Below are 56882 nucleotides of genomic sequence, written 5' to 3'. Positions count from 1 at the left end.
AACGCCTGGCGCGCCGCTCTCGTGGAGCGGCACGCTACCTTTGAAACTGCACGTTGCGGTTAGAAGCGGCGGCGTGTGCGGCATGCGATAGATCGCCGCCCCCGCTGCCGCCGCAACCGCGTGCGCCGCGACGATTACTTGACGTTCGCGCCGACCGCTTCGTCCCAGTGCTTCGTAATGGTGTCCTTGTAGGCGTCCTGCTGGGACAGCGTCGGGAACACCACGTTCTTGTATGACGACGGCGGCGGCAGCTTGTCGAGCAGCGCTTGCGGAACCTTCTTCGCCGCTACCAATTCGTTATAGCGCATCGGGTGGCAATAGCCGGTCAGCCAGCCGATCTGGCCTTCGTCGGAGTACAGGTATTCCATCCACAGCTTGGCGGCGTTCGGATGCGGTGCGTAGGCGCTGATCGCCTGAACGTACACGCCGGCGACCACGCCCGTCTTCGGAATCACCACCTGCACCTTCGGATTGCCCTTCAGCGTGTCGCGGTCGGCCAGCGCGTTGTAGTCCCAACGCACGACGATCGGCGTGGTGCCTTGCGCGAGCGATGCGGCCTTGCCGATCACCGGCACGAAGTTGCCGTTCTTGTTCAGGTCGGCAAAATACTTGAGGCCGGCCTTGTCGGCCTTGCTCACATCGCCCTTGCTTTGCGACAGACCTGCTGCGAACACGGCCTGGATCGCCTGATTGGCCGTGCGCGGGTCGCCGGCCAGCGAGACGGCGTTCTTATAGTCTGACTTGAGCAGATCGCTCCAGTCGGACGGCGCCTTGTCGATCATGTCGGCGTTCACTTCAAACGACAGCACGCCGTAGTAATCGCCATACCAATAGCCGTCGGCGTCTTTCGACTCCTTGGGAATCGAGTTCCACGAAGCGACCTTGTACGGCTGCAGCAAACCCTCGGCCTTCGCGGTCGGACCGAACGACAGACCCACGTCGATCACGTCAGGCGCTTGCGGACCCTTGTTGCCCTTGTTCGCCTTGATGGCTTCGACTTCGTCGCCCGAACCCGCATCCGGGTTCAGCTCGTTGATCTTGATGCCGTACTTCTTCTGAAAACCGGCCACCAGTTCACCGTAGTTGCACCAGTCGTGCGGCAACGCGATCACGGTGAGTTGGCCTTCCTGCTTGGCGGCTGCGACCAGTGCGTCGAGCGGCGCGGCCGAGGCGCTGCTCACGCCGGCTGCGGCGACACCCGCAGCGGCCGACATCGAAAGTAAACGAGCTAACGCGGTGCGCTTCATAGTTATCCCCATCCTCTGCCGAAATTGCTACGTTTGGAAAATTTCTAATTTCTAGCTCTATGGGCGCACACCTGTGCAAGCTCGCACTCGCGCACCCGCGCCATGCTCAGTCCGGCTCAGTCTGGATTGACCGGCGCCGAAAACATGTCGTGTTCCAGTCTATCGATGCGATCTGTACAAATCATGTCGACACCCCATTGCGCAAGCAACTGCGCGCGCTCGGGGTCGTTCACCGTGTAGGCCAGCAGGCGCAGTCCGGCCGCTTTGATCTCGGCGACCAGCGGCTCGGTCAGGTACCGGTGGCTCGCATGCAGCGACACGCAGTCCAACTCCCGCACGATGCGCAGCCAGTCAGCCGGCACCTCTTCGAACAGCATACCGCGTCGCAGCGAGGGCGCCGCATCGCGCGCTGCCGCAAGCGCCTCGAACGAAAACGACGACAGCAGCGGCGGCGTTTGCCCTTGCCACAAAGTCAATGCGCCGCTTGCGACCAGACGCCCGGTGATCTCGTCCCGCCCCGGGCAGGGTTTGATTTCGATGTTGGCGGCAATGCCATCTCGTGCGCAACGTCCGGCGGCTTCGGCGAGCGTCGGCAGATGCGTACCGGCGAACTGCGGGCCGAACCAGGCGCCGGCGTCGAGCGCGGCCAGTTGGTTCCACGTGTGTTCAGCAGCGGCGCCATGACCGTTGGTCGTGCGTTCCAGCGTGTCGTCGTGCAACAGAAAGAGCTGGTTGTCAGCAGAGAGCTTGGCGTCGAATTCGACCATGCGGTAGCCGTAACGCACGCATGCGTCGAAACCGGCCAGCGTGTTCTCCGGCGCCAGCGTGCCGCCGCAGCGATGCGCAACCAGCCTCGGATACGGCCAGTCTGCGGATAAGGTGCGATCAATCCCGTTTCCCACGTCTCGTTACCTTCCAGATAGAGCGGGTTAAGTATGCTCTCGACACGTTCCAAGCTGCCACTGCCGTCATGCCACAACTGCGCCATGCAGCCTTTTACGCGCGAGCCCCGCGCGTAGTATCGCGCCAATGGGCGACGCTGCGATAGCTGGCCGCACGGCCAACGTCACGCCCCACTACAGCTCTGCAATCCTATTGTCAGGATGCCGAACCGTGCGGCGTCCCGGCAGCACCGTATACAGTAGCGAATGGTTCAGACGGCAGATCCCAAGATCCATTATGGCGACGACATGTGTCTAACAAATTGCCAAAAAACGCCGCGAAATGCTCGAAATCGGACATTTCAATTCCTTTTCGAACATTTGATGTTCGAAAAATGCGCCGCGCTTCGATCTGCGAAGGCTAAGGTTAAATACACAAACTTGCAAGCTGCCAAAAAAATACAACACAATTCGGCTAAAGTAGTACGCTTGTCATTGTCCGGACACACATCCGTGTCCACGATGACACCATTAAAACAAGCCGTGTGAACGCGCGTTCGCACCCAAGGAAAAATGCATGTGGCAGGAAGACCGTCATCAGAGAATTCGCGCGTTGCTGTCTACGCTTCAGCGCGTGTCGACCGAACGGATCATGGCGGACCTCGGGGTGTCGCGCGAAACGGTGCGGCGCGATCTGCTCGACCTCGAAGCACTCGGTGAACTGAAGCGCGTACATGGTGGCGCGATCAAACCCGCTGACGAGGCGCCGATCGCCGAGCGCGCCCACATGCGTGTCAAAGCCAAAACCGCGATTGCGAAGGCGGCCACCGGTTTGATCGCGAGCGGCCAGACACTGTTCATCGACGCGGGCACCACCACCGCGGCGCTCGCTGAAGAGCTGGCGAAACTGGCGAACCTGACGATCGTCACCAATTCCATCGACGTCGCGCTGAAAATGCGTGGCGCCGTGGATCAAACGGAAGCGGCCAACGAAGTGATTCTGCTGGGCGGCTCGATCAGCGATCGGGCGATGGCGACCACTGGCGCGACCACCGTACTCGACATCCAGCGCTATCGCGCGGACATGGCCTTGCTCTCGCCGGTCGGCATCGATCACCGGCACGGTGCCACCAACTACGATCACGCTGAAACCGAAGTGGCTCGCGCCATGGTCGCCAACGCGGACCGCGTGGTGATCCTTGCCGACTACAGCAAGATTGGTCAGCGCAGCCGGATTTCGTACTGTCCGGTCGATCGGATCGATGTGCTGGTCACCAACAAAAAGGCGGCCGAAGCCGCCGACTTTGCAGCGCTGAAAAAGAAGCTGGAAGAGATCGTTCTGGCTTAGGATGCCGGTGTGTTCGGCGCTTCGCACGAACGCTTCAGTGAGCGCTGCAAGCGCGCCGCGCAAGCCGCTTATTCCTTCACATGCATTGTGTCGAGCACGCGCTTGCGCAAGCGCGTGTCGCGCAGCGCGCCGGCAGCTTCGAGCACCGGATAGGCCGTCGAGCAGAACAGCGAATTGAGCCGCTTCATGTCGCTGATCAGATCCAGATGCAACGCGCTGGTTTCGATGCTGCGCAAGGTTTGCCCGGCGAGTCGGTCCAGATGTTTGTATGAGTACGCGCGCTCCAGATCGCGAAAACGCTCCTTCTCCGCCAGCAGCCGCTCTGCGCAACGCAGATCGTTATTCAGAAACACCGACAGGCCAAGCTGTAGATTGCTGACGAGCCGCGCCTGCAGGTCGTCCAGCTCGCCCAACCCCTCCTCCGAAAACGACAGCCGGTGCGCGATCTTCTTTTCCTCGATATCGCCGACAATCCGCTCGATGATGTCGCCCGCATGCTCCAGGTTAATCGTCAACGAAATGATGTCGGTCCAGCGGCGGCTATCGGCTTCGTCGAGTTGCTCGCGGGAGATCAGCGTCAGATAGGTCTTGACCGCGGCGTAGAGCTGGTCGACGTCGTCGTCCATCCGGACCGTTTCGCGCGCCTTGTCGAGGCTGTTTTCATGGATCAGGCCCGCAACGTTATCGAGCATGGTGCGCACGATATCGCCAATACGCAGCACCTCGCGTGCGGCGTTCGCGAGTGCGAGTGTGGGCGTGGAAAGTGCGGCGGCATCCAGATGCAGCGGCCGCAATTCGCCGTTGGGCGGCGGCCGGTCCGGCAACACCCGCGTGCAGATGCGCGCCACCGGATCAATCAGCGAAAGGCATGCGCAGCAACGCAGCGTGTTGTAGATCACGTGAAAGCCGACCACCGCTTCGCGTGGATTCGCGATCAACACTGGCAGGCCGCGTGCGAGCAACGGCGCGAACGGCAGGATCAGCAGCGCGCCGGCCAGCTTGAACGCCAGACTGCCCAAGGCCAGACGCCGTGCCGCCGCGTTCTGCGCGAGGGTGCCCATCAGCGCCAGCAGGCCGCTGCCGAGATTCGCGCCGATCACGAGACACAGCGCCACCTTCAGTGAGATCACACCGGACGAGGCAAGCGTTGCTGTCAACAGAACCGCCGCGAGACTCGAATAAGACAGCATCGCAAATGCCGCACCGACCAGCGCGTCGAGCGTGGTGTCGCCGGTCAGTGCGCCGAACATCACGCGCACGCCGGCGCCCTGCATCATCGGCTGGGCGGCTTCGACGATCAGGTGCAGCGCCAGCAGGATCAAGCCGAGCCCGATGAGCGTACGGCCGACCTGGCCCGTGCGCATTTGTTTGCGTGACAGAAAGAGCGGCACGCCGACCAGAATCAGGATTGGCGACAGCCATGACAGATCGAGTGTGAGCAAGCGCGCCATCAGTGCGGTGCCGACGTCGGCACCAAGCATGATGGCGAGGCCGCTGGTGAGCGGCAGAAGACCTTGCGCAGCGAACGACGTGACGATCACCGCCGTTGCATTGCTGCTTTGCACGAGGCTCGTGACGCCGACGCCAGAAAGGAAGGCACGCCAGCGGCTACTGGTGCTGCGCCCGAGGACACTGCGCAGATCGGCGCCGAGCACGCGCAGGATACCGGTACGTACGATGTGCGAGCCCCACACGAGGAGCGCCACACCAGCCAGAAGGTTAAGGAGAATCAACATAAGGCACTGCGCATCCGTTCCTGCTGCCATGACCCGAACCGCATGCCGCGTGAACCGGCACCCGGGGCGTTTATGACAGTAGTGTTGCACATTTTTGCCTTATTGTAATTTTGTGCTTTTAAATATACGCTCGTGCCGAACTGTGGATTGCTGTGTGCCGGCTTATCCGTCCGGAACGCAATTCACTCGATCACTTCGTTTGCCCACTTCATCACAAGGACTCTGGATGAGCCGCAACCTTGCGCTGTTCGACCTGGACCACACGCTGCTGCCGCTCGATAGCGATCAGGCGTGGGCCCACTTCATCGCCGGATTGGGCATAGACGGCGCTGCGCAGCACGCGGAAGAAATCGACGACTACTACCGGCAGTACGTGGCCGGCACGCTCGATATGACCGCCTATCTGAACTACACATTGGCGCCGCTCGCTCGCCACTCGCGCGAGCAGCTCGACGCATGGCATGCACAGTTCATGAAGGATGTGATTGCGCCGGCGATCCTGCCGGCTGCGCGGGAACTTGTGCAACGTCATATTGAAGCGGGCGACCTGTGCTGCATCGTCACCGCCACCAATGTGTTCATTACGAAGCCGATCGGCAAGGCGCTCGGCTTTGACCATCTGCTGGGGATCGATCTGGGCACCGAAGGCGGCGATCCTTTGGCGCGCTTTACCGGAAACGCCGTCGGCGTGCCGACCTTCCGCGAAGGCAAGATCACACGCACCGAGAGCTGGCTGGCTTCGCTCGGCCACCGTCTGCAGGACTTTCCGCAGAGCTGGTTCTATAGCGATTCGATCAACGACGTGCCTTTGCTCGAGCGCGTCACGCATCCGGTCGCGACCAATCCCGACCCGCGCCTGCGTGCCATTGCCACGGAACGCGGCTGGCCGGTGATTGAGCTGTTTGCTTGAGATTGCGCGGGCTGGCGCAAGCTGCGGCTACACACGCCCCTTCCACGGCACCAGGCGCCGCTCCAGCGCACGCATGCCGAGATCGAACAGCCACGCAATCAGTCCGATCAGCACGATGCCCATCACCACCACATCGGTACGCAGAAAGCTCGACGCGTTGAGCACCATCTGACCGAGGCCGGCGGTGGCCGCAACCATCTCGGCGGCAACCAGGGTGGTCCAGCCAAAGCCGATGGCAATCCGCAAGCCGATCAGGATCTCAGGCAACGCCGCCGGCAGGACCACATAGCGCACGATCTGCGCGAAGCGGCCACCCAGCGAATACGCCGCATGAATCTGCTCGATGGTCGCACTGCGCACACCGGCACGCGCCGCCATTGCAATCGGCGCGAAACAGGCGAGATAGATCACGACGATCTTCGCCGTCTCGTCGATACCGAACCAGATCACCACCAGCGGCAGATACGCAAGCGGCGGCAACGGCCGGTAGAATTCCAGCGGCGGATCGAGCAAACCGCGTGCAACCCGGCTTACGCCCATCAGGATTCCGACCGGCACCGCCGTGACCGCGGCCAGCGCGAACGCACCGAACACGCGCAGCGCACTCCATGCGAGATGCTCTGAGAGTGGCAAACCGCCTTGAATACGGCCGTGCCAGGCGTCCAGAAACGCGGCCCAAACCGCCTCGGGCGTCGGCAGAAAGAGGGGAGGCAGCCAGTGCAGATGCGTGGCAAGCCACCATAGCGCCGCGAGCGTCGTGACCGAGACCGCGCTCAGCACCGCGGTCGGACCTTCGCCCGGCAAACGCCAGCCGCGGACCGGCCGGGCTTTACGCCGCGGCGGCTCGCTTGTCTGGGTCAGGGGCACGGTGCCCAACGATTCACGTGAAGCCGTCACGACAGCACCTCTTCCTGGTCCTGGTTGCGCTCGCTCCGTTCGTGCAGACGGCGCACCAGCCGTTCGCGCCATTCGATGAAATCCGGCGACGACTTCACCGCGCGTGCGTCGCGTGTCTCGAGAAAGCGCCGCGCGAATGGCAAGTCGTAGCTCTCGGCGATACGGCCGGGTCCCGGCGTCATCACGACGAGGCGCGTCGCCAGAAACAGCGCTTCCTCCACGCTATGCGTGATGAAGAACACCGTCTTGCGTGTGCGGCCCCAGACGTCGAGCACGAGTTCCTGCATCGACTCGCGCGTCATCGCGTCGAGCGCGCCCATCGGTTCGTCCATCAGCAGCACTTGCGGATCGCTTGCCAGCGCGCGTGCTATGCCCACGCGCTGCTGCATGCCGCCCGACAGTGCGTAGACCCGCGAACGCGCATGCTTCTCGAGCCCAACCAGCGCCAGCATCTCCTGCGCGATGCGCTCGCGCTGCGCTTTCGGCACGCGCTGAAAACGCAGGCCGAGCGCGACATTGTCGAGTACGTCGAGCCAGGGCATCAGCGCGTACTTCTGAAACACGACACCGCGGTCCGCGCCCGGTCCAAGCACGGGTTCGCCGTTCAGACGCACCTCGCCTTCGGTCAGCTGAATGAAACCGGCGATGCAGTTCAGCAAAGTCGTCTTGCCGCAACCGGACGCACCCAGCGCGACGACGAACTCGCCCGGCTCGATGTGCAGATCGACGTCGGCGAGCGCGATGTGCGGCGCCGCGCCGCGTGCGCCTTCGTAGGCGACGTGCAACCGCCGTATCTCAAGACCGCTCATCGCCGTGCCTCACGATGCTGATGGATAGCCATGCTCACAACTTAATGCGCCGCACGCTGTACGAACTGCGGATCGACGCCGGTCGAGTAATCGGCCAGCACGTTCTGAATCGTGCCTTGTGTCTTCAGGAACGCAGCGGTCGCAGCGAGAGATTTAGCCGCGCCGGATTGCGCACCGCCCCCAAGCCATGCATTCGACGCCTGCTGGGCCGGCGTCGGGAACGCATACAGCGCGAGACTCGCCGGCACTTCCTGTGCGGTAGCGCCGGACTCCTTCGCAACCGCCTCGACCTGCGGCGATGTCGCGGTCCATGCTGACGTGTGATCGCGATAGCTCGCATCGGTCGCGGCCAGCACCTTCACGAAGCGAGCGACGAACTCGGCGTTCTGGCTCGCGAACTTGCGGTCGACGACGAAGCCGTCGAACGTCGCCTTGCCGGTTTGCTGCGCGACCTGCCCGGACGTGATCAACACCTTGCCGTTCTTCTTCACCTTCGCCAGCACCGGGTCCCAGATGTAAGTCGCGTCGATGTCGCCGCGCTCCCACGCCGCCGCGACTTCAGGCGGACGCAGATTGACGATCTTCACATCCGACGGATTCACGCCGGCGTTTTGCAGTGCGACCAGCGTATGAAAGTGCGAGGTCGACACGAACGGCACGCCAATCTTCTTGCCCTTCAGACCCGCGACACTGGTGACATTGGAACCGTCACGCGCGACCAGCGCTTCGGCGTCGTTGATGTTGTCGAGAATCCAGAACAGCGAAATATCGACGCCCTGCGACAGCCCGGCGGCAATCGGACTCGACCCCGCTTCGCCGAGTTGCACCGAGCCCGAAGCCAGCGCGCGGATCACGTCGGCGCCGCTGCCGAGCTTGCGATAGGTGACCTTGTAGCCGGTGGCTTTCTCGACTTCGCCCGTGGCCTGCGCATAGCGCCAAGGCACAACCATGTCCTGATACGCGATCACGACTTCTTTGGTGTCGGCGTGTGCAACGGAAGAAAACGGCGCGGACAGCGCCAGCAGCGTAGCGAACGCGGCCAACGGACGAAGCAAGCGGTTCATCGAGAAACCCCTTTAGTGTGTGTTGTCTGGGAGGCTTTCGACTATAGGGAGTTTGTCCACAGGCGGTTCTAATTAATCCGCGATTGCTAATGACGCTGTTCGAGCATTGCTTTTCACGCTGAGTTGGATCGGCGCGACTGCTGCGGTGGCCAGTAGAAGGGTTCTAGCGAATGGTTACGGATTGGGATGCCTTTGTACAAGCTGGCCGTTCGGCGGATTGACCGCGTGTTGGCCAGAGCGGGATGATCACTGCGTCTCCCTCACTTCGCATTCTTATGATCGTTATCCTTAGCCGCTTGAGTTGGTTGTTTTTTAATGTCGGCGTACCCGTATTCGCGCCGATCGCCCTGCTTCCCTTATTGAGTTTTTCGCGCCTCTATAGGTACGCGTCGAAAGGCATCTCAGCGAGAGCCATTCGGGAAGGTCAGCTACTATGGGTCGTCATTTCTATGTGTGCCAGCGCTTGCTACGAGATCGGTAGCGCATTGAGCGAAGCGTCGACGAACAGCACGCTCGCTTTCATGTTGGCGGGGCTGCTGTGGCACGTGTTGTTTATCGTCGCGGCGTCCGTACTCGTGTCATTCGCTGCGGCTGATTCCGTATCCCAACCGGTACATGACTGCAGCGAGAGAACTCGTGACCGGCGGCTGATATGGCTTTCACTTGTGATGACAGCAATCATCGCGACTTCGTTCTCCATATCTCATTATTCGCTAACCTAACTAATTTCCAACGGCTGGGCTATACTTTGTCACCACGCCTCACAGGGAGAACCCACATGCCCAATCTGATCGACTACGTCATCGAGAACCGTGCCTTTCGCGATCGTTTTATCGACCTCATGTTCCCCTTCACGATCATTGGTGGAACGCTCGCCTCGATCTGCATGCTGCTCGCACGGTATTACCGGTAGCCCGCGCAAGTAGACCGCCGGCGCATGACTCAGACTGCACAAGCCGGCCTGCCAGAAAGAGCAAAGCCCGCAACATGTGCGGGCTTTGCATTTTCAAACTGGCAACACACTAAACCATTCAAACCACCCCGGCTCCATGCGCCTGCAGATCGGCGTGGTAGCTCGAACGAACCATCGCGCCCACAGCGGCGTGGGTAAAGCCCATCTTGTACGCTTCTTCCTCGTACATCTTGAACGTGTCCGGATGCACATACGAGCGCACCGGCAGATGGTGTTCCGACGGTTGCAGATACTGGCCGATCGTCAGCATGTTCACGTCGTGCTCGCGCAGATCCCGCATCACCTGCAAAATTTCTTCTTCGGTCTCGCCGAGGCCGACCATCAAGCCGGACTTGGTCGCGACGTCCGGATGCAGCGCCTTGAAATCCTTCAGCAGTTTCAGCGAATGCGCGTAGTCCGAACCGGGACGTGCTTCCTTGTACAGACGCGGTACCGTTTCGAGGTTGTGGTTCATCACATCAGGCGGTGCGGCGTTCAGAATGCCGAGCGCGCGATCCAGACGGCCGCGGAAGTCCGGCGTCAGAATTTCAATGCGTGTCTCCGGCGACAGTTCGCGCGTCTGACGGATGCATTCCACGAAGTGAGCAGCGCCACCATCGCGCAGATCGTCACGGTCGACGCTGGTGATCACCACGTACTTCAGCTTCAGCGCGGCGATGGTGCGCGCCAGATTGCCCGGTTCATCCACATCGAGCGGATCCGGGCGGCCGTGGCCAACGTCACAGAACGGGCAGCGGCGCGTGCACTTGTCACCCATGATCATGAACGTCGCGGTACCCTTGCCGAAGCATTCGCCGATGTTCGGGCAGCTCGCTTCTTCACACACCGTGTGCAGGTTGTGCTCGCGCAGAATCTGCTTGATCTCCGAAAAGCGCGAATTACCGGTGGCCGCTTTGACGCGGATCCAGTCCGGTTTTTTCAGCTTTTCGATCGGGATGATCTTGATCGGAATACGGGCGGTTTTGGCTTGGGCTTTCTGCTTCGCGGTGGCGTCGTAGGCAGCGGCGGGAGCCGGCACGGCATCAGGAGCGGGAGAAGCTGCGAGGTTCGCGGTAACGTCAGTCATTCGTTCGGTCCAGTCAGGCGGTGAGGGCACCGGCCTGCGGTTGGGCGACGGCCGCGGGACTGCCGTCGAGGTTTGCGGTGAGGCGTGCTGCAAAGGTACGGGCCACGTCGTCCCAGCCGGCGGCAACGCCCAGCGTTGCCATATCGACTGTTTCGAGCCCCGCGTAGCCGCATGGGTTGATGGCCAGAAACGGCTGCAAGTCCATGTTCACATTCAGGCTCACGCCGTGATAGCTGCAGCCGTTCCGGATTTTCAGACCCAGCGCGGCGATCTTGGCGCCGGCATGCAACCCGGCGTCCGGCCCAGGCGCCACGTAGATACCGGGGGCGCCCGCCTTGCGTTCTCCGGCGAGATTATACGCCGCGAGGGTGTCGATCACGGCCTGCTCGATCCGGGTGACCATCTCACGCACCATCAGCTTGCGTCGGCGCAGATCCAGCAACAGGTAGGCAACCACCTGTCCGGGCCCGTGATACGTGATCTGCCCGCCCCGGTCGACTTTCACAAGCGGAATGCCGCTGTCGGCGGCCAGCAGATGCGCCGGGTCGCCGGCCTGGCCTAGCGTGAAGACGGGGGGGTGTTCGACCAGCCAGATCTCGTCGGGTGTATCGGCGGTGCGCGCGTCGGTGAACGCGCGCATCGCTTCGAAACTGGCTTCGTAAGGTTCGTTGCCGAGCCAGCGCAGCGTAAGCGGCGCCGTGGCGGGCAAGGGAGACGGGGAAACCGGGGTGGTGCACATGATCCCGACAGTTTACCGAAATCCTGACATCCCCGCCGGACGCGCCCACTTCAGGACTCGGCGGCGCTTCGTTTCCTGCCGGAACTCCGCTTACCGGAGTCGCGCTTCGTTTCGCGCCGGAGCGCCGTTCAACTGCAGCGCCGGTCCGCCATCGCGTCACGGCGCCGCCAGCGCTCACACCGTGCGCCAGCCCCCACGCATGCGGGCCGCCAGCCGTTCTCCGACCCGCGCGAGCCAGTTCAGCGCACGCTCATCGCAGCGTGTCGGCACCGAAAACGCGACCTTCGCATGCGTGCTGCCCTCGGCGCTCAACCACAAGCGCTCACCGCGCCGCAGCCGTAGCGTGTGGCCGGGCTGCAGCCAGTAGTCCTCGGTATCGTCGCTGCGCGTGACCCACACCGCGCCGCCGTGCACGACCAGCTTGGTGCTGCGTGCTACCTTCATAGGAATGGTTTCGCCATTGCGGATTTCAAACGCGATACTAGAGGAAATTTCTCGCATCATGCCCTCGCCAAAATTCGTTTCGTGACTACAATCCTAGGCGTAGCAAGGGTTTACGCAAAACGATCTATTTTCACCTCTATGTGAGAAATATTGCGATGGACCTCCGGCAACTACCTCCGCTGAACGCCATCAAGGCGTTCGAAGCCGCCGCCCGCCACGAGAGCTTCTCGCGCGCCGCCGACGAGCTGTTCGTCACGCACGGCGCCGTCAGTCACCAGATTCGCGCGCTGGAGGAAGAATTGGGCATCGCACTGTTCGCCCGCGACGGCAAGCGCGTACGGCTCACGGACACAGGCCGCCGCTATGCCACGCGCGTGCGCACCGCGTTGATGGGACTTGCTGACGCCACCCGCGAAGTCCGTGCCGGCGACCGCGAACGGCGCCTGGTCGTGTCCATGCTGTCCTCGTTTGCGGCGCGCTGGGTGACGCCGCGCATCGGCAGCTTTATCGAGGCGCATCCCCAGTGGGACCTCGAACTGCTGTCCACGAACGCGCTGACGGACTTCGCGCGCGACGACGTCGACGTGGCGATCCGCTTCGGCTACGGCAAATATTCGGGGCTGCACGCGGAGTTGCTGCTGGAGGAGATCTTCTTTCCGGCTTGCGCGCCGAATTTCAACGGTGGCAAGCTGCCGCAAACGCCGGCCGATCTGGCCAAGGTTCAGCTCCTGCGCTCGGACGACGAACTCTGGCGCCCGTGGTTCGATGCCGCCGGCCTCACCGACTGGCCTGAGCCGAAGCGTGGCGTGCTATATCAGGATTCGTCGAACCTGCTGCAGGCGGCCATCGACGGCCAGGGGGTCGCGCTCACGCGCCGTTCGCTGGCGATGCACGAGATCGCGGCAGGCCGCCTTGTGCGGCTATTCGATGTGGATGGACCGAGCCCGTGGCAGTACTACTTCATCTGCCCGCCACAGATGCTCGAAACCGCGCGCGTCAAGGCGTTCCGCGCCTGGGTATTCGAAGAAGTGGGACGGTTCAAACAGCTTTTTGAGCAGGCTTGTGAGGTGGGCTCTGCTGCAAGCGCCGATCTGGCGGCGGATGCATTGCGCGTCACGCCGTAATCCAGAGGCATCCGTAGGCACAGAGCCTGGCGTTAAAGCACCACCTTCACCATCGGATGGCCAGTGAGCGCGCGATAAATATCGTCGAGCTGCGCCTGGCTCGTCGCGCGCACGGTAACCGTCAAACCGGTGTAATTGCCGCCGCTGGACGGCCGCGTTTCCACGCGAGCGGGATCAACTTCGTTATCGAACTGCCGAACCACCGTGACAATCGTCTCGGCGAACTCGGGATGCGACTTGCCCATGATCTTGATGGGAAAGTCGCACGGAAACTCAAGCAATGATTCTTTCGCGGGATTCACTTTCTACTCCTTGCTGCGCTTCTTGCGCTTCCTTGGCCTTGGCACGCTGATAGGCCGCGTACAAGGCCGCAAACACCGCGCCCGGCTTGCCGTTACCGACCGGCTGACCGTCGAGCCGCGTAACCGGCAGCACTTCCTTCGTGGCGGAACTGACCAGAATCTCGTCGGCGGCACGCAGCTCAGCTTCGGCGATTTCGCGCGCCTCGAAGCGAATGCCGCATTCACTCGTTAGCTCTTCGATCAGACTGTAGCGAATCCCTTCGAGAATCTTGCGGCTGCGCGGCGGCGCGTACAACACGCCGTCCTTCACCATCCAGATATTCGAAGACGAACCTTCAGTCAGCATGCCATCGCGAAACTGGATCGTCTCAAACGCGTCGTTTTCAGCCGCGTACTGCGCCATCAAAACATTGCCGAGCAGCGACACCGATTTGATGTCGCAATTGAGCCAGCGGCGGTCTTCAGCAGTGACGCAGCGCACGCCCTGCGCGCGCTGGGCGGCGTCCGGCAGGTTCAGCGGCGTAACCATTACGAACACGGTCGGCTGGATGCCGGCCGGAAACGCGTGACCGCGCTTCGCGACGCCCCGTGTGATCTGAACGTAAGCAATCGCGTCCTGATCGGCGCGCAGGCCTGCGTCCGCTTCATTAGCCGCGACCACGCGGTCGATCAGCTCGCGCCAGCCGGCATCGTCGAACGGATTGACGATGCCGATCTTGTCCAGCGAGCGCGCAAGGCGCGCCAGATGATGCCTGAAGCGAAACGCCGTACGGCCGCTCGCATGCGGATACAACGGCGCGACTTCGTAAATGCCGTCGCCGAAAATAAAGCCGCGGTCGAGAACCGGCACGCGCGCTTCGGACAAGGGCACCAGCTCGCCGTTCAGATAAACGATCGGGTCGAGCGAAACATCGGAAACAGCGGTCATCGCAATCGGGCTCTTACTTCTTCTTGTTGAACATCAGCATGAGCGAATCCCACACACGGCCGACCACGCCGGCTTGCGGCACAGCCTGCAACGCGACGATCGGGAATTGCGCCAGCACCTTCCCGTCGGCCACGAGCTTCGCGGTGCCGACCTGCTGACCGTTCGCGATCGGTGCGATCAGCGGATCGATCTGTTCGATCTGCGGCTTCACCTTGTCGCCCATGCCCTTCGGCACGGTGATGTACTGATCGCCCTTCACGCCGATCTGCACGGTGTCCTGCGCACCCTTGTAGACGCGCGGCGTGCCTACCACCTGGCTCGCCTTGTACAGACGCACCGTGTCGTACGCGGTGTAGCCGTAGTTCAGCATCTTCAGGCTGTCCTGCACGCGGTCGTGTTCCTTGACCTCGCCCATCATCACCGAGACGAGACGGCGCGAGCCGTCGGCCGTGCCCGGCAGCGGACGCTTCGCGCTGGCGATCAGGCAGTAGCCGGCCGCTTGCGTATGACCGGTCTTCAGGCCGTCCACCGTCGGGTCGATCCACAGCAGACGGTTGCGGTTCGGCTGCTTGATCTTGTTGTACGTGAATTCCTTGACCGAGAAGATGTTGTAGTAGTCGGGGAAGTCACGAATCAGGCGCGCCGACAGCACCGCGAGGTCGCCCGCCGTGGTGTAGTGCTGCGCGTCGGGCATGCCGTTCACGTCGGCGAAATGCGTGTTCTTCATGCCGAGTTTCTGGGCTTCGGTGTTCATCATGTTGACGAACTGCGCCTCGCTGCCGCCCACCAGTTCGGCCAGCGCGATCGCCGCGTCGTTACCCGACTGGATGATCATGCCGTACACCAGATCGTGTACGGTCACCGGCTTGTTGGCTTCGATGAACATGCGCGATTCGTCGGTGCGCACGCGGCGCACCGCTTCGCTCGGCATCACCGTCTGGTCCATCGTGATCTTCTTCGTCTGCAGTGCTTCGAAGACGAGGTACGCGGTCATCAGCTTGGTCAGCGAGGCCGGTTCGACGCGTTCGTCGGGATTGCCCGAGGCGAGCACCTGATTGCTGGTGGCATCGACGAGCACCCACGAGCGCGCGTTCACGCCGGGCGGCGGCACCTGCGCGAACGCCGTGCTGGCAATGAGCGTGGCCGGCAGCACGATGCCGAGGGTCACGGCACGGCTAAGCGTAGTGGGAACGAAAGAAGAAACTGACGGGAATGACGTGCGGCCGGAGGTGGAGAAACGCATAGGGTCGATTCGTGCGGAAAAATACATCGCGCGCAGGGCGCACAGATTGGAGGAGCCGGTCGGCGAGCGTCAGGCCGTAAAAACGGCGCGGCGCCCATTGGACTTCCGGCGACGCGATCGGTTCGCGCAGCACGCCTCGCATCCGGCACCGCTGCGCGCGAGAAAGAAGCTACGCGTCGCGCGAACTGCCGGGTGGGCAATGCTGCGCCCAAAAAAGAGCGCTCATTATACGCGCGCTATCCTGGTATCTTTGAGCAAGGGGCGGCGATTAATTTGCGTTTGCACGTACCTGTACCCCGGAAAACACGCGCGACGCATGCTTTAACGCCACGCGTCGACGATGATCCGCTTCAGGACGTGCAGCTTGCGATGCAGAAAATGCTCTGCCCCCGGAATCACGACGACCGGCAATTCCTGCGGCCGCGCCCAGTCGAAAACCGACTGAATGGGAACGGTCTCGTCGGTTTCGCCGTGAATCACGAGCGTGTTTTCCGGTACAGGCGCGACTTCCCACCGGCTCGCCGCAGTGCCCACGAACACGATTCGCTCGATCGCCTGACCTTCTTCGCGCAGCTTCGCGGCAACGTGCGACAGCACGAAAGTGCCGAACGAAAAGCCTGCCAGTACGAGGGGCAGATCGCCCTGTCCTGCTTGCGCGCGTATGTGATCGAGCACGGCGCGCAGATCGTCGCGCTCGCCGATACCGGAGTCATGCTCGCCCTGCGTTTCGCCGACACCCCGGAAATTCGAGCGGTACGTCACGTAGTTCAACTGCACGAGCGTGCGCGCGAGCGTCTGCGCGACCTTGTTGTCCATCGTGCCGCCGAACAGCGGGTGTGGGTGCGCGACCAGCGCGATGCCGCGCGGCGCGGCGCCGTTGTCACGCATGTCATCGGGCAGATCCAGGGCGACTTCGATCTTGCCGATCGGGCCGTCGATCAGATACTTCTTCGTATGTGCATTCATGGCGCGGTTTATTGATCGATTTTCAGACGCTCGACGACTTTGCCGTTCACAAGATGCGAATCGACGATTTCATCGATGTCGCTCTCGTCGACATACGTGTACCAGACGCCTTCCGGATACACGACGAGCGCCGGGCCGAGCTCACAACGCTCGAGACAGCCGGCCTTGTTGATACGCACCTGGCCCGGGCCTGCAAGGCCGAGTTGCTTCACGCGCTTTTTCGCGTGTTCCTGCATCGCCTGCGCATTGCAATTCGCGCAACTCGGACGCTCCGCGCCGGGATCGCGCTGGTTGAGACAGAAGAAGACGTGGTACTTGTAGTAGGAGTCCATGATGTCCGGAGGGGCGAGACTGTAAGAGTGGGAATGGTGCTGGAAGCGCCGCAGCGCGCCTGTTGTGCAGAAGATTATAGCGAGCGGGGCTGGCGGTCGCTGAGCGGCGGACGCACGGCCGCACGCACGCGTCGCCCTTGCTTCATGCGCGCTCCACGCGCCGCTTGAGCCACACCTGTTCGACGAGATAGGCGAGCCACACCAGCGCCGCATACGGCCAGATCCACGCGATCCAATGCGCGAGACCATTGAAGTGCAGGTACCGTCCCTGGCGCCAGTCCGCCAGTACGGCATCGAAATACGGATTGACCGGCAGCAGATTGACGAACACGAGCGCGATCGTCAGCGCGCAGGCCGCGAGCGCCGCGCGCAACCTGCGCCGCAAGCCCAGCGCCAGCAGTGCGGTGACAGTACCGCACACGAGCCCTGCCAGCGCGCCGGGCGTCGCCCAGTCGAACGCAAGACCGGATTGCGATTGCAGAAAGGTCGCGCCCGCCTTGACGCACAAAGTCATGACGATAAACACGATCAACAGGCGCACGAGTGGTGCATGGCGGCGCACCGGCAGCGAGGCGAGAGCCAGTGCGGCGAACAGATTGAGCGTGGTGATGACGGCTTCCCAAGCGTCGTCGGGCAGCCAGGCGGCAACCAGCGCCGGCCACGCGCCGACGTGCCAGGCAGGCGGTGTCCATGCGAGCAAGGCATCCTGCGTCGTCGAATCGAAACGCAGCCACAGCGCGCGCGGCCAGTTACCGAGACCGAAAAGCCGTGGCGCCGGGTACATGGTCGCGAACGGCCACAAGGCGACGAGACAGGCGAGCGCCGCCGTGTCGCGCTCGAACCAGAGGAGCCGCACACGCCGCAGCAAGCCGCGATCGAGCAACGCGCCGGTGGCCGGCGACACGATCGCCGCGCCGAGCAGCGCGCCGAGCGCGTTGGCGGCCAGGTCGAGATTGGAGGCAACGCGCGTCGGCAGATAGGTTTGCACCGCCTCCATCACGCCCGACAGCAACCCACCGAGCACGAAAGCCAACGCCACCGCCAGCGTGCCGCGCCAACGCGGATACACCGCGAGCACCACCAGCGCGCCGAACGGCATATAGCCGAGCACGTTCGTGACGACGTCGAACGCCGTCAGGTACTGCGGCATGGGATCGGACAGATAGGCAAACGGGGCGAGGCCGAGCGAACGCCAGCCGGAAAACGGATACCACGACCCGTAGACGATCAGCGCCGTGTACAGCCCCAGCGCCTGCCGGGCGAGCGCCGAAGGACGGCGCTGCCAGGGCTTAACGCTCATGCAGCGCTCCGTTCTTTGCGCTGCATGCCGGTCATTGCGCGGCGACCAGCGCCTGCACGCCGAGCCATGCGCCGATCTGCGAGACGAGGTCGTCGCTGGCTGCGGCGAGCGCCTGCGCGCCGCCGGCTGCGTCCGCAGAACTGGACGGCGCGCGCGCGAGGAAAGTGCGCTGGCCGATCACCTTGCCGTTCTGCGTCAACGTGGCGCGCGCGGTGACCGCGGCGTGGCTTTCCGACCGGCTATCGAAGACCTGTTCGAACTCGCTCAGATCGACCTTCAGGACCGGCGCGTGCACGCCGTCAGCCCCGGTCAGCACGGTGCCACGCGAACTGAGCGCACCGCGCAGACGCTGGGTCAGCAGTTGCGACGGCATCATGGTCCAGTGGCTGTTCGCGTACGACGCCGTCTGCTGCGCGTCGGCGTAGCTAAGCCGGTAAATCAGCTTGTCAGATTCGAGGTTGTCGGGCGCGCTGACATCGAGCACCTTCACCGCCGGCAGCGTGCCGGCCGAGGCCGCCGGATTCGGCGGCCCGAGGTCGTAGCGGATGTCCGAGATCGCCGCAGGGGTGCCGGCGCAGCCTGCAGCCAGCACGCCGAACGCGAGCAGCATCGCAAGCGCGGCGCTCGAGGACAACAATCGGTGAATCGAGCGTGACATAACCATGTTCCTTCTTCAAAACCTGCAAATCATTTCATTGGGCAGCATGGGCGGCGGCTCGGGCGGCGGGCCACGTAAAACCCGCTTCGCCAGGGCCCGGCGAAGCGCTCGGCGCACCGAACAGCACGCTGCGCGGATTGGTGCTGAACGTGTCGGCAGCGCGGTCCACGGAACGGGCCGCGGAGCGCACGTCTTCGGCGAGCGAATTGACGCGCGGCAGTGTGTCGTAACCGACGCGCGCCGACAACTCCTGCATCGAACTGTCCATCGACACCAGCGCGTCGCCCGCTTGCTGGGCAGCCGTTCCGACCTTGTTCAGGTTGGTCTCGAACGGCCCGTCCGGGCGGTTCAGACTGGTGATCAACTGATTGGTCGACGCCAGCGTGCGATCCAGTGCGTTGATCGTGGCGGGCAGCTTGCCGGCTGCCGGCGCCATCTGCTGGGTCAGCGTGGCGACACCGTCGGCGGCCTTCTGAAGGCTCGCTGCCGTGCCCTGCAACTGGCTAACCATTTCCGGCGACAACAGATTGTCGACGTCGTCTGTGACTCTTTCGAGTTTGCGCAGCAAAACGTCGCCGCGTTGCTGTAACTGATCGAGCAAGCCCGGATGCATCGGCAACTGCGCCACCGCTTTCGCCGACGACGCGAGCGGCGTCGGATCGCGTCCACTGTCATCCAATTGGATGAACGCAATACCCGTCACACCCTGGAACCCGAGGCTGCCGAACGTGGAGTGCGTAATCGGTGCGTGCGTGTCGACGAGAATGCGAATCAGGATTTGCCCCGGATGATCCCGATCGAATTTGATCGACTGCACCTTGCCGACGTCGAGCCCGCGATAGCGCACTGCCGCGTCGGTATAGAGCCCCGTGACGTTGGTGCGCGCAATCAGATCGTACGGCACCCGCACGGAACGGTCGACGTTGAACAAAAAACCGGCCACTGCGATTGCAGCCAGCAAGGCCACCGTGAAGATCCCTGCCCAGAAGGCATGTGATTTGTTTTCCATTGTCAGGTTCCCTGGTTCACAGCGGCAATTCGGACGATGCCGATTCGAGCGCCGCGCGCGGCAACTTCGCGCGGCGTTCCGGCGGCAGCGCCTGCAGCGCACGACGCCCGCGCAGGCCGAGGAAATATTCGCGGATAAACGGATGATCGACGCCCGCCGCCTCTTCGACCGGCGCGGCGACCAGCACCTTCCGATCCGCCAGCACGGCGACGCGGGTGGACAGCGCGATCATCGTGTCGAGATCGTGCGTGACCATCACCACCGTCAGACCAAGCGCGCGATGCAACGCGGAAATCAGTTCGACGAATTCGTCGGACGCCTGCGGATCGAGCCCGGCGGTCGGTTCGTCGAGAAATAGCAACTCCGGCTCGAGCGCAATGGCGCGCGCAATACCCACGCGCTTGATCATCCCGCCCGAAAGCGCGGACGGCATCTTCGACGCGTGCTTGCACGGCAGGCCGACCATCTCGAGCTTGAGCATCACGATGTCGCGCAGCAGGTTCTCGGGCACCTTGCCGAGTTCGCGCAAGGGCTGCGCGACGTTGTCGAACACCGAAAGCGACGAGAACAACGCGCCGCGCTGAAACAGCATCCCGGAGCGGCTGCGCATGAGCAGCGCATCGTCAGGCGAAATGGTGGCAATGTCCTGACCAAACAGCTTGATCGTTCCCGACGACGGCCGCTCCAGCCCGAGAATCTGCCGCACCAGCGTGGTCTTGCCCGAGCCCGATCCGCCGACGATCGAGACGATCTCGCCGCGCCGCACGTCGAAATTCAGATGCTGATGCACGATGTTGCGGCCGTAGCGCTTGGTGATATCGATCACCTCGATCACCGGCTCCGCAATCTCGGGCATCGGTTGGCCGCGTACGGCCTGGGTGAGTGGCGCGATCATCCTAGCCCCACGTTCTGGAAGAGAATCGCGAACACCGCGTCCGCGAGAATCACGATGGTGATCGAGGTCACCACCGAGGTCGTCGTGCCTTCGCCGAGGCTTTGCGAATTGGCCTTGATACGGAAGCCGAAGTGACAGCCGACGATCGCAATCAGCATGCCGAACGCAACGCCCTTGCCAAGGCCGATCCACAAGTTCGCGACCGGCACCACGCTCGGCAAGGCGCGCGCGAAGTAGCTCATGTCGATGCCGAGCACGATCTTCGCGGCGAGCGCACCGCCCGTCAACGCGATGATGTTAGTCCACATCACGAGGAGCGGCATGGCGACGCCGAGCGCGACCACGCGCGGCAAAATCAGCCGCAGGCCGTGCGGGATGCCCATCACGCGCATGGCGTCGAGTTCTTCGGTGACGCGCATCACGCCGATCTGCGCGGTAATCGCCGAGCCCGAACGGCCCGCCACCAGAATCGCCGACAGCACCGGCCCCAGTTCGCGAATCACCGACAGCCCAAGAATATTGACGATGTACTGATTCGCGCCAAACAGCCGCAGTTGCTGCGCCGACAGATAGCTCAGCACGATGCCGATCAGGAACGCGACCAGCGCGGTGATCGGCAACGCCTTGGTGCCGGCGTTATAGACGTTCGCCGAGATCTCGGTCCACGGCGTGATTTTCGGTTTGCGCGCGATCGCGAGAAGATCGAGCACGACCTGCCCGAGCATGCCGAATCCGCCGTACAGGTGCTCGAAGAACGAGAAAATCGCGAGGCCGAGCCGGGTGAACGGATCGAACTTGATCACCGGCTCGACCTTTTCGCGCGCCGTGTCGAGCAGAGCGATGCGCTCGAAAATGTCGCGTTGCGTATCGGTGAGCGTGGTGTCCGGGGGCATCTTGTGGCCCCACACGCGCCACAGTGCCTGACCGCCGACGTGGTCCATCCGGTCGATACGCGACAGGTCCCACTGGCCGATGCCTTCAGCGCCGACCAGCGAGCGCAACAAAGGGATCACGTGACCGGTGGCCTTGTCGCGTGCGAGCGCGAGCGCCGTCCACTGGCCCGAGAGCCGGACGATCTTTCCTTGGCTGCCAGCCGCGACTTCAAGGCCGGGCGGAGTGTCGTAGTTCAAGGATCGCTGGAATCTGGTTATCGGATTAGGGGTCATTGTAACGAAGGCGCGGCGCTTGAACCGTGCTCACGGACTCGTAGCGTTCGCTGTGGCTACAATATGAGACATGAACGCCTCCAAGACCCCACCCCAAGCCGCTGCGGCTTCCGACTGGCGCATCGACCGCGAGCGCGCCGTCGCGCTATTCGGTCCGCACGCGCACGACTGGCCGATCGAAATCGTCGAGGAAACCGGCTCGACCAACGCCGACCTGATGACGCGCGTCAAGGCATTGCCGCGCAAGGCCGGCGCGCTGCCGCGGCCGATCGTGCGGGTCGCGTATCTGCAAACCGCGGGCCGCGGCCGTCGTGGCCGCCCATGGTATGCGGAACCGGGCAATGCATTGTTGTTTTCGGTGGCATGCGTGCTGCCGCGCCCGCTCGAAGGACTGGCGGGCTTGAGTCTCGCGGTGGGCGTGGCGCTGGTCGACGGGCTGCGCTCGTTGCCGGTCGCAGGCCCTGGGCAAATCGCGCTGAAGTGGCCCAACGACGTGCTGCTCGAAGGCGACAAGCTGGCCGGCATCCTGATCGAAACCGCATGGAGCACGGACAACGCGAGCGCCGTGGTGATCGGTATCGGCACCAACGTGAAGGGCGCGGACGAGCTCGCCGCCAAGGTCGGGGCGCTCAACGCGGACGTGCCGGCGCAAGCGCGCGGCGCCACACCGACAGCACTGCAACGCGCGCTGCCGAATGCAAACCTCACCGATACGCTGGCGGCGGAACTGAACGCGCTCGAACCCGCGCTGCAGCGCTTCGGCGCGGAAGGCTTCGCGCCGTTCCAGACGCGCTGGAACGCCGTGCACGCCTACGCAGGCCGTGAAGTCGTGCTGCTGGAGCAAGGTAAAGAGCTGGCGCGCGGCGTGGCCGCAGGCGTCGACGAACGCGGACAACTGCTGCTCAACACGGCGGCCGGGCGTCTGACCGTCGCGACCGGTGACGTCTCGCTGCGTCTGGCCGACGGTGCGGCATGACGAGCGGCGCGCCTTATCTGTTGATCGACGCGGGCAATAGTCGCGTCAAGTGGGCGCTGGTGCAGCCGGACGGTACGCAGATCGCGACCGGCGCGCTCGCGCACGGCAGCGCTGACCAGCCTGACTGGTCGACGTTGCCGACGCCGGGCGGCGCATGGTTATCCAACGTGGCGGGCGAAAGCGTCGCGGCACGGATTGCCACCCTACTCGACGCTCACTGGCCGCAACTGCCGCGCACGACGATCCGCGCCTGCGCTCAACAATGCGGCGTGACCAATAGCTATACGACGCCGCATGCGCTCGGCAGCGATCGCTGGGCGGGTCTGATTGGAGCGCACGCTGCATTTCCCGGTGAGAATCTGCTCATTGCGACGTTCGGCACCGCGACCACGCTTGAAGCGTTGCGTGCGGACGGCAGCTTTGTCGGCGGTCTGATTGCGCCGGGTTGGACCTTGATGATGCGCTCGCTAGGCGAGCACACAGCGCAACTGCCGACACTCGACGCCCACTCAGCGCGCGGCTTGCTCGATGCGGACGCCCCGTCTCATCGCGAGCGCCGCGGCCCGTTCTTCGCGACAGATACGCCACGCTCGTTGTCGGCCGGATGCACGTTGGCGCAAGCCGGCCTGATCGAGCGCATGTGGCGTGACTTGCAGGACGAATGGCAGGTGCCGGTGCGCCTGGTGGTAAGCGGCGGCGCAGTGGACGAAGTGACAAGCGCGCTAAAAGTGCCGCATACTCGCCACGATTCGCTGGTGCTGTCGGGGCTTGCGCTGATTGCTGCCGAGCGCGCGATGGAACGCGACGTCTAAGCCGCGGCCTTCCGAATTACGGCGGGATGACAGCGGCTGAACTCATTAACGGGGAATACTAACGATGCTGCGCTGGCTGATCGCCATCTTGTTTCTTGCCAACATGCTGGCATTCGTCGCGATGCGCGGCGTATTCGGCCCCACGCCCACAGCCGGCGGCCGCGAGCCGAACCACCTGAACCGCCAGTTCCATGCGGAGTGGTTGAAGGTGCACCCCGTCACGGCAGCCGAAGCCGCCGACCAGGCAGTGGTAGGCGGTCCGGCGCCGACGGCGCCGATCGCGGCATCGGCGCTGCCGCAGTAAAGATCACCCTTGCGCGCGAACCTTCTTCAATAACGCGGTAGTCGAGCGCTCATGCTCGAACGGAATCGCCAAGGCCTTGCCGCCCCAACCCCGCACAATGGCCGACTCCGGCAAAACATCCATGTCGTAGTCGCCGCCTTTGACAAGCACATCCGGCCGCAGCGCCGAAATCAGCTCCACGGGCGTCTTCTCGCCAAAACAAACCACGTAATCGACGCTCTCCAGCGCCGCCAGCAAAGCCATCCGATCAGCCTCGTTATTGATCGGCCGGTCATCGCCTTTGCCTAGCATGCGCACGGAAGCATCGCTATTGACGCCGACAATCAGGCAAGCGCCGAGCGCTTTGGCGTCGGCCAGATACGTCACATGCCCGCGATGCAGGATGTCGAACACACCATTGGTAAATACAACCGGCGCGGACATCGAAGCGCGCAGCTTCACCAGCGCATCGCGCGTAAAAATCTTGCGTTCAAAAGTGGCGGCCATGACGGAGTCGCAAAGAAAAAAGAAGTGCCGCCACGATACACGCCGGACGGCATGAAGCAAAACGGCCCAGCAAGCTCACGCCTGCCGGGCCGTTCCTGAAACTTTAAAACCGCGAACCTGAACCCATCAAGCCGGCTGTTCAGCCGATTTCTGATCGGCCTGCAAGCGCAGGACGACTTCCTTGCGATAACGGTTCAATTCCTGCGCCGTGTTGAACGTGCGCTCGAACAGAATCGACAGGTTGTGCAGAATCCGCTCGACCACCTTCTTTTCCCAGCCGTCGTCAAAACGGATCTGCTCGTCGAGCCAGCGTTCGAGCCATTCCGGATCCGGCAGACGCGATTGAATCGTGTCGCGCGGGAACAGCGCCTGATTCACGTGCAGGTTGGTCGGATGCAGCGGCTTTTCCGTGCGGCGCGCCGATGCCATCAGGACGCCGATCTTGGCGAACGCGGCACGCGCGATGTCGCCGGTTTGCACCATCGCTTTCTTCATGTAGCGCAGGTACGCGCCGCCATGACGCGCTTCGTCGCGCGAAATGGTTTCGTAGATGGCCTTGATGACGGGCTCGGTGTGCCATTCGGCAGCACGGCGATACCAGTGGTTCAGGCGGATTTCGCCGCAGAAGTGCAGCATCAGCGTTTCGAGCGGCGGCGCCGGATCGAATTCGAAGCGCACGGCGTGCAGTTCTTCTTCGGTCGGACACATTTCCGGCTTGAAACGGCGCAGATATTCCATCAGCACCAGCGAATGCTTCTGTTCTTCGAAGAACCACACGCTCATGAATGCGGAGAAATCGCTGTCGTGATGGTTGTCACGCAGAAACATTTCCGTGGCGGGCAACGCCGACCATTCGGTGATCGCGTTCATCTTGATCGTCGCTGCCTGCTCGTCGGTCAATAGCGATGCATCGAACTTGTCCCAGGGAATGTCTTTCTCCATGTCCCATCGAACGGATTCGAGCGATTTATAAAGTTCCGGATAAAGCATGGTGTTCATAGTCCCACCCCTGTTCTGCGCATACTGTCTGTGTCTGTAACTACTACGTGTAGCACTTTTGCTTATGACGAACGAAACGCACCGTTTTGTGCACCGTTTATCGGCCAAGCATTCAATTTTACGCGGTAATCGGCCGCCTAGATGCACCGGGCAGCAAAGAAGTCCGGCGTTTGCGCGGCGCTATTAACCAGAAGTTACGCGCTGCGCGGCCAACCGTGGGTGAGGGATACCCTATGCCTGAGGTCGAGCCAGTCTGCGATGAATCCGCACCGTCCAGCCCTGCGCCGGTGGTACCGGCGGCGAATGGAGCATGGGCGGCCGGATTGGTTGTTTTCAGCGCACGCCCAAAAGCCCAATGAAGCTTACACAATGATAGCACGCTGACTTTACGGTTCCCGTGCCGTAGCAGACGCAATTCCCGCGCCTGATTGACTTCTCTCAATAAACGACCCGATTCACGGAGTGTGGCCGACGATCGGGGTCAAAACCATGACAGGCGGCGAATTCACTTCGTTGGCACTGCTGGTCGGCCGGGCTTTGCACTCTGTCGGCGCACAGGCCGCGCCGACCCGCTTCTTTCCTGCCGTCAAACAGCCTTTTTCGTCGCTCGCGGAGCGGCACTCGCACTGCCTGCGCGCTTCGCGGCCGTTGAAGTCGACGTCGTTGCCCGTTTCGTTGCCGGCCGTTTGGCTGCAGCTCCGGCGTCCGCTGCGGTACCCTCCGGCGCGTCAGCCGCTTCGCCTGCCGATGCCGAAGCGCTCGCCGCGCCTTCTGGCGAGTCCGTTGCCGAGCCGTCTGACGCGGCGGCCGTCGCACCTGGCTGCGTCATCGCAAACTGGGCGATCTGATTGAACTGCGATTGAAGCAGATTCCACCAGGCGGAGGCGTCGAACGGCGGTGTCACGTCGGCCTCGCCTTCTTCGGGCGCCGGCTCGGGCGCGGCCGATGGGCTTGCACTGGCAGAAGCCGAAGCGGCTTCCGGGTGCGGCCAGCCGGTCGGCGAGGGACTCGGCGCGGCAGCCGCGGAAGCCGGCTGCCCCATCGACGACTGCGCGAACGCACCAAACGCACGCAGCGTTGCAAGCGTGGCGCGTTGCACTTCGAGCGCCTGAATGGCGGACTGCAGCATGTTCAGATTCAGCTTGAGCCACTGCTCGACCGCACGCATATCGGTGATGCGCTTATCGAGTTCTTCGACGTTGGTGAGCGGTGCCATCATGTCGGACATCATCGACAGCGACGGCCCCAGGCTGCTGCCAGCCTGCGCGCCTGAAAACGCCGAGCCGAACGGCGAGAGACGCATCATGCCCCACATGCGTTCGAGCATTTCAGCGGGCGGAAAACCAGGAAAGCCGGGAAAGGGCGGCGTGGTGCCAGATGTATCGGTCATGCTTGTCGCCTCGCTGCATAAAGGGAAGGAAATAGCGCCGTCCCGCGCGCGTCTGATTCGATCATACCGCGCGTGGCGCTGCGAACCGCTCTTAGTTTGGGCTGCTGTTCGTCCCGCTCACGCTGCACCTCAAGGTGCCGACCGGCGGGGCTTTGCGCAATATGCGCCGACCTCCGGCTTCAGGAGCGCCCACCGCCCGATGCGCCACCGCCCGGCGTGTGCCGCGGCTGCCCACTCCACGGGTCCGCGCCGCCAAAATCCGGCGCGCGCCGCTCGCGCAGCGAGCTCACGCCTTCGCGCACATCCGGCCCGGCGAAGCCCATGAATTCCAGCGCCAGCGACGTATCGAACGCCGGCCCCGCCGAACGGAGCCAGTTGTTCAGCGCGTACTTGGTCCAACGAATCGCCGTTTGCGAGCCGTTGGCCAGTTTCTGCGCGACTTCGAATGCTTTGGGCCGCAGATCGTTTTCGTCGACGGCGAGCGACACGAGGCCGATCCGCTCGGCCTCCTCGCCGCTCACCGGCTCGCACAGCAGCAGGTAATACTTGGCCTTTGCCATGCCGCACAGAAGCGGCCAGACGATAGCCGCGTGATCACCGGCGGCCACGCCCAAACGCGTATGGCCGTCGATAATGCGCGCCGACTTCGTCGCGATCGAGATGTCTGCGAGCAGCCCGGCTACGAGCCCCGCGCCGACCGCCGGACCGTGCATTGCCGAAACGATCGGCTTGCTGCAATTGATCACGTTGTAGACCAGGTCGCGCGCCTCGCGCCACACGCGTGCGCGGACGTTGAAATCGGTCGCCATGTCTTCGACCAGTTGCAGGTCGCCACCGGCTGAAAAGCCCTTGCCCTCGCCGCGAATGATCGCGACACGCGTGTCGGGATCCCGATCGATATCGCGCCAGATTTCGGCGAGTTCGAAGTGCATCCGCGCATTAGCGGTGGCAAGGCCGCTCTTGTTCGCGCCCTCGCCGCTCATCACGACTTCGAGCACGCCATGCGGATGGCGGTGCAATTGCAGCGAGTGGTAGTGCGCGTAAAACGCGTCGTTACTGTGTGGTGCCTGAGACATGATGAGCAATCCGTCTATCGGTATGTCGGTTGAAACCGTCGCCCTAAGCTAAGGGCACATTCGCCATATTCCGCGCAAGACCCGCGCAAACCCAGCAAAATTTCAATGCGGTTGATAAACCCACTTCGCATTCTTGATTTCGACCATCACACGCGCCCGTTGATCGAGACCGAGGTGATCCGTGGCGCTCATGTTGACCACGCCGTTGGTGTCCGAAAGACCACGTGTCGCTTCCAGCGCATCGCGCAACGCACCGCGAAATTCCGGCGTGCCGGGCGCGGCTACCTTGAGCGCGATCGGCACCGCGTTGCTGAGCAGCATGCCGGCGTCCCACGTGTACGAGCCGAACGCCGACACGCTGCCCGGTCCGCGCAAGGCCTCGAAGCGCGCGATGTAGTCGAGCGCGAGACGTTTGGCCGGATGGTCCGCCGGCAATTGCGCGGCGACCAGCACTGGGCTCGCGGGCAGGAACGTGCCGTTGCAGTCGGCGCCGCACACCCGCAGGAAGTCGTTATTGCCGACGCCATGATTGTGATAGATCAGCCCTTTGTAGCCGCGCTCCCTGAGTGTCTTCGGCGGCAGCGCGGCGGGCGTGCCGGCCGCGCCGACCACCACCGCGTCCGGATGGGTCGCGAGAATCTTCAGGACCTGGCCGGTCACGCTCGGATCGGTGCGATTGAAGCGCTCGCTCGCCACCACGTCGATGTGATGCAGTTGCGCGAACTTCGCGACTTCGGTGTAGAAGGTTTCGCCGAGCGCGTCGGCCTGGCCGATGAACGCGATCGTTTTGACGCCGTGCGTACTGGCGTGCGCGGCAATCGCCGAGGCCATCATCGCGTCGGTCTGCGGGGTCTTGAATACCCAGTGGCGTTTCGCATCCACGGGTTCGATGATTTTCGCCGACGAGGCCAGCGAGATCATGGGTGTTTCACCATCGGCAACCACGTCGATCATCGCGAGCGAATTCGGTGTGATCGACGAGCCGATGATCGCGTCGACGTGATTCTCGGAGATCAGTTTCTTGGTGTCCTGGACGGCCTGCGTGGTGTCGGACGCGTCGTCGAGCACGATGTATTCGACGCTCTGGCCGCCAATCTGTTTGGGCAGCAGTGTGGTGGTGTCGCGCGCGGGAATGCCGAGCGAAGCGGCCGGCCCCGTCAGCGACAGCACGAGGCCGATCTTCACCTGCGCGAGGGCGATGGCGGGCAGCGCGGCACACAGCGCGGCGGCAAGACGGGCGAGCCCGCGCCGCGATGGTGTTGCGCGCACGCTCGCTGTACGAGCGCCTTGGGTTCCTCGTTCGATGGTTTCAAATCGCCGCATGCCGTCTCCTCACCTCGGTTTTTCGTTTTGATGTCGCGCCGATGTGCTGCTTGTGTCCTGCTTAAGTCCTGCGCACTTGCCGTTTTGCGTCGGTTTCGCGATCAACGGACAGCCGCTATCCCGGGGCCGCCGCCGCGCCAGTCAGTGTAGCGGCGCGTCGTGACGGCGACATCGGGCGAAACCCTTTCGTAAGCGACGAAGCGCGTGCGGCGCGGTCCTGATGCCGCGGTCCGCACCAAACCGGCGCATCAATCCAGCGGCGCGATGCCCTGATCGATCGAACCGAAAATCGACTTGCCCGCTTCGTCGAACATCTCGATCTTCACGGTATCGCCGAACTTCATGAACTCGGTTTGCGGCGCGCCGTGCTCGATGGTCTCGAGGCAACGCTTCTCAGCGATACAGCAATAGCCGCGCTTCGCGTCCTTGTTCGACACCGTGCCCGAGCCGACAATCGCGCCGGCGCGCAGGTTGCGCGTTTTCGCCGCGTGCGAGATCAGTTGGCCGAAATGGAACACCATGTCGGTGCCGGCATCGGGCTGGCCGACCTTCTTGTTGTTCCAGTGCACGATCATCGGCCGGTGCAGGCGCCCTTCGCGCCAGCTCTCGCCGAGTTCATCGGGCGTCACCGCGACCGGCGCGAACGATGTGGCCGGCTTGCTCTGGAAAAAACCAAAGCCCTTCGCGAGTTCGGCGGGGATCAGATTGCGCAGCGAGACGTCGTTGACGAGCGTCACCAGACGTATGCTCCTGAGCGCCTGGTCAGGGGTGGCGCCCATCGGCACGTCGGTGGTGATCACGGCGACTTCCGCTTCGAAGTCGATACCGAACTCTTCAGAGGCGCACAGCACGTCGTCTTTCGGGCCGATAAAGTCGTCGCTGCCGCCCTGGTACATCAGCGGATCGGTCCAGAATTCCGGCGGCATTTCCGCGCCACGCGCGCGGCGCACCAGCTCCACATGATTCACGTACGACGAACCGTCGGCCCACTGGAACGCTCGCGGCAGCGGCGCCATGCATTCTTTGGCGTCGAACGGGAAGGTGTTGCGTGCGCGGCCCTGGTTGAGCCCGTCGTACAGGTCCTGCAATTGCGGCGCGTAGAAGGCCCAGTCATCGAGCACGCGCTGCATGGTGGGCGCGATCGCGTCGGCGACGGCCGCGGTGTGCAGGTCGCGGGACACGACGATCAGTTGACCGTCGCGCGTGCCGTCCTTCAGCGTGGCAAGTTTCATAGGGGAGTGAACCGTTAGTGACGATAGAGGGAATCTATTCTACGATGGTGAATCGGCGCGGCCCAAGCACCGTTGCGCCTAACGCCTCTCTCACTGTCTTTGAACGCGCTCGATGCGCCTCGCTCATGCCTCCAATTGCCCGCTCCGGCGCGATCCATACCGACACCGACTCCGCTGAACCGCCGGAACCACTCGACGCGCCCGAACCCGACGACGAAAGCGTCGAGACCGGCGAGGAAAAGCTGCGCTCCGGCATCCAGTCGATCGAGGTCGGCTTCAGATTGCTCGAGGTGCTGACCCACGAACCGCGCGCGATGATGCTGCGCGATCTGGCACAGCGCGCCGGCATGAGCCCGGCGAAAGCGCACCGCTATCTGGTGAGCTTCCTGCGCCTCGGCGTGGTGACGCAGGATCCGTTGTCGGGCCGCTACGAGCTGGGCGGCTTCGCGTTGCAATTGGGGCTCGCGCGGCTTGCCCGCGTCGACGGCGTGAAGCTCGCGCGCATTGCGCTCGCCGAACTGCGCGACCGGCTCGATCTGACGGTAGGCATCGCGGTGTGGGGCAATCAGGGGCCGACGATGGTCCACTGGATGGAATCGAGTCATCCGGCCAAGGCGTCGCTCAAGCTCGGCGACGTGATGCCGCTGCTCAGTTCCGCCACCGGCCTGCTGTTTGCCGCCTATCTGCCGTCGAGCAAGACCGCCGCGATGCTGGAGCGCGAACTGGCCGATTCGCGCCGCTCGTCGCACATTGGCGGGCCGCGCACGCGGGATGAGGTCGAGCGGGTGCTGGCGGAGGTGCGGCAGCACGAAGCAGCACGTGTGGAAGGCATGTTGCTGCCCACCATCCACGCGTTCTGCATGCCGGTCTTCGACTCGACCGGCGATCTTGCGCTGGGCCTGATCGCGCTCGGTCACGAAGGCGCGTTCGATATCCGCTGGGGCGGCGAGATCGATACGGCGCTGCGCGAATGTGCGCAAAAGCTGTCGTATGAGCTCGGGTATAGTGCGGCGCCACGCTGACGATTCGCCCATGTCCTCACCTTCTGCCACACGCCGCTCTGATCGCACGCCGCCCGTCGGGCCGCGCGCCGGTTTGCGGGTGGGGCGATGGCTTGCGGTTCTGCTGGCAGTGGCCGTCCTGCACTGGATTGCGGCGCAATGGGTCGAGCGCAACCGCGCGACGCTGAATCCATCAGACAACGAACATGTCCCCGTGCAGGTCGCACTGCTGACACCCGAGCGTATCGAACGCAAACCCGCTGCCGACGCGCAGCAGGCGGCAACGCCGGCTCCGGCGCACAAGGCCGTCGCGAGCAAGCCGCGTGAACACGTGTTGACGGCGACGCAACCGGCAAAACAGGCACCCGCGGCCACGGCCGCATCGGATGCAGCGGCGAGCGCATCGGCTGCAGCGAGTCACCCCGATGCCAACGCCAATGCGGGCGCAACCGCCGCCGGCACGGCCAGCGCCCCCGCCGCTGCGAGCGCGCCTCAAGCTGCCGCGGGCGTGAAGTTCTCCGTTCCGCCGTCCGGCGAACTGCAGTACGACACGTTCTACAACGGCGTGCGCAACCAGCCCGGCACCATCCACTGGACCAGCAACGCACAGAGCTACGAAATGGTCGTCTCCGTGCCGTTGCCGTTCGTCGGCACGTTCGTGTATTCGAGCCATGGCCGCATCGACGCATTCGGACTTGCACCGGATCAGTACATCGAAAAGCGCGGCCGTCGTCCGGAAGACGTGGCGATCTTCAATCGCACCGACAAAAAGATCGCCTTCACGCGTACGCCGGCCACGCTGCCGCTGCCCGACGGCGCGCAAGACCGTTTCAGCATGGTGATGCAACTCGCCAGCCTCGTGCGCGGCGACCCGGCCGCCTATAAGCCGGGCGTGACGCGGCAATTCTTCGTGATCGATAACAACAGCGGCGAGAACTGGCCAGTCGAGACGATCGGCGACGAAACCATCCGCACCGCACAGGGCTACCTCGAGACGCGCCACTTCAAACGCTTGCCTCGCCATGACGGCGATCTGCGCCGCATCGACGTTTGGCTCGCGCCGTCGCTTGGCTGGCTGCCCGCGCGAATCATGCAGACCGAGCCAAATGGCACGCAATTCGAACTGGTGTGGCGCGGCAAGCTCAATGCGGACAGCGTCGGCAGTCCGGTCAACAGTGTTGAAGGCACGAGTGGCACTGTCGGCACTAGCGGCACCGATAGCACCGGCAATACTTCGCCTGACAATTCGGCAAACCAATCACCCGCCAACCCACCCGCAATGGCGCCCGAAACCAGCCCCTCGGTCGATTCGACCGTGCCCGGCAACGCGCCCGAAAAACCCTGAACCCGAGCAGGGTCTCGAACCGATCGCTGAAACTTCCGCGACGCGACGCACTCGCACGATGAACTGCAACCGTTCACGCGGCCGCCACGTAGGTATAGTGAAGGCGGGAGAAGCGCGTAAACGGCTCTTTCCACTGCGTCCCCCTTCAAGGAGCCCGCATGCAAGTGAAAATCAACGGTATCGAGACGCGCTATGTCCTGAGCAATGAGGGCGGCGGCCCGTGGCTGACGTTCATTCATCAGCTCGGCGGCGATCTGTCTGTCTGGGACCAACTCGCCGGCTATTTCCGCGACGAGTACACCGTGCTGCGCTACGACCTGCGCGGCCACGGCAAGACCGCGGTATCGAGCGAACCGTTCAGCATCGCCGATCTGTCCCGCGATCTCGCCGCGCTGCTCGATGCGCTCGGCGCACCCACCACGCATCTCGTCGGCATGTCGATGGGCGGCATGATCGCGCAGCAATTCGCGCTGAACCACCCGTCGCGCGTCGACACGCTGACCGTCGCCGACACCACGAGCGGTACGCCGCCCGAAGGCCGCGCGCTATGGGATCAACGCGCGGCGGCGGCCCGCACGGACGGCATGGCGTCCCTAGTGCCCGCGACATTGAGCCGCTGGCTGACGCCCGATTTCCAGGCAGCGCATCCCGAAGCAGTCGAGCAGATTCGCGACGTGCTGAACCATACGTTGCCAGAAGGCTACGCCATGGCGTGCGAAGCCCTGCGCGATTTCGATCTACGCGGTAAGCTGGGAACAATTCGTTGCCCGACGTTGGCCGTGGGAGGCCGCCACGACACGGGCACGCCACCTGCTGCTACGCAGGCAATAGCAGACGCCATCCAAGGCGCCCAGTTCGAACTACTCGAGGCCGCTCATCTCGCGCCCATCGAGCAATCTCACCGTTTTGCTGCACTGCTTGAAACGTTTCTTGGAAAGCCGGTCTAACCGGTAGGTTCGGAACTTTACAAGCGTCAATCCGGACCCACCCCTTGAATTCCACACCACAAGCTCCACCTATGGCGCAGGAATGGCCAGGAGCCAACGGAAATAAGGAGTGTCGCCATGCAAATGATCTATAACAGCCCCAACTATTGTGTCGTCGAGTTTCCGCCGCAGGAAGGCCCGCTGGCCATGAAATCCGGCGGCTACGAGATCGTCGACAAGAACATGCAGCGCGAAATCTACATTGATGGTGCAATGGCAGCGCGTTTCCGCGAGCATGTGCAGAAGCTGATCGAAGAAGAACCGTCGCTGGATGAGGTAGACGAATTCCTCGGGCAATTCGACAGCCTGATGCATCAACCGGTGATTCTTCACTAACTGAAGGGTTTAACGTAACGGTTTGGCGACATATATCGACCGCGCCGACCGGCTTAGCCGGCGGCCTTTATAAGGCGGTCAGCAGAAGTAACACGGCCCAGCAGGCTTTCACCTGACTGGGCCGTTTTGTTTCCACTGCAGTTTCCACTGTCATTTCCGCTGTTTGTTTCCGCTGCGGCCACAGCCCCGGCCACCGTTGCGGCGGCACGCGCATCCGCCTGTCGGGCGCGCGCCCGGCGGGACCGCCCCACAGCGGCTACAATGACAGGTTTCCCGAAAAAGCCGGCGCAAGCCCTCGTCCGCCATGAACCAGCCTGCTCAATCCGCCACGCCAGTCCGTCCCGACGCCGCCTACACGCGCGGCACGGCGCTGCCCGCGCTGCTCAAGTCACGCATCCTGATTCTGGATGGCGCAATGGGCACGATGATCCAGCGCTACAAGCTCGACGAAGCCCGCTATCGTGGCGAGCGCTTCAAGGATTACGGGCGCGACATCAAAGGCAACAACGAGTTGCTGTCGATCACGCAGCCGCAGATCATCGGCGAGATTCACGAGCAGTACCTCGCGGCGGGCGCGGATATCATCGAAACCAACACGTTCGGTGCGACCACGGTTGCGCAAGCCGACTACGGAATGGAAGACCTCGCCATCGAGATGAATCTCGAATCGGCGAAGCTGGCGCGCGCCGCCTGCGACAAATACTCGACGCCCGACAAGCCGCGCTTCGTCGCCGGCGCGATCGGACCGACGCCGAAAACAGCAAGCATTTCCCCTGACGTGAACGATCCGGGCGCACGCAACGTGACGTTCGACGAACTGCGCGCGGCGTACTATCAGCAGGCGAAGGCATTGCTCGACGGTGGCTGCGACCTGTTCCTCGTCGAAACGATCTTCGACACGCTCAATGCCAAGGCTGCACTGTTCGCGCTGGACGAGCTGTTCGAAGACACCGGCGAGCGCCTGCCGATCATGATTTCGGGCACCGTCACTGATGCATCGGGCCGGATTCTCTCGGGACAAACCGTCGAGGCCTTCTGGAACTCGCTGCGTCACGCCAAGCCGCTCACCTTTGGTTTGAACTGCGCGCTGGGCGCGGCGCTGATGCGCCCGTACATCGCCGAACTGGCGAAACTGTGCGACACCTATGTGTCGTGCTATCCGAACGCCGGTTTGCCGAATCCGATGAGCGACACGGGCTTTGACGAATTGCCGGCGGATACGTCGGGATTGCTGAAGGAGTTCGCGCAGGCCGGCCTCGTGAACATCGCCGGCGGCTGCTGCGGCACGACGCCGGAGCATATTGCGGCGATTGCCAAAGCGCTGGCTGAAGTGGAGCCACGCCAATGGCCGACGCAATACCGCGACGCAGCCTGAGTGCGGCGGCTCGATCCTGATCCGCCACTCTTCCGCTATCGAACCCGACGCACGTAATCGTACGTAATCGCACGTAAAACGCACGCAACCGAACCGCACCTACGCCATGACCGATCACACCATGCGCCTTTCCGGCCTCGAGCCGTTCAACGTCACGTCCGGGACGCTCTTCATCAACGTCGGCGAACGCACCAACGTGACCGGTTCGAAGGCGTTCGCGCGAATGATCCTGAACGACCAGTTCGACGACGCGATCGCGGTCGCGCGGCAGCAGGTCGAAAACGGCGCGCAGATCATCGACGTCAACATGGACGAAGCCATGCTCGATTCGAAAGCGGCGATGGTCCGCTTCATGAATCTGATCGCGTCGGAACCGGACATCGCGCGCGTGCCGATCATGATCGACTCGTCGAAGTGGGACGTGATCGAAGCGGGCCTGAAGTGCGTGCAAGGCAAGGCAATCGTCAATTCGATCTCGCTGAAGGAAGGCGAAGAAGCGTTCCGTCATCACGCGAACCTGATTCGCCGCTATGGCGCGGCCGCGGTCGTGATGGCCTTCGACGAGCAAGGCCAGGCCGATACCTTCGAACGCAAGACGCAGATCTGCAAGCGCTCATACGATTTTCTCGTGAACGAAGTCGGCTTCCCGCCGGAAGACATCATCTTCGATCCGAACATCTTCGCGATTGCAACCGGCATCGAAGAGCACAACAACTACGCCGTCGACTTCATCAACGCGACGCGCTGGATCAAGGAAAACCTGCCCTACGCGAAGATCAGCGGCGGCGTGTCGAACGTGTCGTTCTCGTTCCGCGGCAACGATCCGGTGCGCGAGGCGATCCACACCGTGTTCCTCTATCACGCGATTCAGGCGGGGATGGACATGGGCATCGTCAACGCGGGTCAGCTCGGCGTGTATGCCGACCTCGATCCGGAGTTGCGCGAGCGTGTTGAAGACGTCGTGCTGAACCGCCGTGAAGACGGCACCGATCGTCTGCTGGAAATCGCCGACAAGTTCAAGACCGGCGCCGCGAAAAAGGAAGAGAACCTCGAGTGGCGCAACCAGCCCGTCGAGAAGCGTCTGTCGCATGCGCTGGTGCACGGCATCACCAACTTCATCGTCGAAGATACCGAGGAAGTCCGCGCGAAGATCGCCGCAGCCGGCGGCCGGCCGATCAACGTGATCGAAGGCCCGCTGATGGACGGCATGAACATCGTCGGCGACCTGTTCGGTCAGGGCAAGATGTTCCTGCCGCAGGTCGTGAAGTCGGCGCGCGTGATGAAGCAGGCGGTGGCGCATCTGATCCCGTACATCGAAGAAGAAAAGAAGCTGATGGCCGAAGCCGGCGCCGACGTGCGCGCGAAGGGCAAGATCGTCATCGCCACCGTCAAGGGCGACGTGCACGACATCGGCAAGAACATCGTCTCGGTGGTGCTTCAGTGCAACAACTTCGAAGTGGTCAACATGGGCGTGATGGTGTCGTGCAACGACATTCTCGCCAAAGCGAAAGTCGAAGGCGCGGACATCATCGGCTTGTCCGGTCTGATTACGCCTAGCCTCGAAGAGATGGCCTACGTCGCTTCGGAAATGCAGCGCGACGACTACTTCCGCGTAAAGAAGATCCCGCTCCTGATCGGCGGCGCAACCACCTCGCGCGTGCACACCGCAGTCAAGATCGCACCGCATTACGAAGGCCCGGTGGTGTACGTGCCGGACGCGTCGCGCTCGGTCTCCGTGGCGTCGAGCCTACTGTCCGATGAAGGCGCAGCGAAGTACGTCGACGACCTCAAGGCCGACTACGACCGCATCCGCGATCAGCACGCCAACAAGAAAGCCCTGCCCATGGTCACGCTCGCCGAAGCCCGCGCGAACAAGACCAAGGTCGATTGGGCCGGCTACCAACCAGTCAAGCCGAAGTTCATCGGCCGCCGCGTGTTCAAGAACTACGATCTGAACGAGCTGGCGAACTACATCGACTGGGGCCCGTTCTTCCAGACCTGGGACCTGGCCGGCCCGTATCCGGCGATCCTGAACGACGAGATCGTCGGCGAATCCGCCCGCCGCGTGTTCTCGGACGGCAAGTCGATGCTCGCGCGCCTGATCCAGGGCCGCTGGCTGCAGGCCAACGGCGTGATCGCGCTGCTGCCGGCCAACACGGTGAACGACGACGACATCGAGATCTATACGGACGAATCGCGCTCCGAAGTGGCGCTCACGTGGCGCAACCTGCGCCAGCAAAGCGTACGGCCGGTGGTGGATGGCGTGATGCGGCCGAACCGGTCGCTCGCCGACTTCATCGCGCCGAAGGATTCGGGCGTGGCCGACTACATCGGCATGTTTGCGGTCACGGCGGGTCTGGGCGTCGACGTGAAGGAAAAGCAGTTCGAAAAGGATCTCGACGACTACAGCGCGATCATGCTGAAGGCGCTCGCCGACCGCTTCGCTGAAGCCTTCGCTGAAGGACTGCATGCCCGCGTGCGGCGCGATCTGTGGGGCTACGCGAACGCCGAAACCCTCTCCAACGAAGACCTGATCGCTGAAAAGTACCACGGTATCCGCCCTGCGCCGGGCTATCCGGCCTGCCCGGACCACCTCGTGAAACGCGACATGTTCGACGTGCTGCAAGCCACTGAAATCGGCATGAGCGTGACCGAGTCTCTGGCCATGCTGCCGGCGGCCAGCGTTTCCGGCTTCTACCTGGCGCACCCGGACAGCACCTATTTCTCGGTCGGCAAGATCGGCCAGGACCAGTTGGAAGACTACGCAAAACGCATGTCGTTGTCGAAAACAGACGCTGAGCGAGCCTTGGCGCCTTTGCTGTAAGCCATGCGGGGCGGGAAACCTACTATATCGGGCGCGCTAGGCTGAATATTTGCGGCAGTGCAATTTTCGGCTTTGTAGACTGAAACGGCATCACCCCGCCAGACGCGGCCAAAACGCGTCGGCTTATCAAATTGCAATCGTCAACGGAGAAAATCGTATGAAGAAGCTGACGCTGTTATTGACTGCTGTTTCGCTCGCCGCAAGCGCCTCGGTGGCGCTGGCCCAGCCCGCCGCTCCGGCCGGCTCCAGCGCGGTCAGTTCGTATTCGCCGCCCACTGAGAAGCACGTCAAGAAGCCCAAGAAGCAGAAAGCTAAGAAGGGTGCGTCGGCACCGATGGCCGCTCCGGCGGACGCCGCCAGCCAGTAAGCAGGTTCGGCAGACGGGCCGTCAAGACCCGTGAAAGACAAAGAGCCCGCGAATGCGGGCTCTTTTCATTGACACGTCACGACCAGCACCGCGAGACGCGGCGAACGCCTCCACCGGCGGACCGCCGCGGGATCAGAGACCCCAGACGATATCCGCGTTTTCCTTCTGCGCGGCGCGCAGCATGTCGAGAAACGGATACGCGCGCTGGGCGAGTCCCGGCGGGATCTCATGATGCTCGTGGCCGTCTTCGCCTTCGTGAAAATGGCCGTCGTGCTCGGCACGTTCCTGTTTGTCGACGCTGATCGCCGATTCAAGTTTCGTGATCGCGACGCTCAGTTCGTCGTGGGTGATGACACCACGCTCACCCAGGCGCTTGCCGACGATGCCGACCAGGTATTGAGCGAGATTTTCCAGCATCATCACGTCCGGCGCGGCGCGACATTTGAAAGTAATCAGCATGACTGTTCCCTTTTTCGTTATGTTGGATTGACGCGCGAACGGCTTGTAAGCCGGCCGTCGGCGCGCGTTACGTTGACACGCCGATCAGGCACGGCGGCCACGGCCCTTGGTGGGCATCTCATTGAACATATTAGCACCTGCTAAAATCCGTCTGGACGGAAAAGCGCGCCGCAATGCGCCGCGCGCGGCATAGTGAAGGTGGCGTGGCTGGGCCGGTTGGCCGCAACCCCGCCTGCTGCCGCACCGGGCCGCTGCAGCAAGCGTCCTGGTCTCGCGCCGCGCACCGCGCTAGACGCGTGGCACGCCACGTGCCTGATGACGCCCCGAAGTGCCCGGCGCGTCCCGGCCGGTGCATTGCCGCTTTCCACGCTTCTGACGAATCGGCTGCGCCTCGCGCGCGGCCGCCGCTTCTTCCGCATCACCGGATTGCCTCACTGGACTCGCAACAAGCATGCTGCCTGCACATAAACATACCCTCGAAACACTGCTCGCCGACACGGTGAAGCAGGTTGCTGACGCAACCCAAGGCGCGAGCGAAGCCGCCTTCGTGTCGCCCACGATCACGCTGGAGCGTCCCAAGGTCGCCGCGCACGGCGACGTCGCCTGCAACGTGGCGATGCAACTCGCCAAACCGCTGCGCGCCAACCCGCGCCAGTTGGCGCAACAGATCGTCGACGCGCTGCTCGCGCAACCGCGGGCCTTGGGTCTCGTGGAAGCCGCCGAAGTGGCCGGCCCCGGCTTCATCAACCTGCGCCTCGCGGCCGCCGCCAAGCAGGCGGTGATCGCCGCCGTGTTCGCCGAGAAGGACGCCTTCGGCCGTTCGCAGCGCGAAGCCGGCAAGCATGTGCTGATCGAATTCGTCTCGGCCAACCCGACCGGCCCGCTGCACGTCGGCCACGGCCGCCAGGCTGCGCTCGGCGACGCGCTCTCGAACGTGCTGGCCTCGCAAGGCTGGGACGTGCACCGCGAGTTCTATTACAACGACGCCGGCGTGCAGATCCAGACGCTCGCCCTGTCGACCCAGGCCCGCGCCCGCGGCCTCGCCCCAGGCGACCAAGGCTGGCCGGCCTCGGCGTACAACGGCGAGTACATCGCCGACATCGCCAAAGACTATCTGAACGGCGTCACCGTTGCCGCGAGCGACGGCGAACCCGTCACGGGCGCGGCCGACGTCGACGACCTCGAAGCGATCCGCCGCTTTGCGGTCGCCTACCTGCGCCGCGAGCAGGACATGGACTTGCAGGCCTTTGGCGTGAAGTTCGACGAGTACTACCTCGAGTCGTCGCTGTACAAGGAAGGCCGGGTCGAGAAGACCGTCGCGGCGCTGATCGCCGCCGGCAAAACCTACGAACAGGAAGGCGCGCTGTGGCTGCGCACCACCGACGACGGTGACGACAAAGACCGCGTGATGCGCAAGACCGACGGCACCTACACATACTTCGTGCCGGACGTCGCCTACCACGTCGCCAAGTGGGAACGCGGCTTCACCAAGGTCATCAACATTCAGGGCTCGGATCACCACGGCACGATCGCGCGAGTGCGCGCCGGCCTGCAAGGTCTCGGCATCGGCATTCCGAAGGGCTATCCCGACTACATCCTGCACAAGATGGTCACGGTGATGCGCAACGGCGAAGAGGTGAAGATCTCGAAACGCGCCGGCAGCTATGTGACCGTGCGCGACCTGATCGAATGGTCGGGCGGCGCGACGCCGGGCTCGGAAGCCGCCGTCGACCTGATCGACGAAGAGACGATTCGCCGCGGCCGCGACGCCGTGCGCTTCTTCCTGATTTCGCGCAAGGCGGATACGGAATTCGTGTTCGACATCGACCTGGCGTTGAAACAAAACGACGAAAATCCGGTGCACTACGTGCAGTATGCGCATGCGCGGATCTGCTCGGTCATCGCGGAATGCAAGGCGCGCTACAGCACGGACGAAAGCACGCTGGCCACGGTGGACGTGTCGCCGCTCACCAGCGAACGCGCCATGGCCCTGCTGAACAAGCTCGCCGAGTTCCCGGACATGCTGGAGCACGCCGCCGGCGAACTCGCGCCGCACGCGGTCGCGTTCTATCTGCGCGACCTCGCCGGGGAATTCCACTCGTTCTACAATGACAGAGCCGAACGCGTGCTGGTCGACGACGCTGCCGAGCGCAACGCACGCGTCGCGCTGCTTGCGGCCACACGTCAGGTGCTGGCCAACGGTCTCGCGACGATCGGCGTCTCCGCTCCCGTCAAGATGTAAGTCCTCCGGCGCAACATGCATGCGGCCGTCGTTATAATCGACGGCCGTTCCAGGATTCTTTTTGCAGGTGATTCATACGATGGCAAAACCACGCCGCACAACAAAGCAATCGCAATCGAAACAAACCGGGGGGACTTTTCTCGGCATCGTGCTGGGCCTGATCGTCGGTCTCGCGATCGCGGTAGTGGTGGCGCTGTATATCACCCGTGCGCCTACGCCGTTCGTCTCGAAGGTCGCGCCGCCCGCGGCGCCCGACACCGGCGCGAGCCAGGCGCAGCAATACGACCCGAACCGTCCGCTGCAAGGCAAGACGCCGGGTCAGCCGGTGCCGCAAGCCGCGCAACCGGCGCCGCCGAACACCGCGCCGGGCCAGACCAACGCGCAAACGCAGTCGGGCATGCTGGAAGAACCGCAGATCGTCGAAGTGCCGCCGTCGAACGGAAATGCGAACGGCACGGCAGTCGCACCGAAGCCCGCGCAGGATAACGGCAACGGCACGGCCAGCGGACCGGTGAAAAAGCCGCAAGGCGCAAGCGCACCGGCCGCCACCGCGGCAGGCTCCGCGCCGAAGGGTACGTCGCCCACCACGGCTGCCAACGCCAAGCCGGGTTCGGGCGCGGCGCCGACAGCGGGTGACGCGAACACGGGCTATTTCCTGCAAGTGGGCGCCTACAAGACCTCGGCCGATGCCGAGCAGCAGCGTGCGCGTCTCGCCTTCCAGGGCTTCGAATCGAAGGTCACGCAGCGCGATGCGGGCGGCGTGACGTACTACCGTGTGCGTATCGGCCCGTTTTCGAAGTTCGAGGACATGAATTCGAGCCGTCAGCGTCTGTCCGACGCGGGCGTGGATACAGCCGTGATCCGCTTTACGAAGCAATAAGCAAACAATAAACAAACGGTGATTTGCCGGAACGCGCCGCCGCCGAACTATTGGCGTGCGGTGCGGGTCACAAGCACAACCGGCAAACACAACGGACGACTAGAGCGTCTAACGCCGACATTGAAAACGGTGACGGGCATTTGCGTGGCGCCACCGCTTTACCGCCTACTTGGGTCAACACAACATGAAAAAACTGCTGAGCATTCTGTTCCTCTCGCTGGGCCTGGTTACCGCCACGGCGCATGCATCGACGGCCGCGCCGGTTTCCGGCAAGGACTACACCGTGCTGTCCACGCCGCAACCTACGGACGTGCCGGCTGGCAAGATCGAAGTCACCGAATTCTTCTGGTACGGCTGCCCGCACTGCAACGAATTCAACCCGTTCCTCGAAGCATGGGTGAAGAAGCAAGGTCCGGACGTGGTGTTCAAGCGCGTGCCGGTTGCCTTCCGCGACGACTTCATTCCGCACTCGAAGATGTACCACGCGCTCGACGCACTCGGCCTCGCTACGCAACTCACGCCGAAGGTCTTCAATGAAATCCACGTCAACAAGAACTACCTGCTGACGCCGGAAGACCAGGCCAAGTTCCTCGCGAAGAACGGCGTCGATCCGAAGAAGTACATGGACGCGTACAACTCGTTCTCGACGCAAAGCGCGCTGCAAAAAGACAAGAAGTTGATGGAAGACTACAAGATCGACGGCGTGCCGACGCTGGCCGTGCAGGGCAAGTATGAAACCGGTCCGGCTGCGACCAACAGCCTGCCGGGTACGACCCAGGTACTCGACTACCTGGTGCAGCAGATCCGCGCCAAGAAGATGTGATGTTGAAGGCGCCGGAATGAGCTCCCCCCTGAAGGTCTTCATTACCGGCGCCTCAAGTGGCATCGGCCTCGCGCTCGCCGCCGAATATGCGCGGCGCGGCGCGATTCTCGGCCTGGTTGCCCGCCGCGGCGACGCGCTCGCCGCCTTCCAGCAGTCCCATCCGCAGAATTCCATCTCCACCTATTCCGTCGACGTCCGCGACGCCGAGGCGCTCGCCGAAGCGGCTGCGCAGTTCATCGCGCAGCACGGATTGCCGGACGTCGTGATTGCCAATGCCGGCATCAGCCGCGGTGCGGTCACCGGGCACGGCGATCTGCGCACGTTCCGCGAAGTGATGGATATCAACTATTTCGGCATGGTCGCCACCTTCGAGCCGTTCGCCGCCGCGATGGTCGCAGCGAAGAAAGGCACGCTGGTCGGGATCGCCAGCGTGGCCAGCGTGCGGGGCTTGCCGGGGTCAGGCGCGTACAGCGCGTCGAAGTCGGCTGCGCTCAAGTATCTGGAAGCGTTGCGCGTCGAAATGCGCCCGCTCGGCGTCGGCGTGGTCACGATCGCCCCCGGGTATATCCGCACGCCGATGACCGAGCACAATCCGTACACCATGCCGTTCCTGATGGACGCCGACCGCTTCGCGGTGAAGGTCGCCGGGGCGGTCGAGCGTCAAACCGCGTTTGCCGTGTTCCCATGGCAGATGCGCATCGTGGCGATGCTGCTGCACGTGCTGCCGCGCTGGCTCTACGACCGCGCCTTCGAACGCGCGCCGCGCAAACCGCGCGCCGCCACCGAGTAAGTCATGCAGCCTCGTGCGGTCGATGCAGCCGGCGTCGCGCACGAAATGGGGGGCGTCGGTACGCGGGGTGCCGCTACCCGCATCGTCTCGCTGGTGCCGAGCATCACCGAATTGCTGTTCGCTCTGGGGCTCGACAGGCAGATTGTCGGGCGCACCGGTTTTTGCGTGCATCCCCGCGACAAGGTGCGGCAGGTGCGCAAGGTCGGCGGCACCAAGGCCGTGAATGTCGACGCAATTCGTGCATTGCGGCCCACCCATCTGATCGTCAATATCGACGAAAACGAGCGCGATACCGTCGAGCAATTGCGCACGTTCGTGCCGCATATCGTCGTGACCCATCCGCAGACACCGCAGGACAATCTCTCGCTGTACGCGTTGCTGGGCGCGATCTTCGACCGCGAGCAAGAAGCGCAACGCCTGAGCGAGGCGCTCGAAATACGTCTGCATGAGGCCGCCGCACAGGTGTTTCCCAGGCAAAACGTGTTGTATCTGATCTGGCGCGAGCCATGGATGACGGTGGCACGCGATACCTATATCGCCGCGATGCTGAGGCTCGTGAACTGGCAGACGCTGCCTGACGCGGAAGGCGGCGCGGCAGGCGCAGCGCGTTATCCCGCGCTCGACTTTGACCACGCGCCGTGGCTTGCCGACGTCGATCGCATACTGCTCTCCAGCGAGCCCTATCGCTTCACACAAGCACATTGCGACGCGCTGAAGCGTGACCCGCGTCTGGCCGGCAAGCACATTGAGCTGATCGATGGGGAGATGGTGTCGTGGTACGGCGTGCGCGCCATCGAAGGCATTGGCTATCTGTTGCAGCGCGCGGCTGCGTCATGAGCGACAACACGCTCAACCCATATGGATATGCGGATTAAATTGTTGTCGCCGCAACCACCCTTCGATAAGCTTTCGCGAAGGCGAGGACGTGCATGTAGCGCAGCAGCCAAACCATGCGCCAGCGCCGGAAACGTATCACAATAAAGACGACGGCCAGACCGGTCGCCACCCGTCAACGGAACATAACCACACAACCAGACGCACCGCCTGACTGCGCTTGTTATGGGAGATCCTATGCGCTTCAAACTGCTCGCAGCCGCCGTACTGTTCACGGCGCCCGCGCTCGTGCTCGCCAAACCGCTGACCGTCTGCACCGAGTCGAGCCCCGACGGCTTCGATGTCGTGCAGTTCAATTCGCTCGTGACGACCAATGCGTCGGCCGACGTGATCTTCAATTCGCTGGTCTCGTACGACGAGGCCGCGAAGAAAGTTGTACCCGCGCTGGCCGACAAGTGGGACGTCAGCGCCGACGGCCTCACCTACACGTTCCACCTGCGCCCGAACGTGCAGTTCCAGACCACCGACTACTTCAAGCCAACCCGCGCGCTGAATGCCGACGACGTCGTCTTCACGTTCGACCGGATGCTCAACGACAGCAATCCGTGGCACAAAGTGGCGGGCGCGAGCGGCTTCCCGCACGCGCAATCGATGGGCTTGCCGAAGCTCATCAAGTCGATCAGCAAGGTCGACGACAACACCGTCAAGTTCGAACTGAACGCACCGGACGCAACCTTCGTTTCGATCCTGACGATGGGTTTCGCTTCGATCTATTCGGCTGAATACGCCGACCAGTTGCTCAAGGCCGGCAAACAGGTCGACCTGAATTCGAAGCCGATCGGCACCGGTCCGTTCGAATTGAAGAGCTACACGAAAGACGCGGTGATCCGCTACGACGTGAACCCGACGTACTGGGGCGCGAAACCGAAGATCGACCGTCTGATCTACGCGATCACGCCGGACGCCACGGTGCGCGCGCAAAAGGTGAAGGCCGGCGAATGCCAGATCGCGCTGTCGCCGAAGCCGCAGGATCTCGCCGAAGCGAAGGAGGATAAGTCGCTCGCCATCGTGCAGACGCCGGCCTTCATGACCGCGTTCGTCGCCCTGAACACGCAGAAGAAGCCGCTCGACAATCAGAAGGTGCGCGCGGCCCTGAACATGGCGTTCGACCGCACCACCTATCTGAAAGCGATCTTCGACAACACCGCGACGCCGGCCGTCAATCCGTATCCGCCGAACACGTGGAGCTATGACAAGGGCGTGAAAGCGTGGCCGTACGATCCGGTGAAGGCAAAGAAGCTGCTAGCCGACGCGGGCTATCCGAATGGTTTCGAAACGACGATCTGGGTGCGTCCGAACGGCAGCGTGCTGAACCCGAACCCGAAGGCCGGCGCCGAACTGCTGCAAGCCGACTTCGCCAAGATCGGCGTGAAGGCGGATGTGAAGGTGATCGAATGGGGCGAGCTGATCAAGCAGGCCAAACAAGGCCAGCATGACACGCTGTTCATGGGCTGGGCCGGCGATAACGGCGATCCGGACAACTATCTGTCACCGCTCTTCAGTTGCAATGCGGTGAAGTCCGGGATCAATTTCGCGCGCTTCTGCGATCAGGATCTGGACAAGCTGATTGCTGACGGCAAGACCACGCCCGATCAGGCCAAACGCGCGAAAGCGTATGAACAGGCGCAGCAGATCATCCACGATCAGGCGCTGTGGATTCCGCTGGGTTATCCGACCGCAGCGGCCATCACGCGTACGAGCGTGAGCGGCTATCACGTGAGTCCGTTCGGACGGCAGAACTTTGGGACGGTGGCGGTGCAGTAAGCTTCCGCCACGCCGCTTTAAAAAAAAGCCCGGTTGCTTTTCGCAACCGGGCTTTTTTTATCGACGTATCAACCTGTCGACGCGATCACGCCGAAAACCGGATCACCCCATCCGCATCCTGCGTGCGCTTCAACTCGCCGGCCAGCCACAGCAGATGCAAGTGCGCCAACGCCTCGCCCATCGCGAACGTCATCTGATGGATGTCGAGTTGGCGCTTGAACATCAACGGCACGATATCCGCAGCGCTCTGCGGTTTCTCCGCACAGGCCTCGCGCACTTCAGCCAGACGCGCGTCATGATGCTCGCGCAGTTGCTTGATACGCGTACGCACACCGCGAAACGGCTTGCCATGCGACGGCAGCACGAGCGTGTCTTCAGGCATCGTCTCGTAGCGGCCGAGCGATTCCAGATACAGCGCGAGCGGCGTGCTTTCGGGCTCCATGTCGAACACCGAGACGTTGGTCGAAATACGTGGCAGCACCATGTCGCCGGAGATCAGCGTGCCCGTCTCTTCGCAATGCAACGCGCAGTGTTCCGGCGAATGGCCGAAGCCCGTTACCACGCGCCACGTTTTGCCACCGATCTTCACGCCATCGGCTTCGCGCAGGCGGCGGTACTGCCCAGGAATCGCTGGCACGAGGCTCGAGTAGTAGCTCGTGCGATTGCGCAGTTTCTCGAGCGACGTCTCGTCGTTCAAGCCGTGACGTGCGAAGTGGCGCGCTGCGCCCTCGCCGCCCGCATTCGAACCGTCACCCGCCGCCATTACACGGGCTTGCATGTATTCGCCGAGCGTCATCCACAAACGCACATTCCAGCGCTTCTTGTCGCCGCCGCTGCAGATCCAGTGCGCGAGGCCGATGTGATCCGGGTGGCAATGCGTGACGATCACGCGCAGTACCGGCAGGCCGTCGAGCACCGAGTCGAACACTTTCTCCCAGTTCTCCTTGATCGTGTCCGACGTAATGCCGCAGTCGACTACCGTCCACCCTTCTTGACCGTCGATCTCATCGCGTAGCAGCCACAGATTGATGTGGTCGAGTGCAAACGGCAGCGGCATGCGCAGCCAGAACACGCCGGGCGCGACTTCCATCGTCTGGCCCGCTTCGGGCAAGGTGTCGTTGAACGGGTAGTCGAGTTGATGTTCGAGTGCATTCATTGTGGTTGTCTTCCTCCGTCGGCCATCCGGCATGGCGAGGTATGCGATGCCGGACGGCGTGGTTGCGGCCCGGCCAGGACATGCCGGTGCCGTATTGCGCCGTAGTTGCGTTTCGATCAAGTTGACGATAACGTAAACGTCGATTCTATCGTTCAATCCGATTTTCTGCCCGGCTACGGGATGCCCCGATGAACACGCAATACACGATCACCGAGCTCGCGCGGGAATTCGACGTCACGCCGCGGGCGATCCGCTTCTACGAAGACCAGGGTTTACTCTCGCCCAGCCGTGAGGGATCGAGCGGCTTGCGGCGCGTCTATTCGGGCCGCGACCGCACCCGCCTGAAGCTCACGCTGCGCGGCAAACGGCTCGGCTTCACGCTGTCGGAGATCCGCGATCTGCTCGACGTCTACGAGTCGCCGACCGACACCGTGCCGCAATTGCAGGCCTTCCTTGCCACGGTGGCGCGCCATCGCGACGTGCTCGAACGTCAACTGGAAGATCTGAACGCGACGCTCGAAGACCTCGCGCAGTACGAAACCCAGGCGCGCGCGCTGCTGGAAGGCGGTTCACGCGAGACCAGGTCCGCCTGAGCGGAGAACGGCGCGACGCGCCGCGGGTGCACCCGGACGATACAATCACGGGTGTCTTCATGACATGGGACAAATGCACGGCCGACATGAATCACTTTCCCAAACTGCTGTCGTCACAGATCGGCTTTGACGTCGCCCAGACGATGCTCGAAGGATTCGATCGGCACTACCGCATCTTCCGTGACGCCGCGATCCATGCCAAAACGCTCTTCGAAGCTGCCGACTGGCATGGCCTGCAAACGCTGGCGCGCGAGCGCATCACCTCGTATGACGATCGCGTCGAGGAGTGCGTCGAACTGCTCGAAGACGAATACGACGCCGAAAATATCGACGACGAAGTGTGGCAGCAGATCAAGCTCCACTACATCGGCCTCCTGACCACGCACCGTCAGCCCGAGTGCGCGGAGACGTTCTTCAATTCGGTGTGCTGCAAGATCCTGCACCGTTCGTATTTCAACAACGACTTTATTTTCGTACGCCCGGCGATCTCGACCGAATACATCGAGAATGACGAACCGGCGGCGAAGCCGACCTATCGTGCGTATTACCCCGGCAAGGACGGTCTTGCCGCGACGCTCGAGCGCATCGTCACGAACTTCCAGTTGGAGCCGCCGTTTGAGGATCTGACGCGCGACGTCGAATGCGTGATGCAGGCGATCCACGATGCGTTCGGCGTGTTCGACGAAGCGCCCAACTTCCAGATTCACGTGCTTTCGTCACTGTTTTATCGGAACAAGTCGGCGTATATCGTTGGACGGATCATCAACGGCGATTTGTTGCTGCCATTCGCGGTGCCACTGCGCCACGTAAAACCCGGCGTGCTTGCACTCGATACGGTGCTGCTCAAACGCGACCAGTTGCTGATCATCTTCAGCTTCTCGCATTCGTACTTCCTCGTGGACATGGAAGTGCCGTCCGCTTACGTCGAATTTCTCGGCACGATCATGCAGGGCAAACCGAAGGCGGAAATCTATACGTCGGTGGGTTTGCAGAAGCAGGGCAAGAATCTGTTCTATCGCGATCTGCTGCACCATCTGAAGCATTCCAGCGATCCATTCATCATCGCGCCCGGCATCAAGGGGCTCGTGATGCTGGTGTTCACGCTGCCTTCGTTTCCGTACGTATTCAAGCTGATCAAAGATCACTTTCCGCCGCCGAAGGAAACCACGCGCGAGCAGATCCAGCGGAAGTATCAGCTCGTCAAGCGTCATGACCGTTTGGGCCGGATGGCCGACACGCTCGAATATTCGAGCGTCGCGCTGCCCATTTCGCGGCTCGACGAAGCACTGCTGCGCGAACTAGAAAAGGAAGTGCCGTCCTTGATCGAATACGACGGCGACAACCTGGTGATTCGTCACATGTATATCGAACGCCGAATGGTGCCGCTCAATCTGTTCCTGCAAAACGGCAGCGACGAGGACGTCGAGCACGGCATCAAGGAATACGGCAACGCGATCAAGGAATTGATGCAGGCGAACATCTTCCCTGGCGACATGCTGTACAAGAACTTCGGCGTGACGCGTCACGGCCGCGTCGTGTTCTACGACTACGATGAAATCGAATACCTGACGGAATGCAACGTGCGCGCGGTGCCGGCGCCACGTTACGAGGAAGACGAAATGTCGGGCGAGCCGTGGTACTCGGTCGGCCCGCACGACATTTTCCCGGAGACATACGGCACGTTTCTGCTCGGCGATCCACGCGTGCGCCGGTCCTTCATGCAGCATCACGCGGACTTCTTCGATCCAGCGCTGTGGCAACGGCACAAGGATCATCTATTGAAAGGCGAACTGCCCGACTTTTTCCCGTACGACAGCAGCGTGCGCTTCTGCATCCGCTATCCGGAACGATTCGCCGATACGGCGTCCGGACTACCGGAGAACCAGGCAGATGAACGCACCGTGCGCGTGGCGTAAGCACTATGCGCTGCCCGCATCGTTGAATGCATCGTCCGAACCTTATGCAACGACATCGACCGGTCAATCGGTCGAGCAACCGCCCAGACTCAACATGAACACGAACGCTTCTCCCGCTGCCAATCCGCTTGCCCACCTGTTCGACAACAACGACGCGTGGGTGGCCCGCAAGCTGTCCGAAGACCCGGAGTACTTCTCGCGCCTCGCGCACCAGCAGACACCCGAATATCTGTGGATCGGCTGTTCCGATTCGCGCGTGCCGGCCAACCAGATCATCGGCCTGCCTCCGGGCGAAGTGTTCGTGCACAGAAATATCGCCAACGTGGTGGTGCACACGGATCTGAACTGCCTGTCGGTGATCCAGTTCGCCGTCGATCTGCTGAAGGTCAAGCACATCATGGTGGTGGGTCACTATGGCTGCTCGGGCGTCGGCGCGGCGCTGCACGGCCGGCGCGTGGGTCTCGCGGATAACTGGCTGCATCACGTGCAGGACGTGCGCACCAAGCATGCTGCGCTGATCGAAGAATGGCCGCTTGGTGAGGCGCGCCATCGGCGGCTGGTCGAACTGAATGCGATCGAACAGGTCATGAACGTATGCCGGACCACCATCATCAACGACGCGTGGGCACGCGGCCAGGAACTGACCGTACACGGCTGGGTATATGGCGTGCATGACGGCAAGGTGCGCGACCTCGGCATGACAATCAACGACCCCGCGGCGCTCGATGCAACCTACAAGCGCTGCATCGCGGCCGTATCGGCCGGCGGTGCGTACCAGGAGGACAACGATGCGGCGGCCGCCGAAGCGGCCCAGCTCGGCGACGTGCCGGCCATCGTCGAAGGTGTGATCAAACAGCTTAAACACGAGTGAGACAAACATGAGCGAGACAAAGTCTGATCCGATCGTAATCGTAGGTGTGGCCCGTACGCCGATGGCGGCATTTCAGGGCGATTTCGCAACGCTAACCGCGCCGCAGTTGGGCTCGGTTGCAATCGAAGCCGCCGTGCAACGCGCCGGGTTGAAGCCTGAGCAGATCGACGAAGTGGTAATGGGTTGCGTGCTGCCCGCAGGCCTCGGCCAGGCGCCCGCGCGTCAGGCCGCGCTCGGCGCCGGTTTGCCTTTGAGCACCGGCAGCACGACCGTCAACAAGATGTGCGGCTCCGGCATGCGCGCGGCGATGTTCGCGCACGACATGCTGGCCGCGGGCTCGGTCGACGTGATCGTCGCGGGCGGCATGGAAAGCATGACGAACGCGCCGTATCTGTTGCCCAAGGCACGTAACGGCATGCGCATGGGCCACGGCCAGGTGATCGACCACATGTTCTACGACGGCCTCGAAGACGCCTACGAAAAGGGCCGTCTGATGGGCACCTTCGCCGAGGAATGCGCGGCCTCGTTCGACTTCACGCGTGAAGCGCAGGATGCGTTCGCCGTCGAGTCCCTGAATCGTGCGAAGCGCGCGAATGAAGACGGCTCGTTCACATGGGAAATCGCGCCGGTGAAGGTGGAAAGCCGCAAGGGCGACGTGACCATCGATCACGACGAGCAGCCGTTCAAGGCGAACCTCGACAAGATTCCGACGCTCAAGCCCGCGTTCAGCAAAACCGGCACGGTGACGGCGGCGAACTCGTCGTCGATTTCCGACGGCGCCGCGGCGCTCGTGATGATGCGTGAATCGACCGCGAAGCGTCTCGGCGTCGAACCGCTTGCTCGTGTGGTCGGCCACTCCACCTTCGCTCAGGAACCGGCGAAGTTCACCACAGCACCGGTCGGTGCGATTCGCAAGCTGTTCGAGAAGAACGGCTGGCGCGCCGACGAAGTGGATCTCTACGAGGTCAACGAGGCGTTCGCGGTGGTCACGATGGCTGCGATGAAGGAACATCACCTGCCGCACGACAAGGTCAACGTGAACGGCGGCGCCTGCGCGCTCGGCCATCCGATCGGCGCTTCGGGCGCGCGGATTCTCGTCACGCTGATCGGGGCGTTGAAAAATCGCGGTCTGAAGCGCGGTGTCGCGACGCTGTGTATCGGCGGCGGCGAAGCGACCGCGATGGGCATTGAACTGGTTTGACGCGCTGTTACCAGGCGTTTGCAAGCTTGAGGTGATTCGATGAAGACAGTGTTGATCGTCGGTGCGTCGCGTGGCATCGGCCAGGAGTTCGTGCGGCAGTACATGAAGAGCGGCTGGCGCGTGCTCGCCACCGCGCGCGACGGCGCCGCGCTCGACGCGCTGAAGGCGCTCGGCGCGGAGACCTTTTCACTCGACGTCACCGCACCCGAAGAAATCGCCGCGCTCGGCTGGAAGCTCGACGGCGAACGGCTCGACGCGGCGGTGCTGGTGTCCGGCGTGTACGGGCCACGCACCGAGGACATCGAGACGATTACGTCGGAAGACTTCGACCAGGTCATGCATACCAACGTGCGCGGTCCGATGCAGTTGATGCCGATCCTGCTGCCGCTCGTCGAAGAAGCGGGCGGCGTGTTCGCGGTGATCTCGAGCAAGATGGGTAGCATCGGCGACGCAAGCGGCACGACCGGCTGGCTGTATCGGGCGAGTAAGGCTGCGCTGAACGACGCGCTGAAGATCGCTTCACTGGACGCCACGCGCGCAACCTGTATTTCGCTGCATCCTGGCTGGGTGCGCACCGATATGGGTGGCGCGCAAGCGGCGATCGATCCGGCGCGCAGCGTCACGGGCATGCGTGAAGTGCTTGCGCAGGCCGCGGCAGCACATGAAGCATTCAACGGTCGCTTCTACCAATACGACGGCACGGCGCTCGAATGGTGAAGATATTGGCGAAGAGACAGGTGGGGAGACTAATGAGGAGACCGAGCCATGGTGCTTGATCAGGATCATCTGATGGTCCGCGACGCGGTGCGCACGTTTGTCCGCGAAGCCGTTACGCCGCACGCGGCGCAATGGGACCGCGAGCGCACCTTTCCGAAGGACGTGCATCGCCAGCTCGCCGAACTCGGCGCGTATGGCGTGCTGGTCCCCGAAGCATACGGCGGCGCCGGCATGGACGCGTTGGCGCTCGCGCTGATCCTCGAAGAAATCGCAGCGGGCGACGGCGGCACCTCGACCGCGATCTCGGTCAACAACTGTCCGGTGTGCAGCATTCTGCTGACCTATGGCAACGACGCGCAGAAACGCGACTGGCTCACGCCGCTCGCGCGCGGCGAGATGCTCGGCGCGTTTTGCCTGACCGAACCGCAAGCGGGTTCGGACGCCTCCGCGCTGCGCACCACCGCGACACGTGATGGCGACAGCTACGTGTTGAACGGCGTCAAACAGTTCATCACGAGCGGCAAGAACGGCAACGTCGCGATCGTGATGGCCGTGACCGACAAGGCGGCGGGCAAGCGCGGCATCAGCGCGTTCATCGTGCCCACCGATACGAAGGGGTACGTCGTCGCGCGAGTCGAAGAAAAGCTCGGTCAGCATTCGTCGGACACCGCGCAGATTATTTTCGAAGATTGCCGCGTGCCGGCCGCCAACCTGATCGGCGCGGAAGGCGAAGGATATCGGATTGCGCTATCGGGGCTCGAAGGCGGGCGCATCGGTATCGCGGCGCAAAGCGTCGGCATGGCGCGCGCCGCGTTCGAGGCGGCGTTGGGGTATGCGAAGGAGCGCGAGAGCTTCGGCCAGCCGCTGTTTTCGCACCAGGCCGTGCAATTCCGCCTCGCCGATATGGCGACCCAGCTCGAAGCCGCGCGCCAGTTGATCTGGCACGCGGCTTCGCTGAAAGACGCCGGGCAGCCTTGCCTGACCGAAGCCGCGATGGCCAAGCTGTTTGCATCCGAAGCCGCCGAGCGCATCTGCTCGGCAGCATTGCAGATTCATGGCGGCTACGGCTATCTGAGCGACTTCCCCGTCGAACGCATCTACCGCGATGTGCGCGTGTGCCAGATCTACGAAGGCACCAGCGACATCCAGAAAATTTTGATCGCCCGTGGTCTTGCCTGAAAGTCTGATGAATAAGCCATTGTTGTCAATGCAACGACCGTCCGACTGCCCCTGCGGCGGCGCCGCGCCCGATCAGCGCAGCGGCGCCAAACCACCGCGCTTCGCGCAATGCTGTGGCCGCTATATCGATGGCGGTGAAACAGCGCCGCGCGCGCTCGAACTGATGCGCTCGCGTTACAGCGCGTATGTTGTGGGCGCAACGGATTATTTGCGCGCGACCTGGGCGCCGCACACCTGCCCCGCGGATCTCGACGCCAACCCTGCCGCCCCCGACGCACCGCGTTGGCTCGGACTGCAGATCAAGTCCTTCGCTGAAACCAGCGCCGATCATGCGACCGTCGAATTCGTCGCACGATACAAGGTAGGTGGCCGCGCCCACCGGTTGCACGAACTGAGCCGCTTCGTACGCGGTGAGGACGGACGCTGGCGCTATGTCGACGGTGACGTAAACGAATAAGCCGTACCTTCGAAAGCCTTACACCGCTTAGCGGCGCGCAATAACACCGTCATCACATATGGCCCTCAAACGAGGGCCTTTTTTTCGTGTTGGCTCGACACCACAGCGCGCGTATTTCGACAAATTACTTCGTGCAGCCAAGCACCGCGAGACAGGCGCTTTGCAGCCTCTGGGGGGGACGAACGCATCCTGATCCGCACCCGGCAATTATTCCGTCGCGGGTTCTCCTTTATTGCACAAAACAAAATTGTCGTGCCAGGATGAGGCCGTAGGTTTGTGACGCCACGTTGCGAGAACAGGTCCATACCGCTTCCGCAAGATGCGCAGGTAGCTGTCGATAGCCCACCGGTAAGGGTTCGGCAGCGGTTCCGGGCAGCATGTGTGGCGCTCATCATCGGCGCGTGGGGTCGCGTCGGCCGTTTGGGTTCATCCCGTGCGATCTCGATCAGCGTGCGTGCGCTTGGCGCACTACGTACGCGAGTGTGTTTTTGTTTGTCGAAAACGCCGATGAAAGGCAATTGTCAGCGACAGCATTCGACAGACAAAACGTCACGGTGTTAAGGGCAGGTTTTTGAGGCAGGTGCGTCAATGGTGTTCAGCAAGGTTCTGACGAAGTGTGCGGTGACGTTTGCAACGGCGATGTGCGCCGTCGCACTCGCGCATGCCGAGCCGCTCGCCGACACCCAGGCGGGACCTCTCACCCGCGCGCACGTGCCGCGAATCGCACTCGACGACGACGTCTATCTACCCACCGCAGGCCTCAACGAACAGATCATCCGCGTGCCGGTTAACGCTGCCGGCACCGTCACACTCGAAACCACGATCTACAAACCGGACGGCGCAGGCCCGTTTCCGATGATCGTTTTCAACCACGGCAAGATTCCCGGCGACCCGCGCACGCAGGAACGCAGCGACCCGCGGCCGTTCGCGCGCGAATTCGTGCGCCGCGGCTACGTGGTGGTGGCGCCGAACCGCCAGGGCTTCGGCCATTCGGACGGCACGTATCAGCAGGACGGTTGCGACGTCGAACGCAATGGCGTCGGCCAGGCCGGCGACGTGGCCGCGACGATCCAATTCATGTCGAAGCAGCCGTACGTGGATGCCACGCACATCGTAGTGGCCGGCACCTCGCACGGCGGTCTCGCGACGATGGCATACGGCACCGAAGCTGCGACTGGCGTGCGGGCCTTGATCAATTTTTCGGGCGGGTTGCGGCAGGACGCGTGCGCCGACTGGCAGGGTAACCTGACGCGCGCATTTGGCACGTATGGCGAGAAAACGAAGGTGCCGTCGCTGTGGTTGTACGGCGATAACGATTCGGTGTGGACCGCACCGCTGGTGGCCGGCATGTATACCGCGTTTGCCGCGCACGGCGCGAGCGCGAAGATGGTGGATTTCGGCAACTACAAGAATGACGCGCATCGGCTCGTGGGCGACCGCGATGGCGTGCAGATCTGGTGGCCTGCTGTCGAGGCGTTTCTTGCCCGCGTTGGGATGCCTACGGGTGTGCAGTATCGGGTCGAGGATCCTTCGGCGCCGAAGGCGAGCGGTTTTGCTGCTGTTGATGCAGTCGACTCTGTTCCGTTTGTTGATGAAGCCGGACGTAATGGTTATCGCAACTTCTTGCATCAGTATCCTAGCCGGGCGTTTGCTGTGTCGGATTCGGGGGCCTGGTCATGGGCGGAAGGTGGTGATAATCCGATGTCGGTTGCTATTGCGAATTGCCAGAAGCAGAGTTCGGCGCCTTGCCGGTTGTATGCGGTGGACAACTCCGTTGTATGGGGGAGTGGGTCTTCGCAGACGGCGGATTCTGGTTCTTCGTCGGCAGTTGGATCTGCTGGTGATCGGCGGGCTATTGCTAGCCGGAATTGACGGTTTAGGTTTGCCTTCGCGGCGCTTGTTTGGTTGCCTGCGCGGCGCTTCCTGTCTGTGTTCTTAGGGCTTTGGCCTTTCCTTGATTTGTTAGTGGTCTATTAGCGTTGCCCCTGTGCGGGGCGGCACCTACTTCTCTTTGCCGGCTGCAAAGAGAAGTAGGCAAGAGAAAGCAGCTCAAACCGCTAATGCTAAGTGG

The 56882-nt window shown here is 62.9% G+C and carries 55 protein-coding genes and 1 pseudogene; 28 read left to right on the top strand and 28 right to left on the bottom strand.

What is annotated here, in order from left to right:
- Positions 1–134: 134 nt before the first annotated feature.
- A complete protein-coding gene (locus tag P3T25_RS13400) occupies positions 135–1247 on the bottom strand; it encodes an ABC transporter substrate-binding protein (RefSeq protein ID WP_154564180.1) in 1113 nt (370 codons plus the stop codon).
- A gap of 116 nt (positions 1248–1363) precedes the next feature.
- Positions 1364–2149, bottom strand: a complete 786-nt coding sequence (gene ugpQ / locus P3T25_RS13395) for a glycerophosphodiester phosphodiesterase (RefSeq protein ID WP_429358207.1) — start codon at positions 2147–2149, stop codon at positions 1364–1366.
- A 556-nt stretch (positions 2150–2705) separates the two neighbouring features.
- Between ugpQ and P3T25_RS13390 the strand changes: the two genes are divergently transcribed.
- On the top strand, positions 2706–3476 hold the full coding sequence (locus P3T25_RS13390) for a DeoR/GlpR family DNA-binding transcription regulator (protein ID WP_266238584.1): 771 nt from the start codon (positions 2706–2708) through the stop codon (positions 3474–3476).
- A 68-nt stretch (positions 3477–3544) separates the two neighbouring features.
- Here the strand turns inward: P3T25_RS13390 and P3T25_RS13385 are convergent, their stop codons facing one another.
- Positions 3545–5212 carry a Na/Pi cotransporter family protein gene (locus tag P3T25_RS13385; RefSeq protein WP_429358206.1) on the bottom strand — a complete coding sequence of 556 codons (1668 nt, stop codon included), beginning with the start codon at positions 5210–5212 and terminating at the stop codon, positions 3545–3547.
- A gap of 226 nt (positions 5213–5438) precedes the next feature.
- Here P3T25_RS13385 and P3T25_RS13380 point away from each other — a divergent pair, with 226 nt between their 5' ends.
- Positions 5439–6122, top strand: coding sequence for an HAD family hydrolase (locus P3T25_RS13380; RefSeq protein WP_154564174.1), 684 nt, complete (start codon positions 5439–5441; stop codon positions 6120–6122).
- A gap of 27 nt (positions 6123–6149) precedes the next feature.
- Here P3T25_RS13380 and P3T25_RS13375 read toward each other — a convergent pair whose 3' ends face one another.
- The 4 genes from P3T25_RS13375 to P3T25_RS13360 all read right to left on the bottom strand — a co-directional run bounded on the left by P3T25_RS13375 (position 6150) and on the right by P3T25_RS13360 (position 9592).
- Positions 6150–7019, bottom strand: coding sequence for an ABC transporter permease subunit (locus P3T25_RS13375; protein ID WP_171925145.1), 870 nt, complete (start codon positions 7017–7019; stop codon positions 6150–6152).
- A complete protein-coding gene (locus P3T25_RS13370; RefSeq protein WP_171925144.1) occupies positions 7016–7828 on the bottom strand; it encodes a taurine ABC transporter ATP-binding protein in 813 nt (270 codons plus the stop codon). Before P3T25_RS13370 ends, P3T25_RS13375 begins: the two co-directional genes overlap by 4 nt.
- Before the next feature lie 41 nt (positions 7829–7869).
- Complete coding sequence (tauA, locus tag P3T25_RS13365; protein ID WP_408194441.1) at positions 7870–8892, bottom strand: taurine ABC transporter substrate-binding protein; 1023 nt, start codon at positions 8890–8892, stop codon at positions 7870–7872.
- Positions 8893–9358: 466 nt separating this feature from the next.
- Positions 9359–9592, bottom strand: coding sequence for a hypothetical protein (locus tag P3T25_RS13360; protein ID WP_171925142.1), 234 nt, complete (start codon positions 9590–9592; stop codon positions 9359–9361).
- A 78-nt stretch (positions 9593–9670) separates the two neighbouring features.
- Between P3T25_RS13360 and P3T25_RS13355 the strand changes: the two genes are divergently transcribed.
- Entirely contained in the window at positions 9671–9805 is a 135-nt protein-coding gene (locus tag P3T25_RS13355) for a hypothetical protein (RefSeq protein WP_266238591.1), read from the top strand.
- Positions 9806–9923: 118 nt separating this feature from the next.
- Here P3T25_RS13355 and lipA read toward each other — a convergent pair whose 3' ends face one another.
- The 3 genes from lipA to P3T25_RS13340 all read right to left on the bottom strand — a co-directional run bounded on the left by lipA (position 9924) and on the right by P3T25_RS13340 (position 12171).
- The gene (lipA, locus tag P3T25_RS13350) at positions 9924–10931 is read right to left on the bottom strand and encodes a lipoyl synthase (protein ID WP_266238593.1); all 1008 of its coding nucleotides are present in this window, start codon (positions 10929–10931) and stop codon (positions 9924–9926) included.
- Between the two features lie 13 nt (positions 10932–10944).
- Entirely contained in the window at positions 10945–11670 is a 726-nt protein-coding gene (gene lipB, locus P3T25_RS13345; RefSeq protein WP_154564166.1) for a lipoyl(octanoyl) transferase LipB, read from the bottom strand.
- A gap of 174 nt (positions 11671–11844) precedes the next feature.
- On the bottom strand, positions 11845–12171 hold the full coding sequence (locus tag P3T25_RS13340; protein ID WP_054035681.1) for a DUF2917 domain-containing protein: 327 nt from the start codon (positions 12169–12171) through the stop codon (positions 11845–11847).
- Between the two features lie 98 nt (positions 12172–12269).
- On the opposite strand from P3T25_RS13340, the gene P3T25_RS13335 reads away from it, so the two are divergent.
- The gene (locus tag P3T25_RS13335) at positions 12270–13238 is read left to right on the top strand and encodes a transcriptional regulator GcvA (RefSeq protein WP_154564164.1); all 969 of its coding nucleotides are present in this window, start codon (positions 12270–12272) and stop codon (positions 13236–13238) included.
- A 32-nt stretch (positions 13239–13270) separates the two neighbouring features.
- Here the strand turns inward: P3T25_RS13335 and P3T25_RS13330 are convergent, their stop codons facing one another.
- The 10 genes from P3T25_RS13330 to P3T25_RS13285 form a co-directional block, all read right to left on the bottom strand.
- Complete coding sequence (locus tag P3T25_RS13330; RefSeq protein WP_054035680.1) at positions 13271–13540, bottom strand: DUF493 family protein; 270 nt, start codon at positions 13538–13540, stop codon at positions 13271–13273.
- Entirely contained in the window at positions 13512–14468 is a 957-nt protein-coding gene (locus tag P3T25_RS13325; RefSeq protein ID WP_429358205.1) for a D-amino acid aminotransferase, read from the bottom strand. Before P3T25_RS13325 ends, P3T25_RS13330 begins: the two co-directional genes overlap by 29 nt.
- 13 nt (positions 14469–14481) lie before the next feature.
- Positions 14482–15711, bottom strand: coding sequence for a D-alanyl-D-alanine carboxypeptidase family protein (locus P3T25_RS13320; RefSeq protein ID WP_429358204.1), 1230 nt, complete (start codon positions 15709–15711; stop codon positions 14482–14484).
- 321 nt (positions 15712–16032) lie between these two features.
- Complete coding sequence (locus tag P3T25_RS13315; RefSeq protein WP_429358203.1) at positions 16033–16677, bottom strand: alpha/beta hydrolase; 645 nt, start codon at positions 16675–16677, stop codon at positions 16033–16035.
- An 8-nt stretch (positions 16678–16685) separates the two neighbouring features.
- Complete coding sequence (locus P3T25_RS13310; RefSeq protein WP_054035677.1) at positions 16686–17009, bottom strand: (2Fe-2S) ferredoxin domain-containing protein; 324 nt, start codon at positions 17007–17009, stop codon at positions 16686–16688.
- Between the two features lie 142 nt (positions 17010–17151).
- Positions 17152–18309, bottom strand: a complete 1158-nt coding sequence (locus P3T25_RS13305) for a VanZ family protein (RefSeq protein WP_154564156.1) — start codon at positions 18307–18309, stop codon at positions 17152–17154.
- Positions 18310–18340: 31 nt separating this feature from the next.
- Positions 18341–18967, bottom strand: a complete 627-nt coding sequence (locus P3T25_RS13300) for an ABC-type transport auxiliary lipoprotein family protein (protein ID WP_171925137.1) — start codon at positions 18965–18967, stop codon at positions 18341–18343.
- A 34-nt stretch (positions 18968–19001) separates the two neighbouring features.
- The gene (locus tag P3T25_RS13295; protein WP_154564152.1) at positions 19002–19976 is read right to left on the bottom strand and encodes an MlaD family protein; all 975 of its coding nucleotides are present in this window, start codon (positions 19974–19976) and stop codon (positions 19002–19004) included.
- A gap of 16 nt (positions 19977–19992) precedes the next feature.
- Positions 19993–20871, bottom strand: a complete 879-nt coding sequence (locus P3T25_RS13290) for an ABC transporter ATP-binding protein (protein ID WP_429358202.1) — start codon at positions 20869–20871, stop codon at positions 19993–19995.
- Positions 20868–22001 (bottom strand): MlaE family ABC transporter permease, encoded by a 1134-nt coding sequence (locus P3T25_RS13285; protein ID WP_154564148.1) that lies wholly within the window; start codon positions 21999–22001, stop codon positions 20868–20870. Before P3T25_RS13285 ends, P3T25_RS13290 begins: the two co-directional genes overlap by 4 nt.
- A gap of 106 nt (positions 22002–22107) precedes the next feature.
- Here P3T25_RS13285 and P3T25_RS13280 point away from each other — a divergent pair, with 106 nt between their 5' ends.
- From P3T25_RS13280 to P3T25_RS13270, 3 genes are all read left to right on the top strand, one after another.
- Positions 22108–23013, top strand: coding sequence for a biotin--[acetyl-CoA-carboxylase] ligase (locus tag P3T25_RS13280; protein ID WP_154564146.1), 906 nt, complete (start codon positions 22108–22110; stop codon positions 23011–23013).
- The gene (locus P3T25_RS13275) at positions 23010–23825 is read left to right on the top strand and encodes a type III pantothenate kinase (RefSeq protein ID WP_154564144.1); all 816 of its coding nucleotides are present in this window, start codon (positions 23010–23012) and stop codon (positions 23823–23825) included. The genes P3T25_RS13280 and P3T25_RS13275 overlap by 4 nt, the downstream gene beginning before the upstream one ends.
- Positions 23826–23889: 64 nt before the next feature.
- Entirely contained in the window at positions 23890–24129 is a 240-nt protein-coding gene (locus P3T25_RS13270) for a hypothetical protein (RefSeq protein ID WP_154564142.1), read from the top strand.
- A 3-nt stretch (positions 24130–24132) separates the two neighbouring features.
- On the opposite strand, the gene rfaE2 is transcribed toward P3T25_RS13270, so the two are convergent.
- From rfaE2 to P3T25_RS13240, 6 genes are all read right to left on the bottom strand, one after another.
- Positions 24133–24615, bottom strand: coding sequence for a D-glycero-beta-D-manno-heptose 1-phosphate adenylyltransferase (rfaE2, locus tag P3T25_RS13265; protein ID WP_054035671.1), 483 nt, complete (start codon positions 24613–24615; stop codon positions 24133–24135).
- A 126-nt stretch (positions 24616–24741) separates the two neighbouring features.
- Positions 24742–25614, bottom strand: coding sequence for a ferritin (locus tag P3T25_RS13260; protein ID WP_054035670.1), 873 nt, complete (start codon positions 25612–25614; stop codon positions 24742–24744).
- A 586-nt stretch (positions 25615–26200) separates the two neighbouring features.
- Positions 26201–27004 (bottom strand): PhaM family polyhydroxyalkanoate granule multifunctional regulatory protein, encoded by an 804-nt coding sequence (locus tag P3T25_RS13255; RefSeq protein ID WP_154564140.1) that lies wholly within the window; start codon positions 27002–27004, stop codon positions 26201–26203.
- Between the two features lie 179 nt (positions 27005–27183).
- Positions 27184–28080: an enoyl-CoA hydratase/isomerase family protein gene (locus tag P3T25_RS13250; RefSeq protein ID WP_154564138.1), complete on the bottom strand. Its 897-nt coding sequence runs from the start codon at positions 28078–28080 to the stop codon at positions 27184–27186.
- Between the two features lie 102 nt (positions 28081–28182).
- Complete coding sequence (locus P3T25_RS13245) at positions 28183–29403, bottom strand: ABC transporter substrate-binding protein (protein ID WP_429358201.1); 1221 nt, start codon at positions 29401–29403, stop codon at positions 28183–28185.
- A gap of 248 nt (positions 29404–29651) precedes the next feature.
- Positions 29652–30635 (bottom strand): fumarylacetoacetate hydrolase family protein, encoded by a 984-nt coding sequence (locus P3T25_RS13240; protein WP_154564134.1) that lies wholly within the window; start codon positions 30633–30635, stop codon positions 29652–29654.
- Positions 30636–30760: 125 nt separating this feature from the next.
- Between P3T25_RS13240 and P3T25_RS13235 the strand changes: the two genes are divergently transcribed.
- From P3T25_RS13235 to P3T25_RS13205, 7 genes and pseudogenes are all read left to right on the top strand, one after another.
- On the top strand, positions 30761–31657 hold the full coding sequence (locus P3T25_RS13235) for an IclR family transcriptional regulator (RefSeq protein ID WP_154564132.1): 897 nt from the start codon (positions 30761–30763) through the stop codon (positions 31655–31657).
- A 10-nt stretch (positions 31658–31667) separates the two neighbouring features.
- Positions 31668–32981: a DUF3108 domain-containing protein gene (locus P3T25_RS13230; RefSeq protein ID WP_429358200.1), complete on the top strand. Its 1314-nt coding sequence runs from the start codon at positions 31668–31670 to the stop codon at positions 32979–32981.
- A gap of 158 nt (positions 32982–33139) precedes the next feature.
- A complete protein-coding gene (gene pcaD, locus P3T25_RS13225) occupies positions 33140–33928 on the top strand; it encodes a 3-oxoadipate enol-lactonase (protein ID WP_429358199.1) in 789 nt (262 codons plus the stop codon).
- 117 nt (positions 33929–34045) lie between these two features.
- Positions 34046–34303: a BTH_I0359 family protein gene (locus P3T25_RS13220; protein ID WP_007179533.1), complete on the top strand. Its 258-nt coding sequence runs from the start codon at positions 34046–34048 to the stop codon at positions 34301–34303.
- A gap of 304 nt (positions 34304–34607) precedes the next feature.
- The gene (locus P3T25_RS13215) at positions 34608–35678 is read left to right on the top strand and encodes a homocysteine S-methyltransferase family protein (RefSeq protein ID WP_429358198.1); all 1071 of its coding nucleotides are present in this window, start codon (positions 34608–34610) and stop codon (positions 35676–35678) included.
- 85 nt (positions 35679–35763) lie between these two features.
- Positions 35764–38502: pseudogene (gene metH, locus P3T25_RS13210) on the top strand (methionine synthase); the annotation flags it as partial.
- Between the two features lie 157 nt (positions 38503–38659).
- A complete protein-coding gene (locus P3T25_RS13205) occupies positions 38660–38869 on the top strand; it encodes an acid-shock protein (protein WP_154564119.1) in 210 nt (69 codons plus the stop codon).
- A 132-nt stretch (positions 38870–39001) separates the two neighbouring features.
- On the opposite strand, the gene P3T25_RS13200 is transcribed toward P3T25_RS13205, so the two are convergent.
- On the bottom strand, positions 39002–39328 hold the full coding sequence (locus P3T25_RS13200; RefSeq protein ID WP_054035663.1) for a DUF1840 domain-containing protein: 327 nt from the start codon (positions 39326–39328) through the stop codon (positions 39002–39004).
- Between the two features lie 451 nt (positions 39329–39779).
- On the opposite strand from P3T25_RS13200, the gene argS reads away from it, so the two are divergent.
- The 6 genes from argS to P3T25_RS13170 all read left to right on the top strand — a co-directional run bounded on the left by argS (position 39780) and on the right by P3T25_RS13170 (position 46721).
- Positions 39780–41570 (top strand): arginine--tRNA ligase, encoded by a 1791-nt coding sequence (gene argS, locus P3T25_RS13195; RefSeq protein ID WP_429358197.1) that lies wholly within the window; start codon positions 39780–39782, stop codon positions 41568–41570.
- Positions 41571–41631: 61 nt separating this feature from the next.
- A complete protein-coding gene (locus tag P3T25_RS13190; RefSeq protein WP_154564115.1) occupies positions 41632–42450 on the top strand; it encodes an SPOR domain-containing protein in 819 nt (272 codons plus the stop codon).
- A gap of 184 nt (positions 42451–42634) precedes the next feature.
- Positions 42635–43273, top strand: coding sequence for a thiol:disulfide interchange protein DsbA/DsbL (locus tag P3T25_RS13185; protein ID WP_429358196.1), 639 nt, complete (start codon positions 42635–42637; stop codon positions 43271–43273).
- 16 nt (positions 43274–43289) lie between these two features.
- Positions 43290–44063, top strand: coding sequence for an SDR family oxidoreductase (locus P3T25_RS13180; RefSeq protein ID WP_171925126.1), 774 nt, complete (start codon positions 43290–43292; stop codon positions 44061–44063).
- Between the two features lie 3 nt (positions 44064–44066).
- Positions 44067–44900, top strand: coding sequence for a helical backbone metal receptor (locus P3T25_RS13175; protein WP_429358195.1), 834 nt, complete (start codon positions 44067–44069; stop codon positions 44898–44900).
- 234 nt (positions 44901–45134) lie between these two features.
- Entirely contained in the window at positions 45135–46721 is a 1587-nt protein-coding gene (locus P3T25_RS13170) for an ABC transporter substrate-binding protein (RefSeq protein ID WP_429358194.1), read from the top strand.
- A gap of 85 nt (positions 46722–46806) precedes the next feature.
- On the opposite strand, the gene P3T25_RS13165 is transcribed toward P3T25_RS13170, so the two are convergent.
- Positions 46807–47877 (bottom strand): MBL fold metallo-hydrolase, encoded by a 1071-nt coding sequence (locus P3T25_RS13165; protein ID WP_171925123.1) that lies wholly within the window; start codon positions 47875–47877, stop codon positions 46807–46809.
- A 188-nt stretch (positions 47878–48065) separates the two neighbouring features.
- Between P3T25_RS13165 and P3T25_RS13160 the strand changes: the two genes are divergently transcribed.
- The 8 genes from P3T25_RS13160 to P3T25_RS13125 all read left to right on the top strand — a co-directional run bounded on the left by P3T25_RS13160 (position 48066) and on the right by P3T25_RS13125 (position 56683).
- A complete protein-coding gene (locus tag P3T25_RS13160; protein ID WP_054035656.1) occupies positions 48066–48470 on the top strand; it encodes a MerR family transcriptional regulator in 405 nt (134 codons plus the stop codon).
- 86 nt (positions 48471–48556) lie between these two features.
- The gene (gene aceK, locus P3T25_RS13155) at positions 48557–50386 is read left to right on the top strand and encodes a bifunctional isocitrate dehydrogenase kinase/phosphatase (protein ID WP_171925195.1); all 1830 of its coding nucleotides are present in this window, start codon (positions 48557–48559) and stop codon (positions 50384–50386) included.
- A gap of 94 nt (positions 50387–50480) precedes the next feature.
- On the top strand, positions 50481–51257 hold the full coding sequence (can, locus tag P3T25_RS13150; RefSeq protein WP_154564192.1) for a carbonate dehydratase: 777 nt from the start codon (positions 50481–50483) through the stop codon (positions 51255–51257).
- 7 nt (positions 51258–51264) lie between these two features.
- A complete protein-coding gene (locus P3T25_RS13145) occupies positions 51265–52458 on the top strand; it encodes an acetyl-CoA C-acetyltransferase (protein ID WP_154564103.1) in 1194 nt (397 codons plus the stop codon).
- Positions 52459–52497: 39 nt separating this feature from the next.
- Complete coding sequence (locus P3T25_RS13140) at positions 52498–53175, top strand: SDR family oxidoreductase (RefSeq protein ID WP_171925122.1); 678 nt, start codon at positions 52498–52500, stop codon at positions 53173–53175.
- 48 nt (positions 53176–53223) lie between these two features.
- On the top strand, positions 53224–54354 hold the full coding sequence (locus P3T25_RS13135) for an acyl-CoA dehydrogenase family protein (RefSeq protein ID WP_171925121.1): 1131 nt from the start codon (positions 53224–53226) through the stop codon (positions 54352–54354).
- Positions 54355–54361: 7 nt separating this feature from the next.
- On the top strand, positions 54362–54811 hold the full coding sequence (locus P3T25_RS13130) for a YchJ family protein (protein WP_171925120.1): 450 nt from the start codon (positions 54362–54364) through the stop codon (positions 54809–54811).
- Between the two features lie 588 nt (positions 54812–55399).
- On the top strand, positions 55400–56683 hold the full coding sequence (locus P3T25_RS13125) for a dienelactone hydrolase family protein (protein WP_171925119.1): 1284 nt from the start codon (positions 55400–55402) through the stop codon (positions 56681–56683).
- Positions 56684–56882: the final 199 nt, after the last annotated feature.

The sequence above is a fragment of the Paraburkholderia sp. GAS32 genome (assembly GCF_050434225.1).
Taxonomy (GTDB): Bacteria; Pseudomonadota; Gammaproteobacteria; order Burkholderiales; family Burkholderiaceae; genus Paraburkholderia; species Paraburkholderia madseniana.
This window is presented reverse-complemented; position numbering and strand designations above follow the sequence as displayed.

Bases quoted from the DNA above. Each gene is read 5' to 3' on its own strand.
- P3T25_RS13400 (WP_154564180.1), bottom strand. From the start codon at position 1,247: ATGAAGCGCACCGCGTTAGCTCGTTTACTTTCGATGTCGGCCGCTGCG.
- P3T25_RS13390 (WP_266238584.1), top strand. From the start codon at position 2,706: ATGTGGCAGGAAGACCGTCATCAGAGAATTCGCGCGTTGCTGTCTACG.
- P3T25_RS13385 (WP_429358206.1), bottom strand. From the start codon at position 5,212: ATGTTGATTCTCCTTAACCTTCTGGCTGGTGTGGCGCTCCTCGTGTGG.
- P3T25_RS13380 (WP_154564174.1), top strand. From the start codon at position 5,439: ATGAGCCGCAACCTTGCGCTGTTCGACCTGGACCACACGCTGCTGCCG.
- P3T25_RS13370 (WP_171925144.1), bottom strand. From the start codon at position 7,828: ATGAGCGGTCTTGAGATACGGCGGTTGCACGTCGCCTACGAAGGCGCA.
- tauA (WP_408194441.1), bottom strand. From the start codon at position 8,892: ATGAACCGCTTGCTTCGTCCGTTGGCCGCGTTCGCTACGCTGCTGGCG.
- P3T25_RS13360 (WP_171925142.1), bottom strand. From the start codon at position 9,592: ATGGAGAACGAAGTCGCGATGATTGCTGTCATCACAAGTGAAAGCCAT.
- P3T25_RS13355 (WP_266238591.1), top strand. From the start codon at position 9,671: ATGCCCAATCTGATCGACTACGTCATCGAGAACCGTGCCTTTCGCGAT.
- lipA (WP_266238593.1), bottom strand. From the start codon at position 10,931: ATGACTGACGTTACCGCGAACCTCGCAGCTTCTCCCGCTCCTGATGCC.
- lipB (WP_154564166.1), bottom strand. From the start codon at position 11,670: ATGTGCACCACCCCGGTTTCCCCGTCTCCCTTGCCCGCCACGGCGCCG.
- P3T25_RS13340 (WP_054035681.1), bottom strand. From the start codon at position 12,171: ATGCGAGAAATTTCCTCTAGTATCGCGTTTGAAATCCGCAATGGCGAA.
- P3T25_RS13335 (WP_154564164.1), top strand. From the start codon at position 12,270: ATGGACCTCCGGCAACTACCTCCGCTGAACGCCATCAAGGCGTTCGAA.
- P3T25_RS13325 (WP_429358205.1), bottom strand. From the start codon at position 14,468: ATGACCGCTGTTTCCGATGTTTCGCTCGACCCGATCGTTTATCTGAAC.
- P3T25_RS13320 (WP_429358204.1), bottom strand. From the start codon at position 15,711: ATGCGTTTCTCCACCTCCGGCCGCACGTCATTCCCGTCAGTTTCTTCT.
- P3T25_RS13315 (WP_429358203.1), bottom strand. From the start codon at position 16,677: ATGAATGCACATACGAAGAAGTATCTGATCGACGGCCCGATCGGCAAG.
- P3T25_RS13310 (WP_054035677.1), bottom strand. From the start codon at position 17,009: ATGGACTCCTACTACAAGTACCACGTCTTCTTCTGTCTCAACCAGCGC.
- P3T25_RS13305 (WP_154564156.1), bottom strand. From the start codon at position 18,309: ATGAGCGTTAAGCCCTGGCAGCGCCGTCCTTCGGCGCTCGCCCGGCAG.
- P3T25_RS13300 (WP_171925137.1), bottom strand. From the start codon at position 18,967: ATGTCACGCTCGATTCACCGATTGTTGTCCTCGAGCGCCGCGCTTGCG.
- P3T25_RS13295 (WP_154564152.1), bottom strand. From the start codon at position 19,976: ATGGAAAACAAATCACATGCCTTCTGGGCAGGGATCTTCACGGTGGCC.
- P3T25_RS13290 (WP_429358202.1), bottom strand. From the start codon at position 20,871: ATGATCGCGCCACTCACCCAGGCCGTACGCGGCCAACCGATGCCCGAG.
- P3T25_RS13280 (WP_154564146.1), top strand. From the start codon at position 22,108: ATGAACGCCTCCAAGACCCCACCCCAAGCCGCTGCGGCTTCCGACTGG.
- P3T25_RS13275 (WP_154564144.1), top strand. From the start codon at position 23,010: ATGACGAGCGGCGCGCCTTATCTGTTGATCGACGCGGGCAATAGTCGC.
- P3T25_RS13270 (WP_154564142.1), top strand. From the start codon at position 23,890: ATGCTGCGCTGGCTGATCGCCATCTTGTTTCTTGCCAACATGCTGGCA.
- rfaE2 (WP_054035671.1), bottom strand. From the start codon at position 24,615: ATGGCCGCCACTTTTGAACGCAAGATTTTTACGCGCGATGCGCTGGTG.
- P3T25_RS13260 (WP_054035670.1), bottom strand. From the start codon at position 25,614: ATGAACACCATGCTTTATCCGGAACTTTATAAATCGCTCGAATCCGTT.
- P3T25_RS13255 (WP_154564140.1), bottom strand. From the start codon at position 27,004: ATGACCGATACATCTGGCACCACGCCGCCCTTTCCCGGCTTTCCTGGT.
- P3T25_RS13250 (WP_154564138.1), bottom strand. From the start codon at position 28,080: ATGTCTCAGGCACCACACAGTAACGACGCGTTTTACGCGCACTACCAC.
- P3T25_RS13245 (WP_429358201.1), bottom strand. From the start codon at position 29,403: ATGCGGCGATTTGAAACCATCGAACGAGGAACCCAAGGCGCTCGTACA.
- P3T25_RS13240 (WP_154564134.1), bottom strand. From the start codon at position 30,635: ATGAAACTTGCCACGCTGAAGGACGGCACGCGCGACGGTCAACTGATC.
- P3T25_RS13235 (WP_154564132.1), top strand. From the start codon at position 30,761: ATGCCTCCAATTGCCCGCTCCGGCGCGATCCATACCGACACCGACTCC.
- P3T25_RS13230 (WP_429358200.1), top strand. From the start codon at position 31,668: ATGTCCTCACCTTCTGCCACACGCCGCTCTGATCGCACGCCGCCCGTC.
- pcaD (WP_429358199.1), top strand. From the start codon at position 33,140: ATGCAAGTGAAAATCAACGGTATCGAGACGCGCTATGTCCTGAGCAAT.
- P3T25_RS13220 (WP_007179533.1), top strand. From the start codon at position 34,046: ATGCAAATGATCTATAACAGCCCCAACTATTGTGTCGTCGAGTTTCCG.
- P3T25_RS13215 (WP_429358198.1), top strand. From the start codon at position 34,608: ATGAACCAGCCTGCTCAATCCGCCACGCCAGTCCGTCCCGACGCCGCC.
- P3T25_RS13205 (WP_154564119.1), top strand. From the start codon at position 38,660: ATGAAGAAGCTGACGCTGTTATTGACTGCTGTTTCGCTCGCCGCAAGC.
- P3T25_RS13200 (WP_054035663.1), bottom strand. From the start codon at position 39,328: ATGCTGATTACTTTCAAATGTCGCGCCGCGCCGGACGTGATGATGCTG.
- argS (WP_429358197.1), top strand. From the start codon at position 39,780: ATGCTGCCTGCACATAAACATACCCTCGAAACACTGCTCGCCGACACG.
- P3T25_RS13185 (WP_429358196.1), top strand. From the start codon at position 42,635: ATGAAAAAACTGCTGAGCATTCTGTTCCTCTCGCTGGGCCTGGTTACC.
- P3T25_RS13180 (WP_171925126.1), top strand. From the start codon at position 43,290: ATGAGCTCCCCCCTGAAGGTCTTCATTACCGGCGCCTCAAGTGGCATC.
- P3T25_RS13175 (WP_429358195.1), top strand. From the start codon at position 44,067: ATGCAGCCTCGTGCGGTCGATGCAGCCGGCGTCGCGCACGAAATGGGG.
- P3T25_RS13170 (WP_429358194.1), top strand. From the start codon at position 45,135: ATGCGCTTCAAACTGCTCGCAGCCGCCGTACTGTTCACGGCGCCCGCG.
- P3T25_RS13165 (WP_171925123.1), bottom strand. From the start codon at position 47,877: ATGAATGCACTCGAACATCAACTCGACTACCCGTTCAACGACACCTTG.
- P3T25_RS13160 (WP_054035656.1), top strand. From the start codon at position 48,066: ATGAACACGCAATACACGATCACCGAGCTCGCGCGGGAATTCGACGTC.
- aceK (WP_171925195.1), top strand. From the start codon at position 48,557: ATGAATCACTTTCCCAAACTGCTGTCGTCACAGATCGGCTTTGACGTC.
- can (WP_154564192.1), top strand. From the start codon at position 50,481: ATGAACACGAACGCTTCTCCCGCTGCCAATCCGCTTGCCCACCTGTTC.
- P3T25_RS13145 (WP_154564103.1), top strand. From the start codon at position 51,265: ATGAGCGAGACAAAGTCTGATCCGATCGTAATCGTAGGTGTGGCCCGT.
- P3T25_RS13140 (WP_171925122.1), top strand. From the start codon at position 52,498: ATGAAGACAGTGTTGATCGTCGGTGCGTCGCGTGGCATCGGCCAGGAG.
- P3T25_RS13135 (WP_171925121.1), top strand. From the start codon at position 53,224: ATGGTGCTTGATCAGGATCATCTGATGGTCCGCGACGCGGTGCGCACG.
- P3T25_RS13130 (WP_171925120.1), top strand. From the start codon at position 54,362: ATGAATAAGCCATTGTTGTCAATGCAACGACCGTCCGACTGCCCCTGC.
- P3T25_RS13125 (WP_171925119.1), top strand. From the start codon at position 55,400: ATGGTGTTCAGCAAGGTTCTGACGAAGTGTGCGGTGACGTTTGCAACG.